Consider the following 42,710-nt stretch of genomic DNA (forward strand, 5'->3'; position numbering starts at 1 on the left):
TCTGAGCTGATTGCAGCTGCACTGCTGCAAGGGGTTAGACAGGAGGGCTTGAGGCTGCTGCCGATGAGTAAACAAGCGAAGCAGCTCCAAGCCCGTATGCAGCTTATGGCAACCTATCACAACAGCTGGCCCAATGTGTCCGAAGAGGCATTGTTAGCGGATCTCGAACAATGGCTGTTGCCTCATATGATCGGTATGAAAAGCCGAAGTGAGATGCAGCGCTTGAATATGCTGCAAGTGCTGGAGGGTATGCTCACCTGGCAGCAGAGACAGCAGCTCGATGAGCAAGTACCGACGCATATGACTGTACCAAGCGGCTCGAGAATCCCAGTAGATTACAGCGATCCTTCGGCGCCCTTCATTGCAGCACGCTTGCAGGAGCTGTTCGGCTGGCGAGAGACTCCGCTGCTTGCAAGCGGCATGCTTCCGCTTACTATTCACTTGTTATCGCCTTCACAGCGACCAGTCCAAGTGACAAGAGATCTTGAGAGCTTCTGGAGTCATACGTATTTTGAAGTGAAGAAAGACTTGAAGGGGAGGTACCCGAAGCACTATTGGCCGGATGATCCTTATGCTGCGCAGCCGACGAATCGCGTGAAGCCCAGGGTCTGATTGAAAAGTAGCAATTACGTCGAATAAATCTATAGAAGGGGAGGGAATTGCTATCAAGCTGCTCCTTATTTATCTGTTTATTATTAATATGTATACCTTTGTGTTAATGGGCCTGGACAAGCAATATGCCAAGCAGAAGCAGAGGCGGATTCCGGAGAAACGATTATTCACCATGAGCGCAATAGGAGGAGCTTTGGGTGGATGGATCGGAATGAAGGTATGGCGCCACAAAACAAAGCATCGGTCATTCGTTATCGGATTGCCGCTTCTCTTCGTACTGAATCTCGTTCTCCTGTCATTCCTGCTGAATATGTATGGGATCAATCTGGATTCTATTATGAATGGTAATTGATTATATATTTCGTCTTGTGGTATATTGATTATTCGTTTTTTTCAATCCATGTTCTTAGGAGGTAACTGACATGACGGTTCAAAGTGCCTTACAAGAAGAGAAGGAGCGGCTAGCAGGCTCGCTCGAAGAAATCACTGCTCAACTGAGTGGGATTGGCCCGCGTTATACGGGCAATGACTTCACGGAGCAGATGCTCGATCTGCAGCGTGAAGAGCGCAAGCAGCGATTGGAGATCGCATTCCGAGAGCCTTACTTCGGACGGATCGATTTTCAAGAGCTTCCCTCAGGGGCAAGCAAACCACTCTACATCGGCAAGGCAGGGGTTTCTAAGCAAGGCAGCAATGAGCTTATTGTCATTGATTGGCGTGCACCTGTATCCAGCCTATTCTATTCCTTCACAGGGGGGGATGCCCCTGCCGTGTATGAATCTCCAGACGGTGAAATTGAAGGTTATGTTCATCTCAAGCGTAATTTGATGGTCAGACAGGGTGAGCTTGTCCGTATGGTTGACAGCTTCACTCGCGGCCAAGAGGAAGATTCCGTTACCGATGAATTCTTGCTCTATAGATTGGGTGAGAATAAGGACAATCGTCTTCGTGATATTGTCTCTACGATTCAGAATGAGCAGGATCAGATTATCCGTTCGGAACGGAATAAAGCGCTGTTCATACAGGGAGTAGCAGGAAGCGGTAAGACGACGGTAGCCCTTCATCGACTAGCATTTCTACTGTATCAGTATGCTGACCGGATGAGAGCGGAGCGAATGATTATTTTTGCACCGAACCGAATGTTTCTTGAGTATATTTCGGGTGTTCTTCCAGAGCTTGGCGTTGGTGACATTGGGCAGACGACGTTCGTTGACTGGGCACTTGAGCTGCTGGAGCATGAAATTGCTCTAGGCAGTTCAGCAGACACGTTAACGTATTGGTTCGAGCAGCACCGGACAGCAGATGAAATGGCTCATTCCTCTGGGCGCCTGAAAGGCTCATTAGCCTTCAAGGCTATTGTAGACAGACGTATTGCAGAGATTGAGCAGCAGGTGGTGCCAGTATTACCATTCGAACCACTGCCTGGACTCCTATTGCAGCCGGAGAAGATGCTGGAGTGGTACAACACAGATTACGGTGATGTGCCGTTAATGAAGAAGCGGGATCGCCTCGTTAGCCGTATACGCAGATGGTTCGAATCGGAGCTGAAAGCACGCAACGTAGTGGATAAGAAATTACGTGCCAAGGCTGCGGCCAAGCTTAATTCTTACTCGAAAAAGATTCCAGCTTACACAGCTCTTCAGCTGTATGCTACGTTATTCCAAGGCAAGCAAGCAGCAGCCGAGGTTCCGAAGGCAATGGCTGCAGCGACCGCGGCGAGGTTGAAGAGCGGAGCTGCTGAGGGAGAGGACTTGGCACCTCTTGTCTATATTCACTTGCGGCTATACGGTATGAAATTGTCCTCCTATGATCACATCGTGATTGATGAGGCTCAGGATTATTCGCCATTCCAGCTGGAGGCGCTGCGATTATGTCAGACAACACCATCAATGACGGTGCTTGGCGATTTGCAGCAAGGCATTCATGCTTATGCAGGTATTCAAGACTGGAACGAGCTTACTGACCTATTCGATGAGGAGCTTGTTGGTTACTTCGAGCTTAATCGAAGCTACCGCTCAACGATGGAGATTATCGAATTCGCCAACCGTATATTGGGGGCTATGGGCACTGGGGTGAAGGCAGCAGTGCCAGTATTCCGTAGCGGCGACCCCGTAGAGGTAGAACAGGTTCACTCAGCAGAGTGGCTGCAGCATATCGTGGATTCTGTGCGGACATGGCAAGGCGAAGGACATTATCAGACAATCTCAGTAATCGGCAGAACTGCGCAGCAGTGTCTCGAAATTTATGACTATATGAAGGCAGAAGGCTTGGAGCCGTCGCTCGTTCAGAGCAAGCAGCCAGAATACGGCGGTGGTCTATCTGTCGTCCCGGCGTATTTGTCCAAAGGGCTTGAATTCGACGCTGTTCTGATTGCGGATGCGGGTGAAGAGGCATATACCGAGCATGATGCGAAGCTGCTGTACGTAGGCTGTACGCGTGCACTCCACAAGTTGAAGCTGCTGCACCGCGAAGCGATTACTTCTCTAATATCCGATTAACAAATATTAATTTCTCGTAAATTTGACAGTATTAAGACAAGTCCAATCAACATCTTGACTTTAAAGCGTCTTGTAACTAGACTGGCTACAAGACGCTTTAAATACCTATGGAAGGATTTGAGAATCATTGGCTAAACCCAAGAAAAAGCAGCAGCACCGGAATCAACCGGTAAAAGCTGCGAGTTCCAACAAATCGCTTATCATTCTTACTCTGGCTATTGTTGCGGTAATTGCCGTAATCCTGCTCGGCATTAACAACCAGTCAAAGCCTGCCGACTTTGACTATAATGAGCTGCCGATGCTCGGAAGTGCTGATGCTCCGGTTAAGATCGTCGAATTCGGCGATTACAAATGTCCAACCTGTCAATATTTTGCTCAGAACATTAAACCACAGATCGACAAAGATTATATTGAGACAGGCAAGGCTTCATTTTATTTCGTAAACTATGCGTTTATTGGTGACGATTCCACAACGGCTGCACTGGCTGCTGAATCAGTTCATCATCAGAATAGCGAAGCTTTCTGGGATTATTATAAGCTTCTCTACGATAACCAACAAGATGAGCGGATAGAATGGGCGACTCCGGATTATTTGGTTCAATTGGCTAAGGATGCGAACCTTCCTGTAGACTATGAGCTGTTAAGATCGGATATCGACAACAAGACGTATCAAAAACAAGTGGACAAGGATGAATCACTTGTCCGTCCGTTGAATGTGCAGGGTACTCCTACATTGTTCATCAATGGCAAGAAGTATTCAGGCCAGCTGGATTACAACAGCATCAAATCAGCAATTGATAAAGCGATAGACGAGGGGTAAGTATCCATTGACGACGACAACCGATACGAAGGAATCCTATGAATCCAACGAATCATGGATTCAGCGTTACAGCTTGTATTTAGCATGGCTTGTATCATTGGCTGCAACTGGTGGAAGCTTGTATTTCAGCGAGGTACAAGGGTTCATCCCTTGTGATCTATGCTGGTATCAGCGTATATTCATGTATCCGCAAGTGATTCTGCTCGGTATCGCATGCTATCGCGGGGATCGTCGGATAATCAGCTATCTGCTTCCGGTCAATATAATTGGGCTGCTGATCTCTTTATACCATAATGTGGAGATTTGGTTCCCTAAGCTAGGCGAGGTGGTCCCTTGCCGTTCGGGAATTCCGTGCAACTTCGATTATTTGAATTGGCTGGGCTTCATTACGATTCCTCTAATGGCTCTAACGGCATTCATACTCATTACCGTGCTTCTAATAGTGGGACGCCGCAAAGAGGCATAATCCCTTGTGACTCCGGACGGCTAACGCTGTTCGGAGTTTTTTGTAGGGGAAAGACTTAACTGATGTCCTGATTACGCTGCGAAAGTGGATGGTATTTACGATCGCTGTTGCCCCTGGATTTCTTCTAAACAAAAATCCATGGGCAAAGGCGAATGCTTTCGCTTCTCCAGAATCCATCCAACTCTCTTCGCTCCTCAGGTCGATCTAAAGCTTTCCCTTACTTGTGTATGGGTAATTTAATCCTTGAGGAACAATAGGCATTAAGAAAGCATGATGCTTGCATCCAAAGCGCTCCATTCATCGTATAACTGAGAAACAAAGGGGGTCAGAGTGGTGACATTAACACATCAGGAAGATACGAAGCAGCAGCTCGAAGCGGTTCTAGTGGAGATCGCGACATGGGAGAAGAGTCAGAAGGATATATGGTTCTGGGAGAAGCTTGGCAGACTCCCGTTCATGCTGCTCGATAAGCTGACACCGAAGTTTATTGGGCAGAAGCTTGGACAAGCGGTTGAAGAGATTGGAAGTTATATTCAGAATGGCGGGCAATATCTAGTCTCGGAGAAAAATGTGCTGGAACGTCTTGAGCGGAATGCTGTCGCTTCTGGTTTGAGGACTCAGTCAGGTCTAGGGCTTCTTATGTTACAAGACAGTGCAATAATTCCGCTATCCGTTATGGACGAAACGGCAGACCAATTATCATCCAGTAGATCTGCAATAGCTACTGTTCAAGGTGCAACGACTGGCTTTGGCGGTTTTCTAACGCTTGCCGTAGATATTCCTGCCATTCTTGGGCTTTCTCTTAAAGTCATTCAAGAAATAGCCCTATCGTATGGCTATGATCCGAAGTTGAAGGAAGAACGCATATTTACCGTCAAAGTCATGCAGTTCGCTTCATCCGATATTGTCGGTAAAAAAGCGATACTGGAAGATCTAGAATCCTACGGAAGTGACGACCGCAATCAGCAAATGATCGCTCAATTAAAAGGCTGGCAGGAGGTTGTCGCCGTTTATCGAGACAATTTTGGGTGGAAGAAGCTTTTTCAGCTAATACCGGTTGCAGGCATGCTGTTCGGAGCAGTTATTAATCGAGGAATGCTGAACGATGTGGCAGAAGCAGCCAAAATGCTGTATCGTAAAAGAAGAGCAATGCAAAAGCTTGAAGTACTTGGAGAGTAGGGGCATCATGATTGCTATAGAGGAGCAATTATATAGAGAAGCAGAGCATTTCATCACATTATGCTATGAAGAGATGGGGAAGTCAGAAACTGAGCGACTAGAGCGATTGGATGCTCTGAAGCATTCTATCGACAATGATGGCTATTATGAGCATACCTTTGACGAATTGAAGCATGGTGCGAAGATGGCTTGGCGGAATAGTAATCGTTGTATTGGCCGTCTATTCTGGCAATCGCTAGAAGTATTCGACGCTCGCCATATCAGCTCGGAGGATGATATCGCTGCCGCTATATTTTATCATATTAACTATGCGACGAACGGAGGCAAGATTCGACCTGCCATTACGATATTCTCTCCTGAGAGGGGAGAACAGCGTATTCGGATATGGAACCATCAATTAGTTCGATATGCAGGCTATCCTACTGAGCAAGGAGTTATTGGAGATCCTGCGTCCATTGCTTTTACAGAGGCTTGTATGCAATTAGGCTGGCGGGGACAAGGAACAGCGTTCGATGTGCTGCCCCTCGTTATACAGGTGAAGAACCATGCCCCAAGATGGTATGAGCTGCCTGAGGATGCAGTATTAGAGGTTGAACTGACTCATCCGAATATCGACAATTTTAGTAAGCTTGGACTACAATGGTATGCTGTTCCCTTCATATCGGATATGAAGCTGGAGATTGGCGGCATACACTACACAGCAGCTCCATTTAACGGATGGTACATGGGTACAGAGATTGGAGCGCGGAATTTGGCTGATACGGATCGCTACAATCAGCTGCCTAGGCTGGCTAAGCTTATGGGGCTGGATATGACGAGTAATACGACGCTATGGAAGGATCGAGCGCTTGTAGAGCTTAACGTAGCCGTTATACATTCATACAAAAAGCATGGTGTAAGCATTGTTGATCACCACACTGCCGCAGAGCAATTCATACGGTTCGAGAAGCAGGAGAAAGAGATTGGGCGGGAAGTGAACGCAAGGTGGTCATGGCTGATTCCTCCGATGTCACCAGCGACAACAGCCGTGTGGCATCGCAGCTATACTGACGTCGAATTGAAGCCGAATTATAGTTATCAAGCAGCCGCTTATGAAGACGGAGGACAATAATCGTGGATTTTATGATGGAATATTTATCTTTCTTTGTTATCGTGACTGATGGTGAGGATAACGCATCAGCGAAGCGGTACAAGCATTATCAGACTCTCGATGAGAGCGATTATGAAGACAGTGAAATTAAACGATTTCTCGATGGTGAATTTACCCGGATCGTGAAGAGGAAGGTGGAGCGCAACCCGAATACGGAGAATGCACCGACCAAAATCGGACGTTTCATGGTGGAGCCTGGCTATGAGCTGTCGAGCAATCAGAACTATAACCTGTTCCAGAGGCTCCGCGAAGCGGACAGCAAAGAACGCTACATAGGCATTGCCGATGAGCTTGTACATATTTATATGGACACGAGCGCGGTGAGGGGTGGAGCGTTTATTATTGCGCGTGTGAAGCTCAATACCTTCTTCGATGAGCCATTCCTGTTCCTAATGAAATGCGACTTCGAGCCCAAAATCGCCCGGATTTCGGATGAGAGAAATTTGATCTCTCAGGTGGAGATGGCAATCAGCGCTCGAAGCATCAAGTCGATTCAATATCCTCATATGCCGGAAGAGGGGATGCTTGATCACTGGGAGCTCAAAATCCATCAAGCCTCACATGCGCGATATTTCGAGGATTTCTTGAAATTCGTCTCGTATGAGAAGCCGCTGCCTGAGGTTATGGGCGAGCAGATTCTCGATATGGTGCAGCAATATATGGAGGACAAATGGCAGGATGCTCCTGAGAGCAGCGAGCGCCGTGAAGAAGAGAATGCGATAGAGGTATGGGCTGCCAGCGAGAAGCGTGAGCTTCAGGAATATTGGACACATGAGCAGGTAACAACCGCATCGGCAGCTCTTGTTGAGCAGAAGCCGGACCTGCCATTCACCTTCAAGCTCGATAGTATAACGATCAAAGGACTGTTGGCGGAGTTTGGAGCGTCGTTGCATTTTGCCAAGCATAATGGCAGATATGTTGTCGTTATTGAAGGTGATTCCTTCCAATTCGATAAGGGAATGTCACCAGTTGAGCTGCTGCAGCCACCTGATCTAGAAGAGCTGCTGCCCACAATTGGAACGAATAGGAAGGAAGAGCCACCCGCTATTTTACCATTAGAATCTTCGCAAGATGATGATGTTCCTTGGTAATGCTAAGTGAAATGAGGAGTGTATAGAGATGGATCATCTGTTTTTTATTGAGATTGGAATGGGCTGTGACCTGCATGGACAGAACGTGACGAAGGCAGCGGTAAGGGCTGTTCAGAATGCCATTCATCATAATTCTATGCCTGGGCTGCGCTCCGTCCTGCCTGGAGGCTCCCTTGACAATATGAAAGTGCATGTAAAGCTGGCGGTTCCATGCGACAAGGAATTGTTAGAGGTGGAACAGATTAAGAAGGTGCTGCCTTACGGTACGGTAACAGTTGAAGTGATGGATGGCGGTATGCTGACTACGAGCGGTGTCGTACTACCTGACAAAGAGGATAAGAATGATCTTATTTATATTGTGAATGCATCGGTTGAAGTTGGATATTAGAACATATTTTGTTTGATTCATTCTGCGCACAGTGGAGACAATAGGGGGAATTCAACGATGAAGAAGGAGACAACTCCCCATGGTTCTAAAACTGGCGTTATTCGCTGTGCTGCTTGTATTCTCGGCTTTTTTCGTCGCAACGGAATTCGCGGTCGTTCGTCTACGTGCCAGCCGTGTTAATCAAATGGTGACTGAAGGTGTTAAGAACGCGAAGGCAGTAGAAAATGTTATTCAGCACCTGGACGGCTATCTATCTGCTTGCCAATTAGGAATTACAATTACGGCTCTCGGGCTTGGATGGCTTGGCGAACCGACGGTGCATGAAATTCTACATCCGCTGTTCGAACGCTTCCATCTGGAAGGTAATATTGTGAATGTCATTTCATTCATTTTATCCTTCGTTATTGTGACCTATCTGCATGTGGTGCTCGGGGAGCTGGCTCCCAAAACATTAGCGATTATAAAAGCAGAAGAGGTCAGTCTATTCACTGCTCCGCTTATTATCTGGTTCAACAGAATTATGTATCCGTTTATTTGGTTATTGAATGGTTCCGCCAATGCATTAATTCGATTGCTGGGCTTCAAGCCTACAGGCGAGCATGAGGCACACTCCGAAGAGGAAATCCGGCACATTATGACGGAGAGCTTCGAGAGCGGCAAAATCAATCAAAGCGAGCTAAGCTACGTGAATCGAATATTCGAATTTGATGAACGATTGGGCCGAGAGATTATGGTTCCGCGCACGGATATGGTCTGCTTATATATCGATAAGAGCAAGGAAGAGAATATTGCTACTATCCGCAGGGAGCAGTACACCAGGTTCCCTGTTGCAAAAGGCAGCAAGGATCATATTATCGGCATTATTAACACGAAGCAATTTTTCATGAATTATTTCAATAACCCGGATACCGATGTCAGTCATCTGCTGCAGCCGGTTATGTCTGTCTCAGAAATCATTCCCATCAAGAAGCTGCTTCGGAAGATGCAGCAGGAAAGAGTTCATATTGCTATATTGCTGGATGAATATGGCGGTACATCAGGGCTCATAACCATTGAGGATATTATCGAGGAGATTGTTGGAGAAATTCGTGATGAATTCGATTCAGATGAAGTGAAGGAAATTGAGGCTATCGGTGACAATCGGTTTATGGTCAATGGCAAAGCCCTGATCAGTGAGGTGAACGCGGCCACAGGCAGCCACCTGGAGAGCAGTGATGTAGATTCCATCGGAGGATGGCTCTATAATCAGAATGCTGAGCTGCAAGTGGGAGAGTCATGGAGCTTCCAGGAGCTGACCTTTATTATCCGGGAGAAAGACGATCATCGCATTAGAAAAATTGAAATAAGTGTCCAATTATGATGATTGTATGATGGGTTATCGAGGGGAAGGAGAGCCGTTTCCTAGTTGGGGACGGCTTCTTTTGTCGCATATGGCTGTCGAAAAATAGGGACAAACAACTGAGGACTAGGTAGTCCTCATATGATATGATAAATAAGTTAAATCGGCCTTATTCATAGCCAGGAAAGAGAGAGGACGCGTACTTATGAGTGATTTAATTAATGCCATTATAATGGGCATCGTAGAGGGGTTAACGGAGTTTCTGCCCGTATCGTCAACAGGCCATTTGATCCTTACGGCTGATCTGTTGAACTTCACGGATGAGCGAGCGAAGACGTTCGAAGTCGTTATCCAATTCGGTGCAGTGCTGGCCGTTCTGATGCTGTATAGGAAGAGATTCGTGAATCTGTTGAATTTCAACCTGAAGTCTGGAGGACTGAACGCTCTGCATATTCTGCTTGCGTTAATTCCTGCTGGAGTATTCGGGGTTGTACTGCATGGTGTGATTAAGGATTATTTGTTCAGCTCAGCCACCGTGCTGATTGGTCTTGTTGCCGGCGGTATTTTAATGATTGTTGCAGACAGGATCAAGCGGAAGATAACGGCTGAAGAGCTGGATGATATTACATATAAGCAAGCATTTGCTATTGGGTTATTCCAGATATTGGCTTTATGGCCGGGTTTTTCACGCTCGGGCTCCACAATATCGGGAGGGATGTTCTTCGGTACCAGCCAGAAGGCAGCTGCAGAATTTACTTTTCTCGTATCTGTACCCATCATGGCAGGGGCAAGCGGGATTGATCTTATCAAGAGCCGCGAGTTTCTAACGATGGCAGATTTGCCTTTATTTCTAGTAGGCTTGCTTGCAGCATTCATCGTGGCTACGATAGCCATTGTTACCTTTCTTAATCTGATCAAAAAGCTGCGCTTATCTTGGTTCGCATATTATCGGTTCGCTCTGGCAGCCGTATTTGCACTTATCATTTTGTAATCGATAGAGCTAGAACAAGAAGACTCTCTTAGCTGATAAGAGGGTCTTTTATTATTAGGCTTTTGTGGATTCTAAGGAATCAAGTCCATTCCACAATAGGTCGATAATCTCCTCAGCCGTTTGCCTCAAAGATTGCTTATCGTTGATGATATCTTTACGGTTGCGTACCGTTAGAACAGCCGTGTAAGCATGAGCGAGCAGCATCGGATTATGTGATTTGATTTCGTTGTTGTCCATAGCCTCTTGGAAGACCTCTGCAAGTAACACATGCAAGGCATTCTCCGCTTGTCTAATTCGAGTAATTTGCTCTTCATTTAAGCCTTCTGAGGCTTCGCGCATCATCGTCTCGAAATCAATGTGAGCATTGGCCATATGACGTTCTGCGACAATAAGCAATCTTTCACGAAGACTGCCTGGACCAAGAATGATCTTCTTGGTGCTCTGATAGGCAATGGATAGAACGAACACAAGGGATGCTGTGAACAGCTCGGCTTTATTCGCATAATAGTAATACACACTTGCTTTCGTAATGCCACAAGCTTTGGCGACACCTTCGAGGGAAACTTTCTCGAACCCTTGCTCCATGAATTGATAGGAAGCAATTCTTAGTATTTGATCCATCGTTTGTACTTTCTCCGCTGCTTTGGGACGGCCGGGTTTACGTTTCTGCGGTTCATTCATGATTCCGATTCCCCTTGTTCATTAATTTGTAATAAAAGAGTAGTTGATTAATTAACCTTCCGGTATATATAATATACCAGTGGACTTATTCATTTTATACGAAATAGACGAAGAATGGAATGGAGGATGGGTGTTTTGATAGAGAAATTGGGCAATATCGTTGCTGGACGCCGTGGTCGCTGGGTTACAGTGATTGTATGGATCGTTCTGGCCGTCGTACTGACGGTAGCACTGCCAGCTGTAGGTGATCATGAGAACAACAGTGCACCTAACCTGGAAGCTGATAGTCCTTCCGTATTGGCAGATCAAATAATGAAAGAAAAGTTCCCTAATGATACAGGGATTCCAGCATTAGTTGTATGGCATAGAGATGGCGGTCTTACTGACGCAGATTATGCACTCATTCAACAGACTTCCAAAGCGCTCAGCGATAATCCGTTGGAAGCACAGGAAGCTGTTATTCCACTTCATGAAATGCCAGCACCTGCGTTGAAACAATTCGCATCTGAGGATGCAACGACGCTTATTCAGCCGATAACGTTTGATGAGCAGGCTGATGGTGAGGTGCTCAAGCATAATCTGGAGGAAATTCAGAAGATCGTACAAGCAGAGACAGGCTCTTCAGATCCATTCACTGCTCCAATAAGCGGCTCAGATGAGCTTAGCATTCGAATAAGCGGTCCAGTCGGAATCTCCGTTGATGCAACAGGATTGTTCGAGGGTGCTGACGTATCGCTGTTGATCGCTACGGTGTTATTGGTACTGGTACTGCTGCTTATTATATACCGTTCACCGATATTAGCTATCATCCCCTTGGTAGGAGTAGGCTTCGCCTATATTGTGACTAGCCCGATTCTAGGCTGGCTGGCTAGCGAAGGCTGGATTACAGTGGATGCGCAAGCGATATCAATTATGACGGTATTGTTGTTCGGTGCTGGGACGGACTACTGCCTCTTCATCATTTCGCACTATAGACAAGAGCTGCAGCGTGAGGAGAATAAGCTTCTTGCACTCAAACGGGCATTCAAGGATGCATCAGGCGCAATTGCGATGAGTGGATTTACAGTTGTATTGGCACTCATTGCTCTGTTAGCTGCCAAATATGGTGCTTATCAACGCTTCGCTATACCCTTCAGCTTATCGATCTTTATTATGGGCATAGCGAGCTTGACGCTCGTCCCAGCTCTTCTCGCTATTATGGGTAGAACCTCATTCTTCCCATTCATCCCTCGTACAGATGAGATGGAGAAGAAACATGCACTTGCCAAGGGCAAGCCATTCCGCAGCCGCAACAAACCGAGCAAATTCGGTTCTGCGATTGGTCAGATCGTAATTGCGAAGCCATGGACGGTCGTAATCGTCTGCATCGTGGTGCTAGGGTCCCTGGCGGGCTTCTCTACACAAGTGAAGTTTACCTATGATCTGTTGTCTTCATTCCCTAAGGATATGCCTTCAAGAGAAGGCTTCGATGTTATCTCGGAATCGTTCACTCCTGGTGAGCTGGCGCCGATTACAGTCGTTACACAAACGGAAGGTAAAGCAATAGATCTAGAGGCTGTATTGTCTAAAGTGCCACTAGTCGATTCGGTAACGGAGCCGGTAGCAAGCGATTCTGATCCTAATCTGCAATCGGTTGAGATTATCCTGAGCACGAATCCCTATTCACAGGAGGCTATGGATACCATACCTGTCCTGCATGACGAGGTAGAGGCAGCTTTAAGCGCTGCTGGCATTGAGCAGGTGGATACGAAAGTATGGGTAGGGGGTCAGACGGCTACTCAGCATGATTCTCAGATCTTAACAGACCGTGATAACAGTGTTATTATTCCACTCGTTATCGGACTTATTAGTATCGTTCTGCTGCTCTATTTACGTTCCGTTACAGCTACCATATATCTGATCGGAACAGTTGTGCTTTCATTCGGTTCCGCGATGGGATTAGGCTGGATCATTCTTCACTACGGGATGGGAGCAGATGCGATTCAAGGGGCAATACCGCTCTATTCCTTCGTATTCCTTGTTGCACTAGGTGAGGATTACAACATATTCATGATTTCGAGCATTTGGAAGAAACGTAAGACGATGCCTCTGAAGCAAGCGATCAAAGAGGGGGTAACCGAAACAGGCGGAGTAATTACGTCAGCGGGTCTTATTTTAGCTGCAACATTCGCTGTTCTTGGTACACTGCCAATTCAGGTGCTTGTCCAATTCGGTATCATCACAGCTATTGGTGTACTAATGGATACCTTTATTGTAAGACCGTTCCTCGTTCCGGCTATTACTACATTGCTGGGCAAAGCAGCCTTCTGGCCTTCTAAGGCGGAGGTTATCGCGGATAGCGAAGTTAAGGTAGCACAAGCACGACAATAGTAGAGGTAATCGCACACAACCTCCAGTTCCGCAAACAGCGGGAGCTGGAGGTTGTGGCTTTCAAAGGCATCATTATAAATGGTTAAAAGGATATGATTTGAAACAATTTGGTAAATTCCTGCGTCTTATATCTATATAGAAAAAGGGGGATGTCTATAGGTATGACTAAATGGGCTAGAGTGGCAATTGTACTTACGTGGGCGATTATTATTGGTGTAATAGGCTTGATTGAGCCAAGAGCTGTACAAGCATGTTCATGTGTAGCTGATCTGGAAATGTCAGAGCACTTGAAGCATGCGGATACGGTATTTGCAGGCAGAGCTATTTCTGTGAAAGAGAAGGGCTTCTCTATTCTAGGGCAATCGGATAGCCCGATTGAGGTTGCGTTCGAGGTCCAAGAGGTATGGAAAGGACATGTTACTCAGCAATTAACGATTCATACAGCTATGAGTAGTGAGAGCTGCGGGTATCCATTCGAGCAAGGCCAAGAATATTTGGTCTATGCGAACGCGAGTGACGGCAAGCTTAAGACAGGCAAGTGCGGGAGAACGGCCATGCTTGCACATGCAGATTCAGACTTAAGCTTACTGGGTGGAGGATCTATACCGCCGCCTCTTCAAGCTCCTGCTGTGAACAAGGGCACGAGCGGTATGGCACTGAGCATGGCCAGCTTAATCCTCCTAGTTGTTGCAGCTCTCCTGCTCTGGCTACGTCATCGCAGAAAGAATTATTAAATAAGGAACATTGCAACAATGGTTGTTACGGTCAGACCAATAATAACAGGCTTGAGATTGCGGCGGGCAAGCTCGAACGGGCTGACGCCACAGATTGCCGCAGCGGGGATAAGAGCCCACGGCACTAAGGTTCCTCCACCTACCCAGATGGCGGCTACTTGGCCTAAGGCGGTGAGCGTAGCGAGTCCGGCACCTATAGCGCCTGCGAACAGCTGTGCAATGGAGCCAGCAAGCGATATGCCGGAAAAGCCAGATCCATCTAAGCCTGTTACTGCTCCTACCGCGGTCAAGGTAACGGAGCCTACGGCACCATTTACAGGAACATGATTGGCAAGCGCGACACCAAGGTCGTTGACGATTCCATGAGAGCCGGCTGGCAGCGTCTCACCGAACATCGCGATAAAGCCAGAATCTCCAAGATAGAAGAACGCTGCAATGGGAATAACCGGTCCGAATACTTTGAAGCCGAATAGAAAACCTTCTATAATATAGCTTGTTGTTTGCTCCAAGCCTTTGTCTCTATGAGCAAGCATAGTAATCAACAGCAGGATGAATACAGCAGTTCCACCGATTAAGGCTGTAGCATCTCCGCCTTGAAGATTGAATTGAAACATGGCGATGACATCTGCTGCGAATAATAGAGGTATAATGATTGCAAGAAACACTTTTGTAGAATAGGACAAGATATGAAGATCCGAGGACGAGCCTATCGGCTTAGAGGAATCGGTCGTAAGCGTATCCTCTTGAGCGATGAGTCCATCCTTCCATTTGCCTGTACGCATATCCCTGCGCATATACCAGAAGGCAACTACAGTCGTTACTACACCCATCACAATGACGAGAGGGACACTAGCCTGCATAACTTCACTCACAGGCAGCCCAGCTGCATCAGCGGTCAATTTGGGCGCTCCTTGTATGATGTAATCACCGGATAAGGCAATCCCATGTCCGAATAGATTCATTGCCATCGCTGCTCCTAGAGCAGGGAGTCCGACTCGAATAGCTACGGGGAGGAGAACCGCACCAATTAGAGCAACAGCAGGGGATGGCCAGAAAAACCATGAGGTGACCATCATAATGAGGCCAATTCCCCAGAATGCAAGCGTTGGCGTACGCAGGAACAGGGTGAACGGCGATAGCATCACTTCGTTTATTCCCGTTCGGATCAGTACGCGGCTCATGGCCACAATAATGGATATAATGAGGATAGTGCCAATCAATTCTTTGATCGCATAAATAAAGCTGTTAAAAATACCGCTGACGGATCCGGTTAGTGAGCTTGTTGCAAGCAAGCCGATGCCGAATATCCCAACAATGCAAATAAGCGACGTATCTCGTCGCATCAGCATAAATCCAATAATGGCTACAACGAAGGCCAAATAGACCCAGTGTATAGCCGACAATTGAATTTCCATAGAAAATCACCCTCTCCTGACATGCACAGGACTGCCCTATAGGCAGCTGCCGTACTGTAGGGTATGCACCATGAGGAATAAGCGTTTCTTGAAAAACCGTAGTTGACGAAACAAGTAATACGGATACAATTAAAATGACGATTAGTTGATGTATAATGAAAAGAGCCGCATTCGCAGCCGGAAGGAAGTAAGACGACATGAATATAACGATAATGGATGCTTCAATGACTTACACAAAAGAAAGTGGATTCGTAGGCAAGGTCTCCTTCGAGATTGAAGGACAGCCTAATCAATATGAGATTACTCTGCATAGCCGTAAAATGACCGAATGGGGATATGGCCTATTCTTCTTGAATGAGTCCGGCAACGAGGAGCAGCTGCTCGCTGTTGAGGACATGCTTGAAGAAAATGACGAGATGTTCGATTATTTGGTGAATGCAGCCAAAGAAAAGCTAGTTCGCGAATAGACAAGTGAGAACACAAAAACCATTCCTTTTCAATGAAGGAATGGTTTTTGTGTTTGTATCGTTTAGAAATTTCTATGAGCCTCATCATTCTTCTTGCTGCGTGCCTTGATGAAGTACCAGCAAATATACCCTGCAATAGCAGCGATAATGACATAGACAGCATACATGCCGTATTGGTAGATTAAATCACCAATGAATTGCACATTATCTCCGACAAATGAACCGATAATAAAGTAGATGAGCGTCCAGACAAACGCAGAAGGATAAGCGAATAAAACAAATTTTTTGAATGTCATTTTGTTCGTGCCATTCACGAATGGCATCACATGACGGAGAAAAGGAAAGATAAGACCGATTCCAAGCGCGAAGCCACCGTATTTGTCGTTCAACCGCTGAGCTCTCAGAACGAATCGTTCAATATTTTTCTTTCTCATGAACCAATCGAACAATCGGCTGCCCGCGAATCTGCCAATGAAATAGTTGAATGTCATAGCTGAGCAGATTCCGAGAAAGGTCATCGTATAAGCGGGTACTGGGGACAGGATGCCGGATGCCGCCAGAGCACCGCCAGTCATAATAACGACCTCATTCGGAATGGGTAGACCAATTAAGCCTAGACATAACACAATGAACAAAGCGGCGTAGCCCAATTCTTCTATGATAGATAATAATAAATCATAAGCCATTCTAAGTATCATCCTATCTTAATACGGAGATTTATACATATGGACATCTAAATAATCGTACCACCTTCCCGAAACGAAGGAAAGTAAAAATGGCTGACAGTCGTACCAATAGCGATGGTTTTAACTAGATTTTAACTTTTTCGTAACCACTTAAGGGGTTGATTGTACTACGATTAGTTCATTGAATCAAGTGTATCGAAAGGCGGCTATGCTAGGATGTCTGAATTTCAAGCTAGAGTTAATAAATTAAGGTCGTATGAGTCCATCAGCTACACCATTTGCCTCTATTTGCTTGGCGATGAAGAAGCTTCAGGACAAGCAGCCGAGCAGCTGCTTATTCGGATCTTCAAGGATCAGGAGTTCTGGCAAATGGAGGAGAAGGCAAGGCAGCATTATTTATTACGTATCGCAAGAGAGCAATGTTTCAAACATTCATTAAAACCTTCATTAGTGAAAACTTCTTGACTCTATATATAAAAGGATTGATCTTAAACCTCCCTCAGACGATAATAGAAGTCGCGGTATAAAATGGTAAGTACATGTCTGATGGAGAGGGAATAACTATGAATAGCAGCAGTAATAGACGCAGTGTGACGATTGCCTTGTTCGTGGCAACGTTTCTGGCTGCGATTGAAGGAACGATCGTAAGTACGGCTATGCCGAGTATTACGCAAGAGCTTAATGGCATCCAGCAATACAGCTGGATCATATCCATTTATTTGCTTGCCACCGTTATAACCACTCCGATCTATGGTAAGCTGTCCGATTTATTCGGAAGGAAGAATATGTTTGTCATTGGAGCAACCATTTTTCTTCTTGGATCCATGCTGTCTGGGCTCGCCCAGTCGATGGAGCAGCTTATTCTATTCCGCGCACTTCAAGGATTAGGTGCAGGAGCGCTGACAACAATCCCGAATACGGTAATTGCAGATTTGTATCCCTATGAGCAAAGTGCGAAGATGCAGGGCTGGATGTCAAGCATATGGGGCATCGCAGGCATATCTGGTCCACTTGTAGGCGGTTTGTTAGTCGACTACGTGTCATGGCGAGCTATTTTTTACATGAATGTACCGTTTGGGATCATTGCGATTGCCATGCTGTGGAGCTCATTGAAGGAAACGTATGAGAAGAAGAAGCATCATATCGATTATGCAGGTATTCTGACCTTCACCGTAGGAATGTTCTGTTTCTTATACGCTATAACCCTGCTGCATAATGAAAGTGGTGCAACAGGCGAATCTCCAGTAACGATTGGGCTATTCTTCGCTGCTGCAGTAGTCTTCCTAGCCTTGTTCTTCTTCATAGAATCCCGATCACCTGAACCCATCATACCGCTTCAGCTGTTCCGAATGCGCTTAATCAGCATGGTGAATATCGTTAGCTTCATCATCTGTGTGGTCAATGTAGGTACGATCTTCTATCTGCCGCTCTGGATTCAAGGCGTATTCGGAGAGAGCGCAACCTATTCGGGTCTTGCGATGATTCCGCTGTCTATAGCTTGGCCATTAGGATCGATCCTTGCAGGCAATTGGATTGCGAAGATTGGGATGAGAAGCCTATCGCTTATTGCCGCTGTCTTCCTCATTATAGGCAGCAGCGGCTTCATGCTCATGACAGCTGATACACCCATCATATTATTCATGCTCTATACATTCCTTACAGGACTGTCATTTGGCTTGTCGCTCACGAGCTTTACAGTCGCGGTCACTTCCGCGGTCAACTGGGAGCTTCGCGGGGCAGCAGTTGCGAATAATAATTTCATCCGTACCCTAGGACAGACCATTGGAATTGCTCTATTCGGTCTCATGCTTCATACAGGCGGCACAGAGATCATTGTTGCAGATGTACTAGAGGGGAGCCTTCATCGGATCTTTACCGTTCTTACGGTTCTATCGATCCTTGTATTGCTTACCGGATTCGCTCTGCCCAAGACGAATCAAGCGTCACAACAGGAGAACAAGGCAGCAATGTAGGTGTGAAGTTAAAATTAAATCTAGGCTAGCGGAATTAAACAAGTTTGGGTGCAACTTTTTCCAAATTTCTGCGTCCAAACTTTTGTCGTTACTATTATCTACAGAAGCTATCGTTCAGAAAAGGAGATTCAAATGTTTAAAAAAGTCAGCTTAGTCGCACTAGTCACACTGTTCATCTGTACTCTGATTGTTCCTATACAGACGCAAGCTCAAGGGAACGGTCAAGAACAACTCGTTCTTATCCAGAAGACCAACCAAATGTATTACAATGGCAATCTCTTCAAAGCTAGTCAGCCTTTAACCGAGAAAAAAGGGACAACGTATGTAGCCGCTCGTTCCATTGTGGACCTTCTTCAAGGCAAGCTGACGTATGATTCAAAAAGCAAAGAGTACCGTATTACCTTGGGCACTCAGGAGCTGCATTATGCGCTGAATCGTTCTTCCTACAAGGTTAACGGAAGCAGTCAGGCCATTACAGGCGCTCCATTCGTACAGAAGGGAAGTCTTATGATTCCACTTCGTACTCTACTTAAGCCAATGAATATGGCTATGACATCGAATGCAGCCGAGAAGAAAATTACACTTTCTTGGTCGGTGAAACCAATTGCGCAGTTCGCGGTTAATCCTACTATCATATTTGCAGGACAAACCGAGGTTACGTATGTGGATCAATCCTCTCATCCAACAGGTGCAGCCATCATAGATGAACGCTGGGAAGGACAGGCTCTATCCTTTGATCAGCCAGGTACATATACAGTAACAAGATGGGTACAAGATGCGAATGGCGTATGGAGTGATCCTTATTCTGTGGATGTTGTGGTTAAGCAGCCAAACCTGCCGCCGCAAGCGATGTTCAATACCGATAAATCCACGTATCGCATGGGAGAGGTCATTCAATATTATGATCTTAGCACCGATGATGAAAATAACATCAAGAAGACGGAATGGACGAACAATGCCAAGGGCTTCTTCGTGCCAGGCGAGCAGACAATTACACTTAAGGTGACGGATAATCATGGTGCTGTAGGCGAGTATTCGAAGACGATTACAATTCTGAATGAATCCTATTATTCGAAGGAAGAATTCGATCTGCTCTACACAGATGTAGGCGATAAATTCCAGATTGACGGTGCTAGCGTTCTGAAGCTGCCTACTGAGCCTTACTCCTTGTCGATTCAAGGTCAACAGACATTGATTCGCAGTAATAGTCCTGAGCATATCGTAGATGAAGGGATATACTATTCCGATACAGTAAATGGCAATGTCCGGTTTCTGACTCATAACCAGAATACTCGTGTTAATCCTGTTCGTATCTATGTGATAGCTACGAATGAGAATGCTACAGAAGCCTCGGTTACTGAGGAGCGTGTCGGAGTAGGCGGTCCTGCACCATACGTATCGCAGACAGGCAAAGTAGCAGTAGGTAATTATTTGTTCTCACGTACCGGCAGCCCTGCTAATGTGGTTACGAATATACCGGCTGGCGAGAGCAGAGTCGTGTTGAGTCAGCTTAGCAATGTGAAATTGAATGAGGCGAGAGTAGTAACAATGTACGCCGATGTGGTGACATCAGCGCCTATCAAATTCAGCATTGTAGTAGTAGATGCGGATAAGGATGTTCTGCAGGAGCTCCCGAGCTTGCAACAGCTGCCGCGTGATGGCAAGCATGTAAGGGGAACATTTGAGAAAGCAAACCGCAGCATTAATGTTCTGCAGACCATCGGAACGACTGCATCACGTATGATTCTGGCGGATAAAGTGGTCGACTCCCGGTTGTCCGGCTATGATGTCACGAACGGTGATGTGATGTCCAATGATGGCAATAACGGCGCATTGTATGTCCTGAAATTGTATCATGTCCAGCCGAACACGATGCTTGCGATTAACCCGCGTGGTGGACATTATGGGGGGGCATTCCTCGTTAATAATAAGCTGGTCTATACGACTTCGACCACGATTCTCAGCAATGCGAATGATGTAGGTGTGTTGTATCGTACTGGCGATACGGAAGAGACCGTAACGATCGTCTTCACCCCGGCATCGGGCAGCAACCTGCCAATTAATATGTTATTCTTACCGCTGCCTGAGAGAAAATAGTGAATAGAATAGTAACGACAATGAAGGTTGAGAATAAAGAAAAGTCGATGAGGCCGTAATGGCATGCATCGACTTTTTTTGTATATAGGTATTTCTCATTTTGAGATAGGAGAAAAATATTTTAATGTTATAGTTATGTCATGTAATGCTAGATTAGTAGTTTGTAAAGCGATTTATATTTACGTTTTCTATTGATAAAGAGCATTATGTCATTTAATATGTAATATAAAATAACATAGATCGTCTTCCTAATCTATTTCTCGCTTTGGATGTTGTTATATGTAGTGGAGGTGTCGTTATGCATTTGACAGTTGAGCAGGCATTAACAGTCTACCCTTTATCGGAAGGGAAGCTGGTTGCAGGTACGGCAGGCAGGAACCGAATTGTTAAATCCGTGAATGTGATGGATGCTCCCGATATTTCGGATTGGATAAAAGAAGGAGAAATGCTGTTCACTACAGCTTATATGATGAAGGATCAACCGCAGGACGCTGCAGAGCTCATATGCAGGCTGAATCAACGCGGATCATCAGCACTAGGAATCAAGCTCGGGAGATTCTGGGATTCGATCCCTGATAATTTAATTGCTCAGGCCGACGAACTCGGTTTTCCGCTAATTGAACTGCCCTATCAGTTCACTTTCTCTGATCAGATGAGTGGTTTATTCCGAGAAGAGATGAAACGAAATACAGGTGTGCTCCACGATGTGCTCGATAAGCAGGTTCGCTTGATGAGATTCGCTCTGAAAACAGAAAACATAGGAGAGCTGTTCGACGCTGTAGCTGAGATTATCGGATATCCGATGGCAGTCGTCGGTTCAAGAGGACAAATGGTATTCAACTGCTCCTTGATCTCAGATGCCGAACTGCTCGGAAGCTGGCCTTGGCCTCAGCAGCAGAAGTGGATGAAAAGCAAGCAGTGGCAGGCTTTTCGGATCCCTCTAATGAAGCAGGACAGATGTACAGGGTTTGTGCTGTTCTTCAATCCTCAGCTCTTCTTATCCACCATTGAGGAAAGCTTATATTTGCAAGCATCAGAGCTATTATCCTATCAAATGAATTTTAATTATGAAGATTACTTCGAGTTGTCTGTACAAAAGGATTTAGGTCTCATTATAAAACGTTATTTGCGTAACGGTCTGCCTATTGATACCGTTGTCGACTATGCCGATCGCTGGGAGATGGAGTTGTTCCAGCACAGCTATCGTTGCGTATTAACGGATCTGCCGTCTATATCAAGTCAAGAGAAGAGACTGGATAAGCTCGATCGGTTGAAGTCAGAGTTTCTCAGCCATACCAAGCTTCAGCACCTGAAGGGTATGCATATTGTAATGGAGGAGGGCTTGCTGTCTGTATTCCCAGAGCTCGAGGACAATAGTGAGGAACAGCTCGATTCAGCTCTCAGTGCATGCTTCTCTGCTCTGAGCAGGGATGAGAGAACGGTGCCGCGTGCGGCTGTCAGTGGGAAGAAGAAAAAACCAGGTCAGCTGTATGAAGCGTTCGATGAATGTCGGCAAACGCAGAGGCTTTCCTCTGAATGGCAGGTAGGCCAACAGATCATCAAATTCGATACGATGGATCTGGCGCTTATCTTTGAACACGTGTCCAAAGAACGAATGGAAGCTTTCTGCAATCGCTGGTTAGGCGGTCTCGTTAATAAGGAGCCCGACTATGCCAATGAGATGCTGAGGACCCTGGAGACGTATCTGGAGCAGGATGGACAGCTGAATGAGACAGCGAAGAAGCTGTTTATCCATCGCAATACTGCAACCTATCGTATTGAGAAGCTGAGTGAGCTGCTGGATGTGGACTTCAAAAAGATGAATGATCTCATGCGACTTAAGATAGCGTTCTTGTTCCGTAAGCTGCTTGGCAAAGAGCATGCTTAAATACAAGTCAGGTCAGTCAGACTTCTTCTAATGGCTGCTATTAGCCTTATATTATAGAAGAAACGCAATGATCGACAGCCGTGAAGGGGAGATGTCACTTGGATATAGCCGGAATATTGACGGTTGTTCGGGACTTGAAGCAGCCAGCGGTACTGGCGACGATTATTAACGTACAAGGTCATGCTTACCGCAAAGAAGGAGCAGCCATGCTGTTTCTCGCAGATGGAATGAGAATCGGGAGTATTAGTCCAGGCTGCTTGGAATCGGATCTTCAGGAGCGTATTGCGAATGTTCTAGAGTCTGGGAGCTATGAGATCGCTGATTATAATATGAATCCAGAAGAAGATGTGATATGGGGAGAAGCTATCGGGTGTGGAGGCTCGATTCAAGTGCTGTTGGAACCCATAGAGGGTGAACTGAAACGACAGCTGCTGTTGGTACTAGCGTTAGTAGAGCTGGATGAAGAGGTTCAATTCACAAGGCAGCTGCAAGAGGACGTCATTAAGTACAAGGTTAGCGAAAAGAGAGAAGCATATCACGCTCTAGGAATAGAGGCGGATGGTGCAAGTTCTGTTGCTTCGTATGAGCTCTTCGCTACCGTTATATCTCCGCGTCCGAGAGTTATTCTATTCGGTGCAGGGCAGGATGTCAGCGAACTCTATGCTCTGCTGTCGCAAAGTGGGTTCCGTGTGGTCATTGCGGATTGGCGGCAAAGCTACTGTAATCAGGATAGATTCCCGGGGGCAGAGCTAATGCTCGGAACTCCTGAGCAGATTATCTTGAAGCTTGGACTATCCGTTGATGATTACCTGATTGTGTGCAGCCATCAGATGCGCTATGACCGTGAGATGATTCAGCTCGGGCAGCAGCATATGCTTCAATATATTGGCGTAATGGGATCGAAGAAGCGCATTGAGCTGTTATTCGAGGGAAGGGAGCTGTCTGCAGCCATCCATGCTCCAATCGGACTGGATATAGGAGCGGAGGGCCCTCAAGAAATTGCAATCAGCATTGCCTCTGAGCTAATAGCTGTAAGAGCGGCTAGGAAGAGAGCAGTAAAGTCGAAGGAAGGTGTAAGTGATGCTAGTATCCGGCATTTATTTGGCAGCAGGACAGAGCAGAAGAATGGGGCAGCCCAAGCTAACCCTACCGCTTATACGACAAGAGCCCCTCGGAAGCTCGGGGCTTCGTGCTCTATTGGCTAGCGGCTTGGCTGACCTGCAGGTTATCGTAAGGCCTGATGATTCGCTTGATTGGATTCCAGATGCTTCGGACGGAGCATACAGCATCATTAAACCTCATATTGTCACATGCGCAGAGGCGAGGGAAGGAATGTCCTTCTCTATCCGATGCGGTGTAGACGCTGCGCTATCCAGCCTTCCGGATGCTGATGCTATCCTTATTGCATTGGCAGACCAACCGTTCATTACGGCTGCGATGGTGCGGCGTTTAATTTTATTAATGGAAGAAGATCCCACCTTAGATTACGCAGCATTCTCAGTGGATGGAGTTATAATGCCTCCGGCAATCGTGAATAGGAGTATGTTCGCTGCTTTTAGGGAGCTTAAGGGTGACGCAGGCGCACGCAAGCTGTTGGTATCTGAGCGATATCATGGAGAGGTCATCATTGTTGATGGGGATGAAACTTGGCAGCTATGGGATGTTGATGACATGGAAAGCTTGGCAACAGCAAGAGATTATGAACATTTGTTCAGGAATTAGATGGTTATGTTGTTAACTAATATGACTTGGAATATCTGCGAAAGTGCATCATGCACAATGTGAACGATTCGTTTTAGTTATCCGACCAATATAATGTTACATATATTGACGCTTAATTGACGTGAACGTATATTGTAACTACATCATTTGACTCCGGTCATGGTGGAAAAATAGAGAGTCGGGGAGGAACTGTATGAAACATCTCAGTAAAGCACGGACAATGGGGTTAGCCTTTCTTGCATTAATGGTTATTGTTCTAGTAGCTTGTTCCGGCAATAACTCGAACACGAATAACAATGGGGGCACTACAGCAACACCGGCAACCGAGACGCCGGCTGGTGAGACTACCACAGAAGCACCCAAAGAACTACCTCGCGTAGCTTTTGTTTATATTGGACCACCGGGTGATGGTGGCTGGACCTTCGAGCATGACAATGGTCGAAAGTACATGGAAGAGAAGATTGGCATCAAAGCCGATACGGTTGAGAATGTACCGGAGAGTGCCGATGCGGAACGTGTCATCACGGAGCTCGCTCAGAACCATGACATTATCTTCACGACAAGCTTTGGTTACATGGACCAGACACTGAACGTTGCGAAAAAATTTCCTGATGTAAAATTCATGCATGTGTCCGGTTACAAAACAGCTGAAAACATGGGAACTTATTTCGGTAAAAACTATGAAGCTAGTTATTTGAGTGGAATTGCAGCTGGTAAAATGACGAAATCGAATATTATTGGTTACGTTGGCGCATTCCCGATACCGGAAGTTATTTATAACATTAATGCTTTTACTCTTGGCATTCAAAGCGTAAATCCGGATGCGAAGGTTAGCGTCGTATGGAGCAACACTTGGTATGATCCGACAACAGAGCGTCAAGCTGCAATCAGCTTGCTCGATCAAGGTGCTGACGTATTGCTGGCTTACCAAGATTCACCGGCTACACTTCAGGCAGCCGCTGAACGCGGAGCGCTTGCTGGCGGTAATGACTCGGATATGACTCGTTATGCTCCTGAAGCATACTTAACGAATCCAACCTGGAATTGGGGTCCGTACTATACGAAGGTTGTTCAATCCGTTATAGACGGTACATGGACAAGTGAACAATATTCAGGGGATATGGTGGATGAGATGGTTGGCTTAGCACCACTGGGATCAAGTATTCCTGACGATGTGAAGAAGCTCGTAGAGGATGCTAAGGCGAAAGTGCTGTCTGGTGAGCTTGATGTGTTCACTGGACCAATCGTTGCTGCTGATGGAACAACGAAGCTAGAAGCCGGCAAATCATTCACACTGGAAGAAATTCTAGCTATGAATTGGTTCGTTAAAGGCGTAGAAGGCACGATTCCTAACTAATGAACTAGTGCATATAAGCCATACGTGATAGACCCAACAAATCCCTTGTATAAGGGATTTGTTGATTTATCCGCTGCATGTCATTCTGCTTCTCGAAGTTAAGGTAGGAGGGACCCGTTAATGAGTGATAGCTATTCCGTGGAAATGCAGCAGATTGTCAAACAATTCGGACCTGTCATTGCGAACGATCGTGTTGATTTTAGAGCCAAGTCAGGCGAGATTCATGCTCTCCTTGGAGAGAATGGAGCGGGAAAGAGCACGATGATGTGTATGCTCTCTGGTGTATATCGTCCTACTAGCGGTGAAATTTACATTCATGGCGAGAAGGCTAAAATTCGTTCTCCGAAGGATGCGATGAATCTAGGTGTAGGGATGGTCTTCCAGAACTTTCGGCTTGTTCAAACCTTGACTGCTGCTGAGAATATTGTTCTAGGAGAGAAATCGTCATTCTGGCGAGGGCCAAGATGGATGAAGAATAAGGAAGCGGAGATTGAATCCATAGCAACGAAGTTCGGCCTGACCTTTCCAGTAGATCGTCCGATCTGGCAGCTATCCGTAGGGGAGCAGCAGCGTGTAGAAATTGTTAAGACGTTATATAGAGGTGCTAGTCTCATTATTCTAGATGAACCAACATCAGTGTTAACCCCTGGTGAAGCCGATCAGCTGTTTGAGACCTTGATGCACATGAAAGCGGAAGGAAAGACCGTCATCATGACGACACACAAGCTCAAGGAAGTAATGGCAGCATCGGATCGGATTTCGGTTATGCGCAAAGGTCAGCTCACCCACACGATGGAAAAAATCGCCACGAGTGAAAGGGAGCTCGCTCGTCTCATGGTAGGCAAGGAGATGGTTACCGCAAAGCCAATGGTAAGCCGCCCTGCAGGGAAGCCGCTTCTAATCGTCGATCAAGTAGATGTCAATGCCGATCACGGCCGCAAAGCGCTCAATCAGCTGAAGCTTCAGGTCAATGAAGGGGAAATTGTTGGGGTGGCTGGCGTAGCGGGTAACGGACAGAAGGAGCTGGCAGAGATGCTGACCGGTCTGCGTGCTTGGAAGAAAGGATCGATTCAGTTCAATGGGAAGCCGCTCAAAAACGCTTCTGTACGCGGCGCCATTGAATCGGGGATCGCTCATGTGCCTGAGAATCGCATGAAGAGCGGTCTGGCAGGCGGACTCGGCATTGTTGATAATTTGCTATTCAAATCCTATCGGACGAAGGAGCGCTCACGCTTCGGGTTTCTGAGGACTGGTGCTAATCGAATATGGTCGCAATCTCTCGTTGAGCAGTTCGATGTAAGGACACCGAATCTAGACACACCTGTTCGACAGCTGTCCGGGGGCAATCAACAGAAGCTGCTGTTCGCCAGAGAGGTCCATCAGCAGCCGCTTCTCATGGTCGCAGTCCATCCGACTCAAGGGCTCGATGTTGGTGCAACCGAAGGCGTTCATCGACTGCTGACTGATATGCGCAACAATGGCAAGAGTGTATTGCTGATCTCAGAGGATTTGGATGAAGTCATGCAGCTGTCCGATCGAATTCTAGTCATCTATGACGGTCGCATCGTAGGCGAGATGGCGAGAGGAGAGGCAAGCCGGGAACAAATCGGCATGTATATGGCTGGTGTGCAGGATTCTGATGAGGAGGAGAAGGCCGTATGAGTGAACAGCCAGTATCAGGCAGCTTAGGTGTTGATCAAGCCGAGTCGGCACCTCGATCCAGACGGTTCTCTTATCGAATTGAGATCGATCCATCGAAGAAAGACAGTCCGTGGTGGATGACGATCATCTCCGTACTGATGGCTCTTATCTTATGTGGCATATTCATTGCCGCTAATGGAATGAATCCAATTACCGTCTATACGAAAATGATCACGGGCGCCTTCGGCTCGACGTTCGGAATAACCGAGACGCTGGTGAAGTCCATACCGCTGCTGTTATGCGGAATAGGCGTTGCCATTGCATACCGCATCTCCGTATGGAATATCGGAGCGGAGGGACAGTTCGCTGCTGGCGCGATGGCGGCTACGGCAGTGACGGTTTATTTTCCCAATATGCCTGGCTACCTTATTATACCTGCTATGGTCGTATTCAGTATTGTAGGCGGTGGAATATGGGGACTGCTTACCGCTATTCCAAGAACGTATTTTCAAGTTAATGAGCTTATTACTTCCTTAATGCTGAATTACGTAGCTCTTCTTGCATTGAATTATTTTGTATTCGGGCCTTGGAAGGACCCAGCAGGAATGAACTTTCCTGGAACGCCAATGTTCACAGAAGCGCAATCCTTGCCTGTATTAGGTGATACGCGGCTTCATTTTGGCTTAATCTTCGGCATTGTTGCCGTTCTGCTCTATGCTTTCATGATTAAGTACACGAGATGGGGATACGAGCTCAGGCTTATCGGCTCTAATCCGGAAGCGGCGAAGAATGCGGGTATTCGCATCAGCCGTCATATCCTGATCGTCATGCTCATTAGTGGAGGGATGGCAGGACTTGCTGGAATGAGTGAGGTATCTGGTGTTACGCATCGTCTCATGTATGGCATATCGCCTGGGTATGGCTATACCGCAATCATCGTAGCTTGGCTGGCTAAGCTCAATCCATTCGGCCTAGTATTATCCTCGTTCTTGTTCGGGGGACTGATTGTAGGGGGCTTCAGCGTACAGACGATCGGGCTGCCATCTTCCTTCTCATCCATGATCCAAGGAGCCATTCTATTCTTCCTGATTGCAGGTGGCATGGTTAGTAAATTCCGTATTCGTAGAAACGGCTAAAGAGGGGCGGAGTTAGGAATGGAATTGATCACTCAATTGTTGGTTGCCGCCATATCTTCTGGCACGCCTCTATTATTCGCGACACTTGGAGGCATTCTGATCGAGCGCTCGGGTATAATCCAGCTTGGAGCGGAAGGACTCATGCTAATGGGGGCAGTTATTGCCTGCATGACTTATCTGAATACGGGCAATCTGGCAATTACGATTGCAGCAGCTTGTGCCATCACCGCCATCCTTGGTCTTGTCCATGCCTTTCTAACCGTAACACTGAGGGCGAACCAGATCGTGAGCGGACTTGCCATGACTCTCTTCGGCGGTGGCCTAAGTGCTTATCTCGGTAAATCGATAACGGGGCAGCCTGTTACAGGTGCAGTTCCTAAGCTGGATATGGCCTGGATGGAGTCGGTTCCGGTCATCGGGTCTGTGCTGGCACATCTGGATATATTCACATGGTTCAGCTTTGTACTCGTAATTGTAATGCATTTGTTCATAAATCGTACGTCATGGGGGCTCCATCTTCGGGCAATTGGGGATAATCCGCCAACAGCGGATGTAATGGGAATAAGAGTGCAGACCTTCCGTTATGGCTATGTAATTGTCGGCACTATGCTTATCGGTCTGGCTGGTGCAGATCTGCTGCTCGTGTATTCACCAACTTGGATTGAAGGCATGACAGCGGGTAGAGGCTGGATCGCGGTTGCTCTTATTATTTTTGCCAGATGGAATCCGATTCGCGCTCTGCTCTGTGCTTATTTCTTCGGTGCTCTAGATACGCTTGGGTTCCGCATACAATTAATAGGGAGCGAAATTCCATCTTATTTTCTCAAAATGATTCCTTATATCGTTACGATTCTCGTATTGATGTTCCTTGGCTGGCGTAATCGCAACAAGCCTTCAGGAGCTCCTGAGGCGCTGGGCAATCCGTATATTCGTGAGCAACGATTCTAATATTCGAAGTCTTCAGTTAGGGGGGGAGAGTTATGTCGGCGAATGCACAAGGATTAATCCATACTCCCTTCGTATGGTATCCAAGCAATAGCATGGAGGCATGGGAGCTTAAGCAGTCATTAGGAGCTTCCGGCATCTTCACAGCAGGTGGTACGCTGCTCCGGACACAATGGGAGTCAGGTGCATCACCTATGCCTGATCACCTTATACATGTGGGCGGCTTAGAAGAGCTTGAAGGCATATCGCTTACAGGCGATGAGGATGGCTGCTCGATTGGAGCATTAACAACGTTATCGGCATGCAGACACAGCCAAGTGTTGGAGATGAATTATCCTGCATTAACAGAAGCGATGCGCGTCATTGCAGCACCTTCGATTCGGAATCAGGCTACACTTGGTGGCAATGTGCTATCTATGGTTGGAGATTCGCTGCCTGCTCTCCTGCTCTATGATGCTGAACTGTACTGGCATGATGGTCAGGCTGGCTTACAGGAAGCATTGTCGGAATGGCTGTCAACCGCGGCTATCCATCCTACGTGGAGAAGCAGAGTTCTGCTCAAGGTACAGCTTCCTCTTGCTGCGCAAGAGAATGCTGTGCCTCTGGAATCGAACATAAAGCGATTCGTCGCTTTTCATAAAGTCGGCAGACGGGAAGCTTTTACACCTTCTGTCGTTACAGTCGCTTGGCATGCCGAGCTGGATGCACAAGGCAACTATGCTGACGTCCGTATTGCTGTTGGCGGAGGACAGACTATCCCAAGGCGAATGGAGGAGGCGGAGAAGCTGCTTATCGGTTCATCCGCTAGTCTGGATAAGATACAGGAATTGCAGCAATGTGTAGTCGAACTATTCGAACCGATAGGAGATGCATTCGCTTCAGTGGAATACCGCAAGCAGACAGCTGCGAATCTATTGGCTTCGGAGTTGTGGAAGATCGCTAGAGAGGTTGGTTAAGGAAGGGGTATGACATATGCTGCTAAACCGATCAGCAAGCGGTAAGCGTTGGCGGATCAGGCCTGACGGACCAGATAAAGTGACAGGAAAGCTTACTTACTTAACGGATATGACCGAGCAAGGCATGCTCATAGGCAGAGTACTTAGAAGTCCGCACCCACATGCACGGATTATCGCTATTCGCACTAGCAGAGCCGCTGAATTGGAAGGCGTGCATGCTGTTCTGACTTATCAAGATGTTCCCGGACTCAATCGATTCGGAATTGCATTCCCCGATCAGCCTGTATTGTGTGAAGACCGCGTTCGCTATATTGGAGATGCGGTTGCTGCTGTAGCAGCAGAAACTGCCGAGCTTGCTGAATTTGCGCTCACTCTAATAGAAGTAGACTATGAGGTGCTGCCGCTTGTCGATGATGCAGAGCAAGCACAGGAGGAATACTCTCCACAGCTTCATCCGCAGGGCAATATCCTTCACCGGAATGGTCATCGAATAGGCGAGATTGAAGAGGGGTTCGCTGCTTGTGCTCATATTGTGGAAGAAACGTATGATACGCCAAGGCAGATGCATACGTACATGGAAACCGAAGGAGGGCTGTTCGTTCCAGAAGCGAATGGACGATTAACCGTATTCTCACCTACTCAGCATGGATTCATGGATCGGATGCAATTGGCTCGTATATTAGCGATTCCACAGACAGATATCCGTATTGTCTCTAGCCCAATTGGCGGCTCCTTCGGCGGAAAAGATGAGCTGAATGTACAGCCATATGGTGCGCTGCTGGCGCTAAAGACGAAGCGTCCGGTCAAAATCCATCATTCCAGATGGGAATCGGTACGAGCGGGACTTAAGCGGCATCCGATGAGAATAACCATGAAGACAGGAGTCGACGCCAGCGGATGCTTCCTTGCCCATCAAGTGAAGATTGTTGCTGATACGGGGCCGTATGCCACGCTAGGTGCGGAAGTGCTCAACTTTGCGATAGAGCATGTTATTGGCCCGTACACGTATCAGAATTTGGACGTTGATGGAGTATCGGTCTATACGAATAATGGGATGTCAGGTGAATTCCGCGGCTTCGGCGGCAATCAGGCGATATTTGCTCTTGAAGGTCAGATTGATCGATTGGCAGAAAAGCTTGGACTAGATCCTTGGAAGCTCCGTCAGATGAATATGAGACAGCCGAATGACCCAGGTCCGTTCGGTCAGCCGATAGCTCCTACGAATGGAGCCCATCAAGTGTGGGACGCTCTATCCTCCAGCAGCTTATGGCAGGAGAGAAGCAGGCCGAGAGTGGTTCCTGAGGAGACGCCTTGGATCAGAACAGGCATCGGAGCAGCATTCACGATGCATGGAGCAGGACTTGGCGTAGGCATACCAGATCCTGCGGGAGGCAGGCTAACACTAGCTGCTGATGGCAAGATCGAGGCCGTATTCGGATATGAGGAATTCGGTCAAGGCCTGCTTGCGACGCTTGAGCTAATGCTGATTGAGCAATTCGGCTTCGCTGAAGAGGATATTCGAATTATTATCGGTGATACAGATGTGGTGCCAGAGAGTGGATCAACCACTGCCTCTCGCGCCACGAGCATGATGTGGAAATCACTGCAGAATCTGCAGCCCGTGTTCACGAAGGCCGTGCTTGAGCAAGCTGCTAACCTGCTGGAAATGCCAATCGAGCAGCTCCAGCTCGGGGCAGGAGGAATATGGGATGCTGATCAGCGGCAGCTGCTGTTGACTTACGCTGATCTAGCGTGTACATGCGATGAGCCGATCAGTCGTACGACGAAATTCGATTTCCCGACCTCTCCATCCGATCGAATAGGTGCGCATTTCTTGTATACCTATTCAGCTGTAGCGGTTAAGACCGAGGTTAATCTATTAACAGGCCGCGTACGTCTGCTGGATCAATATCATGTGGTAGCTGCTGGGCCTGTCATGAATCCGCAGGGATTTCTAGGGCAGATTGAAGGCGGCAGCAGCATGGCTCTGGGCTTCACGTTAACGGAGGATGCTGTTATGGAGAAAGGCCATTATTTGACGAAAAACTTGGATACGTATCTCGTACCTACAATCGTAGAGCACCGGGGTACGATTGCTGTACAGCCGATTGAAGATTTGCCGGATGATGATACGTATGGACCGCGAGGAATAGGTGAGGTTGGTTCCGTTACGTTAGCACCTGCGATGGCAGCAGCTATCTATGAGGCAGTAGGCAAGAGAATCTGCAAGCTGCCTGTCGAGCCAGAGCTGCTCCAAGAACCATTGTCGTCTATTTTGATGAATACGAATAAGGCGGTGGGCGGACAATGAGCGACAACACAATGGCCGATACCTTGGAGCAATTGACCTGTCATATTAATGGCAAGAAGACAGAGCTGCATGTCCCGCCAGCCAAGCGATTGCTATCTGTGCTGAGGGATGATCTAGCGATGACTGGCACGAAGCGATCCTGTGAGATTGGACGCTGTGGTGCCTGTATGGTGCTCATTAATGGACAGCCGATGAATGCCTGTCTTACGATGGCCTATCAATGCAGTGGCAAAGAGGTTACAACGATAGAAGGAATAACGAGCGCGGATGGGGAAATGGATGTGATCCAGCGAGCTTTTCTGGAAGAGGGCGGCTTCCAATGCGGTTACTGCACGCCAGGGATGGTCGTATCCGTCAAAGCTCTGCTCGATCATAATCCAGCCCCCTCGAATGAAGAGATAGAGGAAGCTTTATCAGGCAATATATGCCGCTGTACAGGCTATGGAGGCATTAAACGTGCCGTTCAGAGAGCCATTGAATGGAGGAGTAGTGAATATGAAACTATCTGATATTAATGAATTGTCGCAAGAGTCATTCGTGGCCTTGTTAGGTGAAATATTCGAGCATTCCCCATGGGTCGCAGAGCTTGCTTACGAGCACAAGCCTTTTGCAGCTACCGCAGAGCTGCATTCTACCATGGTGAATATAGTAAAAGGCGCTAGCTTGGAGCAGAGGGTTGCTCTGTACAAAGAGCATCCAGACTTGGCGACGAGAATAAGAATTGGTGAATATTCAACGAAAGAGCAGCAGGGTGCAGGTCTTGATCGGCTGACACCGGAGGAATTCGAAGTATTCTCAGAAGCGAATCGTCAGTATACGGAGAAGTTCGGTTTTCCTTTTCTGTTCGCCGTGCGGGGCAAAGACAAGTCGGATATTCTGACAGCCATGCAGACAAGAATTCATCATACTGCTGATGAGGAGACAGAGGAAGCCATGCAGCAGATTGAGACGATTACAGGCTTCCGGCTTCATGATCTCATAACCGAATAATACCAGGGGACCGGGAGGAGAGGAATAGAGATGACGGCAGGCAGAATTACAACACATGTACTCGATTTGTCTGGGGGTAAGCCAGTTGTTGGCTTGACCTTGGAGCTATGGCTCGTATCGGATAATACGCCTAAGTTGCTGCAAACCGCAGTGACGAATTCAGATGGAAGAATAGATACGCCGCTTCTGAGCGGAAATGCAATGAATGTAGGCATCTACGAGATTATATTTGCTGCTGGAGATTATTATCGGAAGAGTAGAGCATCGGAGGAAGAACTGTTGTTCGATCACATTCCAATTCGGTTCAGTGTTACTCATGCCGAGGCTCACTATCATATTCCGCTGCTCGTCGCACCGGGAGGCTATAGCACTTATCGAGGAAGCTAGGGAGGCAATGCGATGAATGAAGCTTATGATCTTATTATAAAAAATGGCTTTGTCGTACTCGAGCAGGAGGTTCGCAAGCTGGATATAGCTATTCAAAGCGGCCGAATAGTCTCTTTGTCGGATTCATTGGCAGACGACCATGCTAGCTCATATATCGATGCAGAGGGTCAATATATTGTACCAGGAATGATTGATATTCATGTTCATTTCAACGAACCGAATTATGGTCATTGGGAAGGCTTCGCTACAGGCTCAGCTTCTCTGGCGGCGGGAGGATGCACGATGTATGCCGATATGCCGCTCAATGGCAATCCTCCTACTGTGACGCCAGAAGCGCTCGCAGATAAGGCAGCGAGAGCAGCAGAGAACTCAGTCGTTGATTATACGTTCTGGGGCGGACTCGTTCCAGGCAAGCTGGATCAGCTGGAGGCCATGCATGCAGCGGGAGTGGTCGGGTTCAAAGCCTTCATGTCTAACCCAGGCGGTGAAGGCGAAGGAAGGTTCCGTGAAGTCGATGATTGGACATTGTTCGAGGGGATGAAGCGAATTGCAGCATTAGGCGGCTTCGTAGCCCTACACGCGGAGAGTGATTCCATTACTTCACGTCTAGCTGAGGAGTCTATAGCTGCCGGATTGTCGGATGCGAGAGCGTTCGTGGGCACAAGACCGATTATAGCCGAGCTTGAAGCTGTTAATAAAGCACTGTTGTTCGCAGAGCAAACGGGCTGTGAGGTTCATTTTGTGCATATTAGCAGTGTGGAAGCAGTGGAAATGATCGATCGTGCGAAGAAGCAGGGCCTTGCAGTGACCGTAGAGACATGCCCCCACTATTTGCTGTTGACGGAGGATGACATGGCTGAGTTAGGACCTGTTGCCAAGTGTGCGCCGCCGCTCAGAAGCAAGAAGCAGAAGGAGGGCATGTGGCGAATGATTGCAGAAGGCAAGCTGGATGTTATTGCTTCTGACCATTCTCCTTGTCCGCCAGAGCTGAAGTTCGATGAATCGCTTACTTTCTTTGAAGCATGGGGCGGCATATCCTCTGCACAGAGCAGCTTGGAGCTAGTCCTGCATGAAGGGTGGCTTAAGCGCCAAATCCCGATTAATGAATTATCCGCAATATTATCGACAGGGCCTGCTCAGCGCTTCGGTCTGTACCCGAAGAAAGGTATCATTGCAGTCGGCTCTGATGCAGATTTGGCTATCATAGATCCGAATGTCACATATACACTTACTCAAGATCATTTGCAGTATAAGCATAAACATAGTCCCTATGTAGGGAAGGAAATAAATTGCAAAGTTACAGCCACCTTGGTAAGGGGGGAGCTCGTATACTCAGCTGATGCAGGGATCGTCAATGATCATCATGGTCAGCTTATGCTGCAGGCTGTCGTTACCAAATAGGATGGATAGGTAAGAAGAAGATAAGTAGAGGAAATAAACCTTAGTAGAGGAGGCTATTCAAATGAGGATACCGATGAAACAAGATGCTGCCTCTTTCGTATCCCTTCTTCTTGAAGAGCTCGCCTCAATCGGGTCAGATGACCAAGGCGGAGTTACGCGGCTGCTATATTCAGACGAGTGGCTGCAAGCTCAGCTCTTCTTGGCTGAACGGATGAAGATGCTTGGTATGGATGTGCGATTCGATCAAGTTGGTAATTTGTTCGGCAGATTACAAGGAAGCGCCAAGGATGCTCCTGTTATTCTGACGGGTTCACATATTGATACAGTCCGTTCAGGGGGACATTATGACGGTGCTTACGGTATTGCAGCCGGTATTGCGGCATTAACCTATTTGAAGGATACGTATGGACAGCCAGTTAATACACTCGAAATCGTGTCCTTCTGCGAAGAGGAAGGCAGCCGTTTCCCGCTTACCTACTGGGGATCAGGCAATATGACAGGTCTGTATGATCTGCAGCACGGAGTGAATGTCTATGACACAGATGGAATAAGTCTTCATCAGGCAATGGAGGATGCGGGATTTGCAAGAATGGATCAGGCTCCTTGCAGCTCAGAAGGGCTCGGGGCATTCTTAGAAATACACATTGAGCAAGGGCCGGTTATGGAGCGACAACGCAAACGGATTGGTATCGTTGAAGCGATTGTCGGTCAACGCCGTTACGCAGTAACCGTGCATGGTGAGACTAACCATGCAGGTACGACGCCAATGTCGATGCGCAAGGATGCGCTTGTCGGAGTGGCCGAGATGATCCTCCAGCTCGAGGCGGACGCGATTATTTGCGGCGAGCCGTTAGTTGCAACAGTGGGACGGATTGATTGTGTACCGAATACGCCGAATGTTGTTCCGGGCTCCATTGGATTTACAGTAGATGTGCGCCATACGGATGATGCTGTTATTACTGAATTCTGTGAAGCTGTATTCGGCAAGTTCAAGGAGATGGCGAAGTGGAGAGGCTTGGAGCTGACGATCGTTCCTTGGCTCGAGGCTAAGCCAGCGCCTATGCATCGTGAATTAAGCGATAGGCTGGAGAGAATCTCGAATGAACTGTCACTGCCATATAGAAGGATGGTCAGCGGGGCAGGACATGATGCGCAGTTATTTACAAGCGTTTGCCCGACTGCTATGCTATTTGTGCCAAGTAAAGACGGGATTAGCCATTCACCACTTGAATTCACAACAGCAGAAGAGCTCGCGGATGGCGTATCCGTATTAGCGGCATTGTTATATGAGTTAGCGTATGAGGGGAAACTGCCATGAAATTATATACTGAATTAGCTCCATCACAGAGAACGATTATGACACCAGGTCCGGTTGAGGTTGATCCAAGAGTGCTTCGAGCGCTGTCATACCCGATACTGGGACAATTTGATCCGGAGTTCACAGCATTAATGAATGACACGATGGAGATGCTTCGCGTATTATTCAAGACGGATAATCAGTGGGCTTTTCCCGTTGATGGCACCTCAAGGTCAGGTATTGAAGCCGTTCTAACCAGCTTGATCGAGCCTGGTGATAAAGTGCTGATTCCGATATACGGAAGGTTCGGGTATTTGCTGCATGAAATCGCCGATCGCTGCGGAGCAGAAGTGACGACTCTCGAGAAGGAATGGGGCTGCGTCTTCGATCCTGAGGAAGTCATTAACGCGATCAAGAAGGAAAAGCCAGCTCTTGTTCTGATCGTTCATGGCGAGACGTCGACAGGACGCATTCAGCCGCTGACTGATATCGGCAAAGCCTGCCGCGAGATGGATGTACTGCTCGTCGTTGATGCGGTAGCGACCATTGCTGGTGTCCCCGTAGAAACGGATGCATGGTGCTTGGATGCTGTTATTGGAGGCACGCAGAAATGCTTGTCCGTCCCATCAGGAATGGCACCTATCACTTATAATGAAAGAGCCGCAAGCAAAATCGCAGCGCGCAAGAAGGTGGAGCGCGGACTGCGGACAGCGGATGATCTGGGCAGTACCCATGGCGGCAGACCACAGATTCAGAGCAATTATTTCGATCTAAGCCAGCTGCAGGATTATTGGAGTCCTGCTAGGCTGAATCATCATACCGAAATGACTTCGATGCTGTATGCGCTTCGTGAAGGGCTGCGTATTACGCTAGCAGAAGGGCTTGATCAGCGGTTCGCTAGACATCGGCTGCATGAGTCAGCTCTTGTAGCGGGGATTGAAGCGATGGGACTTTCCTTCTACGGCGATCCTGCGTGCAAGCTTCCTGTCGTTACCTGCATCGACATCCCTGCAGGTGTCGACGGAGAATCCGTACGCAGCATGCTGCTTGATCAATTCGGCATCGAGATTGCTAGCTCTTTTGGTCCATTGAAGGGTAAAATATGGCGGATTGGTACAATGGGCTACAGCTGCAATCAGAAAAATGTGCTTCACCTGCTGGGCGCATTCGAGGCTGTACTGCTTCGTCATGGCGCTAGCCTGCCTGCAGGTTCAGGTGTTCAGGCTGCATTAGATGTATATGCTAACGCTAATAAATAAGCTTTCCATAATAGTGTGACTGCTAGCCGCCGCCCGGAGCAATGGACGGCGGTTTGCTGTAACGAGAGGAGTATGAACAATGATTACATCAGAGCAATTAGAGCTGCTGCACAAGCTTCCAAAAGTCGATCTTCATGTACATCTGGATGGGAGCGTTAAACCGGCTACCGTTGTTGAGCTGGCTGCCATTCAAGGAAAGAGCCTCCCTACAGAAGCAGTGGATGGGGACCTTACGCCTTGGATGCAGATTGATGATAGCTGCCAGAGCTTGAAGGAGTATTTGAGCAAGTTCCAATTCGTGCTGCCTTTCCTCCAAACGGCTGAAGCCTTGGAAAAGGTAGCCTATGAAGTGGTTGAGCAAGCTGCTGAGCAGAATTGCCATTATATTGAGGTTCGATTCGCGCCATTGCTTCATACGATCGAGGGCTTATCGCTCGATGATGCTATTCATCATACGATAGTAGGCTTAGAGCGTGGAGAAGCGAGCTTCGGAGTTAAGGCGAGGGCGATTGTTATTTGCTTGAGAAGTGATACCGTCGAGCAGAACTTGGAAGTGGTGGAGGCGGCTGCCCGCTATTATGGACAGGGGGTAGTCGCTGTTGATCTGGCTGGAGACGAGGCATCCTTCCCGCCAGTGCTTCATCACAGCATATTTGAACGGGCTGGCTCGTTAAATCTGCCTATAACGATTCATGCAGGAGAAGCGGGCGGCTCCGATAATGTGAAGGAATCGATTATGGCGCTTGGTGCGCGCCGAATTGGACATGGTGTTCGTATCATTGAAGATCCGGCAGTTATGGAGCTAGTGAAGAAGACGAGAACACCGCTGGAGATGTGCCCAGTCAGCAATATTCAGACCAAAGCTGTATCAGGCTGGGAGGTCTATCCCATCAGACAGTTTGTTGAAGAAGGTATTGTTGTAACAGTTAACACGGATAATATGACCGTATCTGGAACTACGATGACGCTGGAATATCACATGCTAATGGAGAAATGCGGGTTCACCCTGAATGAAATAGGCTCGTTGATTATGAATAGCGCGGGAGCTGCATTCCTCGAAGAGCAAGAGAAGGAACAATTGAAGGGGAGCATAGCAGCAGCGCTGACTGATCTAGGAATTCACCCTCTATCTGGATAATTGAAACAGCTAAACATAAGGAGTAAAGTATGCACAACTATCCCATGACGAGACTGGCTGCGGCATTAGCATCAGCTGTCTTACTTTTAACAAGTGTCGCATGCGCCAGTGCAGAGGAGAACCGAGCTCCGACAGCAACGCTTGCTGCTGCGAAGACACCGGTTCCTTCCGAGACGCCTGCCGAGCTCCCAGAAGCGACTCCTGTCGCAACGATGGAAGGAGTGGAGGAGACTGTGGAGGAGCAAACGCCTGAATTAGAGCAGTCAGCGTCACCGTCGGATGGCATGGATGAGAATGAAGTCATTGTTCGCAGGAACAAGCTGCCGGAGGGCTTCGTCTATCTCGATGAAATCGTGCCAGATGCTCAATATGATATCCGTTATTATGGAGAATATAATTTCGTAGGCTCTCCAATTGATGGGTATAAAGCTCCTCTTGCAATCATGACGAGCAAGGCGGCGAAGGCTCTGACGGCAGTGAGTGATGAGCTTGCCCCCAAGGGCTATGAGCTCAAAATTTATGATGCCTATCGGCCAAGCAAGGCCGTAGCGCATTTCAAACGCTGGGCGGCAGATACGGATGATATAGCGATGAAGGATATTTTTTATCCCGATATGGATAAGAGCAAGCTGTTCAAGCAAGGGTATATTTCTTCGAGATCCGGCCATTCCAGGGGCAGTACAGTGGACCTGACGATTGTTCACAAGGATACAGGTGAAGAGGTGGATATGGGCGGTCATTTCGACCTGCTGGGAGAGCTTTCTAATGAAGATACGAAGCGCATTACACAGGAGCAATCGGATAATCGCAAGGTGCTTAGAGAAGCGATGGAGAAGAATGGCTTCAAGCCTTACAGCAAGGAATGGTGGCACTATACGCTAGTGAATGAGCCTTATCCTGATCGTTATTTTGATTTCGATGTCGAGTAAATCAGTCTTTATATTGCTTCCGAGTACGATTCATAATAGAATGAATTGATTATGAATATTTGGAAGGAGTGGGGATATGAGGAATCGGGATTGGACTAATGATTTCAATGATTTCATTATCAATCGTTTCTTACCTATTTTCATTCTTGATAAACACTAAAGCACTTGCTGCTTTAGTGTTTTTTTATTTCATTAGGGGGTGAGTGGTTTGAGAAGGTACAATCGCGTTCTGATCAAGCTAAGCGGCGGTGCAGTAGCAGGGAATAGTGAATTCGGGTTCGCCCCTGAACGACTGGAGCATATTGCAGGTGAAATCTTGTCTGTCGTGAACTTGGGAATAGAGGTGTCACTCGTTATCGGCGGAGGCAATATTTTTCGCGGCAATGGCAGAGAGCTGGGGGATTGAACGAGCTGAGGCCGATAATATTGGAACACTCGCTACCGTCATCAACAGTCTCATGCTCAGAGGCGTGCTCAAAGCGAAGCTGAATAAGGAAGTGCGAGTGATGACTGCTCTTCCTGTCAGCTCAGTAGCCGAGCCGTATATTCGCTTAAGAGCTATTCATCATCTGGAGAAAGGCTATGTGGTTATTTTTGCTGGAGGGAATGGACAGCCATATGTAACAACAGACTATCCTTCCGTGCAACGAGCAATTGAAGTGAACTGCGATGCAATTCTCGTTGCCAAGCAAGGCGTCGATGGTCTACTAGATGCTGACCCTAAGCTGAATAAAGATACACGCAAGTTCAAATCTTTACACTACAACGATGTCCTTCAGCGCAATCTTAAAGTGATGGATCAATCCGCATTTATTCTGGCAAGAGACTATAATCTTCCGATTCATGTCTTTAACTTCGATAAGCCCGGCTCGATGAAAGAAATATGCCAAGGTAAACATCACGGAACTGTAATTAGCAAGGAGTCTGTATTGGAAATGGATGCATGAGAAGGGGAGCTCACTCCTTAATGAACAAGAATTCAGAAAGATATGGTTCAGACGGAAGGGCTGTACAATTAGTTGCAGGGTGCCTGAGTTATTTTCATAGCCATTCTATTGACAACACCTTACTTGTCATGTAATATTTAACCTGTTCAGCTGAATCATAACTTCATACTTATCGTATAACCCCGCAGCAGCAAGGTAATCAAGGGCGGGGGTTTCTACGGGAAGCCTTAACTTCCTAACTACGAATATAGCGAATCATGTTTGAGTGATTTCTATATTCCTGGTTAGGATTTTTTATTGTCGTTCAATGGTTTAAGGAAATAGAGGAGGATTTAAGAACATCATGAGATATTTATTATCGGTATTATTCGGGGCAATGAGCTACGGCATTCTTTCTACGATTGTCGTCATTGCTTATGGCAAAGGTTATGAATTAGGAGAAGTAGTAGGTACACAGCTATTGATAGGCTTTATTCTATCTTGGATTATGGCGATCTATATGAAAAATCGAGAGAAGAGAAAAGCGAAGTCTGATGCTGGAATGGTCCAGTCAACCGCCCAACAAGCCATGAGGATGACCTGGAAGCACAGAATATTGCTGATGCTTGCTGGTACGCCAACAGCCATTACTGGACTACTGTACTACCAGTCTCTCCGCTATATCCCTGCTTCACTTGCTATTATATTATTATTCCAGTTTACTTGGATTGGGGTGCTTGTACAGGCTGTGTCGCAGCGCAAACGTCCGAATGGACTGATGCTAATCACGCTGCTGGTGTTGTTCGGTGGGACATTACTGGCTGCAGGCGTAATGGAGCAAGGCAGTGGCAAATTCCATCTAATGGGTATTGTTCTTGGACTTCTGTCCGCAGTAAGCTATACGATCTTTATTCTAGTGAGTGGAAAAGCTGTGCCTGGGGCACATCCCGCAACCCGCAGCGCATGGATGCTTACCGGTGGTGTAACACTCGTGTTTATACTATTCCCACCAGCATTCTTGTTTAACGGTCTGATATGGGGCGATCTGCTGCTATATGGATTCCTGCTCGGGTTGTTCGGAGCATTCATCCCACCACTGCTGTTCGCAGTAGGTGTTCCGCATATTGGTGAAGGAATGGCTGCGATTCTTGGAGCGGCGGAGCTTCCGATCGCTGTTATGCTGTCCTCATTCGTTCTCAATGAGCATGTATCCTTGCTGCAATGGGCTGGTGTTATACTCGTATTAATTGGGGTTGCGCTGCCCGAAATGATTAAGCTGATCAGAGTGAACAGACGGATTGTTCGAACGCACTAAACAAGAAGAAGCTGGATGCCAATGTGGCTCCAGCTTCTTCTATTTGGTGCGCCCAGCATGGGCGCTATCTCTAGGGTTCAAGTCCCGAATGGCGAAGGCAGTAGTAGCCATAGCTTAAGGCAAGGGTGTCCATCGTGAGGTGGAATCTGAAGGAA

38 protein-coding genes, 1 pseudogene and 1 riboswitch (1 of these 40 cut by a window edge) are annotated in these 42,710 nt (G+C 47.3%); of the genes and pseudogenes, 36 read left to right on the plus strand and 3 right to left on the minus strand.

Annotated elements, in window-relative coordinates; genetic code table 11:
* From hrpB to AC6ESP_RS05090, 11 genes are all read left to right on the plus strand, one after another.
* A protein-coding gene (hrpB, locus tag AC6ESP_RS05040; RefSeq protein ID WP_497095580.1) for an ATP-dependent helicase HrpB crosses the window boundary here: on the plus strand, positions 1-612 show its 3' end. Its footprint begins 1,890 nt before the window's first position; the window shows 612 of its 2,502 coding nt (coding positions 1,891-2,502); its start codon lies beyond the left edge, outside the window; its stop codon occupies positions 610-612.
* An 88-nt stretch (positions 613-700) separates the two neighbouring features.
* Positions 701-964: a DUF1294 domain-containing protein gene (locus AC6ESP_RS05045; RefSeq protein ID WP_497095581.1), complete on the plus strand. Its 264-nt coding sequence runs from the start codon at positions 701-703 to the stop codon at positions 962-964.
* 70 nt (positions 965-1,034) lie between these two features.
* Entirely contained in the window at positions 1,035-3,110 is a 2,076-nt protein-coding gene (locus AC6ESP_RS05050) for a HelD family protein (protein ID WP_497095582.1), read from the plus strand.
* Between the two features lie 127 nt (positions 3,111-3,237).
* On the plus strand, positions 3,238-3,930 hold the full coding sequence (locus AC6ESP_RS05055; protein WP_497095583.1) for a DsbA family protein: 693 nt from the start codon (positions 3,238-3,240) through the stop codon (positions 3,928-3,930).
* A gap of 7 nt (positions 3,931-3,937) precedes the next feature.
* On the plus strand, positions 3,938-4,396 hold the full coding sequence (locus tag AC6ESP_RS05060; protein ID WP_497095584.1) for a disulfide oxidoreductase: 459 nt from the start codon (positions 3,938-3,940) through the stop codon (positions 4,394-4,396).
* A 333-nt stretch (positions 4,397-4,729) separates the two neighbouring features.
* A complete protein-coding gene (locus AC6ESP_RS05065) occupies positions 4,730-5,575 on the plus strand; it encodes an EcsC family protein (RefSeq protein ID WP_497095585.1) in 846 nt (281 codons plus the stop codon).
* A 7-nt stretch (positions 5,576-5,582) separates the two neighbouring features.
* Positions 5,583-6,686, plus strand: a complete 1,104-nt coding sequence (locus AC6ESP_RS05070; RefSeq protein ID WP_497095586.1) for a nitric oxide synthase oxygenase — start codon at positions 5,583-5,585, stop codon at positions 6,684-6,686.
* Positions 6,687-6,688: 2 nt separating this feature from the next.
* The gene (locus AC6ESP_RS05075) at positions 6,689-7,816 is read left to right on the plus strand and encodes a DUF3900 domain-containing protein (RefSeq protein WP_497095587.1); all 1,128 of its coding nucleotides are present in this window, start codon (positions 6,689-6,691) and stop codon (positions 7,814-7,816) included.
* A 28-nt stretch (positions 7,817-7,844) separates the two neighbouring features.
* Positions 7,845-8,204 (plus strand): Lin0512 family protein, encoded by a 360-nt coding sequence (locus AC6ESP_RS05080; RefSeq protein WP_497095588.1) that lies wholly within the window; start codon positions 7,845-7,847, stop codon positions 8,202-8,204.
* A gap of 79 nt (positions 8,205-8,283) precedes the next feature.
* Positions 8,284-9,564: a hemolysin family protein gene (locus AC6ESP_RS05085; protein ID WP_497095589.1), complete on the plus strand. Its 1,281-nt coding sequence runs from the start codon at positions 8,284-8,286 to the stop codon at positions 9,562-9,564.
* Positions 9,565-9,748: 184 nt separating this feature from the next.
* Complete coding sequence (locus AC6ESP_RS05090; protein ID WP_497095590.1) at positions 9,749-10,534, plus strand: undecaprenyl-diphosphate phosphatase; 786 nt, start codon at positions 9,749-9,751, stop codon at positions 10,532-10,534.
* Positions 10,535-10,588: 54 nt separating this feature from the next.
* Here AC6ESP_RS05090 and AC6ESP_RS05095 read toward each other — a convergent pair whose 3' ends face one another.
* A complete protein-coding gene (locus tag AC6ESP_RS05095; protein WP_497095591.1) occupies positions 10,589-11,215 on the minus strand; it encodes a TetR/AcrR family transcriptional regulator in 627 nt (208 codons plus the stop codon).
* 126 nt (positions 11,216-11,341) lie between these two features.
* On the opposite strand from AC6ESP_RS05095, the gene AC6ESP_RS05100 reads away from it, so the two are divergent.
* On the plus strand, positions 11,342-13,585 hold the full coding sequence (locus tag AC6ESP_RS05100) for an MMPL family transporter (RefSeq protein WP_497095592.1): 2,244 nt from the start codon (positions 11,342-11,344) through the stop codon (positions 13,583-13,585).
* Positions 13,586-13,746: 161 nt separating this feature from the next.
* Positions 13,747-14,319: a hypothetical protein gene (locus tag AC6ESP_RS05105; protein WP_497095593.1), complete on the plus strand. Its 573-nt coding sequence runs from the start codon at positions 13,747-13,749 to the stop codon at positions 14,317-14,319.
* Here the strand turns inward: AC6ESP_RS05105 and AC6ESP_RS05110 are convergent.
* The gene (locus AC6ESP_RS05110) at positions 14,316-15,734 is read right to left on the minus strand and encodes a hypothetical protein (RefSeq protein WP_497095594.1); all 1,419 of its coding nucleotides are present in this window, start codon (positions 15,732-15,734) and stop codon (positions 14,316-14,318) included. The genes AC6ESP_RS05105 and AC6ESP_RS05110 overlap by 4 nt on opposite strands.
* A gap of 197 nt (positions 15,735-15,931) precedes the next feature.
* Here AC6ESP_RS05110 and AC6ESP_RS05115 point away from each other — a divergent pair, with 197 nt between their 5' ends.
* Positions 15,932-16,201 carry a hypothetical protein gene (locus tag AC6ESP_RS05115; RefSeq protein WP_497095595.1) on the plus strand — a complete coding sequence of 90 codons (270 nt, stop codon included), beginning with the start codon at positions 15,932-15,934 and terminating at the stop codon, positions 16,199-16,201.
* Between the two features lie 62 nt (positions 16,202-16,263).
* On the opposite strand, the gene AC6ESP_RS05120 is transcribed toward AC6ESP_RS05115, so the two are convergent.
* Positions 16,264-16,887, minus strand: a complete 624-nt coding sequence (locus AC6ESP_RS05120; protein ID WP_497095596.1) for a DedA family protein — start codon at positions 16,885-16,887, stop codon at positions 16,264-16,266.
* A 216-nt stretch (positions 16,888-17,103) separates the two neighbouring features.
* Between AC6ESP_RS05120 and AC6ESP_RS05125 the strand changes: the two genes are divergently transcribed.
* The 22 genes and pseudogenes from AC6ESP_RS05125 (at position 17,104) to AC6ESP_RS05230 (ending at position 42,555) form a co-directional block, all read left to right on the plus strand.
* Positions 17,104-17,352 carry a hypothetical protein gene (locus tag AC6ESP_RS05125; protein WP_497095597.1) on the plus strand — a complete coding sequence of 83 codons (249 nt, stop codon included), beginning with the start codon at positions 17,104-17,106 and terminating at the stop codon, positions 17,350-17,352.
* A 98-nt stretch (positions 17,353-17,450) separates the two neighbouring features.
* Positions 17,451-18,860 carry an MDR family MFS transporter gene (locus AC6ESP_RS05130; protein WP_497095598.1) on the plus strand — a complete coding sequence of 470 codons (1,410 nt, stop codon included), beginning with the start codon at positions 17,451-17,453 and terminating at the stop codon, positions 18,858-18,860.
* 132 nt (positions 18,861-18,992) lie between these two features.
* On the plus strand, positions 18,993-20,957 hold the full coding sequence (locus tag AC6ESP_RS05135) for a stalk domain-containing protein (protein WP_497095599.1): 1,965 nt from the start codon (positions 18,993-18,995) through the stop codon (positions 20,955-20,957).
* Positions 20,958-21,255: 298 nt separating this feature from the next.
* On the plus strand, positions 21,256-22,845 hold the full coding sequence (locus AC6ESP_RS05140; RefSeq protein ID WP_497095600.1) for a PucR family transcriptional regulator: 1,590 nt from the start codon (positions 21,256-21,258) through the stop codon (positions 22,843-22,845).
* Between the two features lie 98 nt (positions 22,846-22,943).
* The gene (locus tag AC6ESP_RS05145; protein ID WP_497095601.1) at positions 22,944-24,050 is read left to right on the plus strand and encodes an XdhC family protein; all 1,107 of its coding nucleotides are present in this window, start codon (positions 22,944-22,946) and stop codon (positions 24,048-24,050) included.
* Entirely contained in the window at positions 23,971-24,567 is a 597-nt protein-coding gene (locus AC6ESP_RS05150; protein ID WP_497095602.1) for a nucleotidyltransferase family protein, read from the plus strand. The genes AC6ESP_RS05145 and AC6ESP_RS05150 overlap by 80 nt, the downstream gene beginning before the upstream one ends.
* A 193-nt stretch (positions 24,568-24,760) precedes the next feature.
* The gene (locus AC6ESP_RS05155) at positions 24,761-25,924 is read left to right on the plus strand and encodes a BMP family ABC transporter substrate-binding protein (protein ID WP_497095603.1); all 1,164 of its coding nucleotides are present in this window, start codon (positions 24,761-24,763) and stop codon (positions 25,922-25,924) included.
* Positions 25,925-26,044: 120 nt separating this feature from the next.
* Positions 26,045-27,586, plus strand: a complete 1,542-nt coding sequence (locus tag AC6ESP_RS05160) for an ABC transporter ATP-binding protein (protein WP_497095604.1) — start codon at positions 26,045-26,047, stop codon at positions 27,584-27,586.
* Positions 27,583-28,701, plus strand: coding sequence for an ABC transporter permease (locus AC6ESP_RS05165; RefSeq protein ID WP_497095605.1), 1,119 nt, complete (start codon positions 27,583-27,585; stop codon positions 28,699-28,701). Before AC6ESP_RS05160 ends, AC6ESP_RS05165 begins: the two co-directional genes overlap by 4 nt.
* A gap of 18 nt (positions 28,702-28,719) precedes the next feature.
* On the plus strand, positions 28,720-29,649 hold the full coding sequence (locus tag AC6ESP_RS05170) for an ABC transporter permease (protein ID WP_497095606.1): 930 nt from the start codon (positions 28,720-28,722) through the stop codon (positions 29,647-29,649).
* Positions 29,650-29,681: 32 nt separating this feature from the next.
* Positions 29,682-30,602 carry an FAD binding domain-containing protein gene (locus tag AC6ESP_RS05175; RefSeq protein ID WP_497095607.1) on the plus strand — a complete coding sequence of 307 codons (921 nt, stop codon included), beginning with the start codon at positions 29,682-29,684 and terminating at the stop codon, positions 30,600-30,602.
* Positions 30,603-30,618: 16 nt separating this feature from the next.
* Complete coding sequence (gene pucD / locus AC6ESP_RS05180; RefSeq protein ID WP_497095608.1) at positions 30,619-32,913, plus strand: xanthine dehydrogenase subunit D; 2,295 nt, start codon at positions 30,619-30,621, stop codon at positions 32,911-32,913.
* Positions 32,910-33,422: a (2Fe-2S)-binding protein gene (locus AC6ESP_RS05185; protein ID WP_497095609.1), complete on the plus strand. Its 513-nt coding sequence runs from the start codon at positions 32,910-32,912 to the stop codon at positions 33,420-33,422. The genes pucD and AC6ESP_RS05185 overlap by 4 nt, the downstream gene beginning before the upstream one ends.
* Complete coding sequence (gene uraD, locus AC6ESP_RS05190) at positions 33,409-33,903, plus strand: 2-oxo-4-hydroxy-4-carboxy-5-ureidoimidazoline decarboxylase (RefSeq protein ID WP_497095610.1); 495 nt, start codon at positions 33,409-33,411, stop codon at positions 33,901-33,903. The genes AC6ESP_RS05185 and uraD overlap by 14 nt, the downstream gene beginning before the upstream one ends.
* A gap of 30 nt (positions 33,904-33,933) precedes the next feature.
* Positions 33,934-34,290, plus strand: a complete 357-nt coding sequence (gene uraH / locus AC6ESP_RS05195) for a hydroxyisourate hydrolase (protein WP_497095611.1) — start codon at positions 33,934-33,936, stop codon at positions 34,288-34,290.
* A 12-nt stretch (positions 34,291-34,302) separates the two neighbouring features.
* Complete coding sequence (locus AC6ESP_RS05200) at positions 34,303-35,691, plus strand: allantoinase (protein ID WP_497095612.1); 1,389 nt, start codon at positions 34,303-34,305, stop codon at positions 35,689-35,691.
* Positions 35,692-35,752: 61 nt separating this feature from the next.
* The gene (gene allC, locus AC6ESP_RS05205) at positions 35,753-37,009 is read left to right on the plus strand and encodes an allantoate deiminase (protein ID WP_497095613.1); all 1,257 of its coding nucleotides are present in this window, start codon (positions 35,753-35,755) and stop codon (positions 37,007-37,009) included.
* Positions 37,006-38,247, plus strand: a complete 1,242-nt coding sequence (locus AC6ESP_RS05210) for a pyridoxal-phosphate-dependent aminotransferase family protein (protein WP_497095614.1) — start codon at positions 37,006-37,008, stop codon at positions 38,245-38,247. Before allC ends, AC6ESP_RS05210 begins: the two co-directional genes overlap by 4 nt.
* A gap of 79 nt (positions 38,248-38,326) precedes the next feature.
* Positions 38,327-39,385 (plus strand): adenosine deaminase, encoded by a 1,059-nt coding sequence (gene add / locus AC6ESP_RS05215; RefSeq protein WP_497095615.1) that lies wholly within the window; start codon positions 38,327-38,329, stop codon positions 39,383-39,385.
* Between the two features lie 29 nt (positions 39,386-39,414).
* Positions 39,415-40,314 carry a M15 family metallopeptidase gene (locus AC6ESP_RS05220; RefSeq protein WP_497095616.1) on the plus strand — a complete coding sequence of 300 codons (900 nt, stop codon included), beginning with the start codon at positions 39,415-39,417 and terminating at the stop codon, positions 40,312-40,314.
* A gap of 208 nt (positions 40,315-40,522) precedes the next feature.
* Positions 40,523-41,261: pseudogene (pyrH, locus tag AC6ESP_RS05225) on the plus strand (UMP kinase).
* Between the two features lie 152 nt (positions 41,262-41,413).
* Positions 41,414-41,523: riboswitch (purine riboswitch) on the plus strand.
* A gap of 81 nt (positions 41,524-41,604) precedes the next feature.
* Complete coding sequence (locus tag AC6ESP_RS05230) at positions 41,605-42,555, plus strand: EamA family transporter (RefSeq protein WP_497095617.1); 951 nt, start codon at positions 41,605-41,607, stop codon at positions 42,553-42,555.
* Positions 42,556-42,710: the final 155 nt, after the last annotated feature.

The sequence above is a fragment of the Paenibacillus xinjiangensis genome (genome assembly GCF_059686975.1).

What these genes read in the sequence shown, in the direction of transcription:
- AC6ESP_RS05045 (WP_497095581.1), top strand. Translation starts at nt 701, where the DNA reads ATGTATACCTTTGTGTTAATGGGCCTGGACAAGCAATATGCCAAGCAG.
- AC6ESP_RS05050 (WP_497095582.1), top strand. Translation starts at nt 1,035, where the DNA reads ATGACGGTTCAAAGTGCCTTACAAGAAGAGAAGGAGCGGCTAGCAGGC.
- AC6ESP_RS05070 (WP_497095586.1), top strand. Translation starts at nt 5,583, where the DNA reads ATGATTGCTATAGAGGAGCAATTATATAGAGAAGCAGAGCATTTCATC.
- AC6ESP_RS05080 (WP_497095588.1), top strand. Translation starts at nt 7,845, where the DNA reads ATGGATCATCTGTTTTTTATTGAGATTGGAATGGGCTGTGACCTGCAT.
- AC6ESP_RS05085 (WP_497095589.1), top strand. Translation starts at nt 8,284, where the DNA reads ATGGTTCTAAAACTGGCGTTATTCGCTGTGCTGCTTGTATTCTCGGCT.
- AC6ESP_RS05090 (WP_497095590.1), top strand. Translation starts at nt 9,749, where the DNA reads ATGAGTGATTTAATTAATGCCATTATAATGGGCATCGTAGAGGGGTTA.
- AC6ESP_RS05095 (WP_497095591.1), bottom strand. Translation starts at nt 11,215, where the DNA reads ATGAATGAACCGCAGAAACGTAAACCCGGCCGTCCCAAAGCAGCGGAG.
- AC6ESP_RS05100 (WP_497095592.1), top strand. Translation starts at nt 11,342, where the DNA reads ATGGGTGTTTTGATAGAGAAATTGGGCAATATCGTTGCTGGACGCCGT.
- AC6ESP_RS05105 (WP_497095593.1), top strand. Translation starts at nt 13,747, where the DNA reads ATGACTAAATGGGCTAGAGTGGCAATTGTACTTACGTGGGCGATTATT.
- AC6ESP_RS05110 (WP_497095594.1), bottom strand. Translation starts at nt 15,734, where the DNA reads ATGGAAATTCAATTGTCGGCTATACACTGGGTCTATTTGGCCTTCGTT.
- AC6ESP_RS05115 (WP_497095595.1), top strand. Translation starts at nt 15,932, where the DNA reads ATGAATATAACGATAATGGATGCTTCAATGACTTACACAAAAGAAAGT.
- AC6ESP_RS05120 (WP_497095596.1), bottom strand. Translation starts at nt 16,887, where the DNA reads ATGGCTTATGATTTATTATTATCTATCATAGAAGAATTGGGCTACGCC.
- AC6ESP_RS05125 (WP_497095597.1), top strand. Translation starts at nt 17,104, where the DNA reads ATGTCTGAATTTCAAGCTAGAGTTAATAAATTAAGGTCGTATGAGTCC.
- AC6ESP_RS05130 (WP_497095598.1), top strand. Translation starts at nt 17,451, where the DNA reads ATGAATAGCAGCAGTAATAGACGCAGTGTGACGATTGCCTTGTTCGTG.
- AC6ESP_RS05135 (WP_497095599.1), top strand. Translation starts at nt 18,993, where the DNA reads ATGTTTAAAAAAGTCAGCTTAGTCGCACTAGTCACACTGTTCATCTGT.
- AC6ESP_RS05140 (WP_497095600.1), top strand. Translation starts at nt 21,256, where the DNA reads ATGCATTTGACAGTTGAGCAGGCATTAACAGTCTACCCTTTATCGGAA.
- AC6ESP_RS05150 (WP_497095602.1), top strand. Translation starts at nt 23,971, where the DNA reads ATGGGGCAGCCCAAGCTAACCCTACCGCTTATACGACAAGAGCCCCTC.
- AC6ESP_RS05155 (WP_497095603.1), top strand. Translation starts at nt 24,761, where the DNA reads ATGAAACATCTCAGTAAAGCACGGACAATGGGGTTAGCCTTTCTTGCA.
- AC6ESP_RS05160 (WP_497095604.1), top strand. Translation starts at nt 26,045, where the DNA reads ATGAGTGATAGCTATTCCGTGGAAATGCAGCAGATTGTCAAACAATTC.
- AC6ESP_RS05165 (WP_497095605.1), top strand. Translation starts at nt 27,583, where the DNA reads ATGAGTGAACAGCCAGTATCAGGCAGCTTAGGTGTTGATCAAGCCGAG.
- AC6ESP_RS05170 (WP_497095606.1), top strand. Translation starts at nt 28,720, where the DNA reads ATGGAATTGATCACTCAATTGTTGGTTGCCGCCATATCTTCTGGCACG.
- AC6ESP_RS05175 (WP_497095607.1), top strand. Translation starts at nt 29,682, where the DNA reads ATGTCGGCGAATGCACAAGGATTAATCCATACTCCCTTCGTATGGTAT.
- pucD (WP_497095608.1), top strand. Translation starts at nt 30,619, where the DNA reads ATGCTGCTAAACCGATCAGCAAGCGGTAAGCGTTGGCGGATCAGGCCT.
- AC6ESP_RS05185 (WP_497095609.1), top strand. Translation starts at nt 32,910, where the DNA reads ATGAGCGACAACACAATGGCCGATACCTTGGAGCAATTGACCTGTCAT.
- uraD (WP_497095610.1), top strand. Translation starts at nt 33,409, where the DNA reads ATGAAACTATCTGATATTAATGAATTGTCGCAAGAGTCATTCGTGGCC.
- uraH (WP_497095611.1), top strand. Translation starts at nt 33,934, where the DNA reads ATGACGGCAGGCAGAATTACAACACATGTACTCGATTTGTCTGGGGGT.
- AC6ESP_RS05200 (WP_497095612.1), top strand. Translation starts at nt 34,303, where the DNA reads ATGAATGAAGCTTATGATCTTATTATAAAAAATGGCTTTGTCGTACTC.
- allC (WP_497095613.1), top strand. Translation starts at nt 35,753, where the DNA reads ATGAGGATACCGATGAAACAAGATGCTGCCTCTTTCGTATCCCTTCTT.
- AC6ESP_RS05210 (WP_497095614.1), top strand. Translation starts at nt 37,006, where the DNA reads ATGAAATTATATACTGAATTAGCTCCATCACAGAGAACGATTATGACA.
- add (WP_497095615.1), top strand. Translation starts at nt 38,327, where the DNA reads ATGATTACATCAGAGCAATTAGAGCTGCTGCACAAGCTTCCAAAAGTC.
- AC6ESP_RS05220 (WP_497095616.1), top strand. Translation starts at nt 39,415, where the DNA reads ATGCACAACTATCCCATGACGAGACTGGCTGCGGCATTAGCATCAGCT.
- AC6ESP_RS05230 (WP_497095617.1), top strand. Translation starts at nt 41,605, where the DNA reads ATGAGATATTTATTATCGGTATTATTCGGGGCAATGAGCTACGGCATT.